Below are 55,357 nucleotides of genomic sequence, written 5' to 3' on the forward strand. Positions count from 1 at the left end.
GGTCGCGGGGGCAGGGTAGGTTGGGGTCATGGTCGAGCGCACGTCAGGTCAGTGGCGTAAACGATCTCATGGACATTCAAGAACGTCCATTCGCGGCTGTTGAACAGGCCGGCTCAAGCCTGTCGTGCGGACCTGGCAGATGGGTGATACACCCCGCTTGCGCCCCTTCAATCAGGGGGCCTAGATCCGCCAATGCCGAGCGCTTTTGGCCAAGCGCTGGCGCATCTCGCCGAGGGTCGCCGCCAATTGCCGGGTCAGCAGTCGATAACCGTCGAGGGCCGAATACACCGGCGTCTCCAGGGCATTCTCGGCGCTGCCTTCCAGGGTTTTTTCCAGGCGCTGGGTGACCCCCGATTGCAGGGCCCGGGCCATGCCGATCAGCTGCACGCGGATCTGCCGGTGCTCGGTCTTGAGCGCCAGTTGCATCTGCGCCATGGCGTGCGGGTCGCTGGCGTCTGGGCGGGTGTTGCCGAGAATCTCCAGGGTGCTGATGCACATCCGCAGGTTGCGCTGGATGGCGTCCAGTTCGGTCATGGAAATCCGTACTTCCTTGGACACCGAAGGCATCAGCGAACGCAGTTGCAGCATGGCGCTGTTGACCCGGCCAAGGAGCTTGAGGTGTTCGTCGTCGGTCACCGACTTGCCGCTGATGATTCGTCCGTACAGCTGCGCGCAGTCGCGCAGGGCGCTGGCCAGGTTGTAGCGCCAGGAGTACACCGCGTACAGCGGGATGGCGAAGGAGAACGCCAGGGCCAGGGCGATGCCGATGAGGATATCCACCGCGCGCCACAGGCCGTCGCTGATCTGGTTGTCGCCGTGGCCGGCGACAATGAACACGGTGATCGCCGCCAGCAGCGCGGTGTAACCGCCCTTGCCGATGGCATGGTAGGAGAAGTAGCCGCAGACCGCCGACATCGCCAGGTAGGTGATCCAGGGGTGGCCGAAATACGCCTGCTGCACCACCAGCACCAGGCCGACGCCCGCGCCCACCAGGGTGCCGATGGCCCGCTCGGTGGCTTTCTTGCCGATGTTGCCGTGGTGCTGCAGGCCGCCGATCACCACCAGCATGGTCACCGAGGCCCATTCGCCGTGGGGCAGGTTGAGCCCGGTGGTCAAGAGGATGGTGGCGATCAGGCCGAGGGCGACGCGCACGGCATGGATCAGCCGGGCGTGACGGTAACGCCGATAAGGGTCCAGTACGGGACGCAGCAAGCGCTGCAGCAAGGGTGGCAGGGTGATCCTGCGCAGGAGTTTGAACCGGCCCAGACAATGTCCTCCAAGGGTAGGCGGCGGGTAGGCACTCGCCCTTCGGCGAGCCCCTGGCCCGTTAGAAACAGCGCGCCTCAGCGCGAGGCGCGAACACTCTCTATCTACCGTCCTAGAAAATGTAGTCGGTGGTCAGGAAGCTGGAGTCGCGATTGCGGATGATGTCGCTGATCAGCTGTTTGTTGCGTTCCTGGAACTTGGTGGCCACCAGGGTGCGGATCGAGAAGGTGCGCAGTGCGTCATGCACCGACAACGTGCCTTCGGCGGAGTTCTTGCGCCCGTTGAAGGGGAAGGTGTCCGGCCCGCGCTGGCACTGGGCATTGATGTTGATCCGCCCGACCTGGTTGGCGAAGGTGTCCACCAGCCGGCCGATCTGTGCCGGGTCGCTGCCGAACAGGCTCAGTTGCTGGCCGAAGTCCGATTCCAGGACGTAGTCGATCACCGTGTCCAGGTCGCGGTAGGGCACGATCGGCACCACCGGGCCGAACTGCTCCTCGTGGTAGACGCGCATCTGCGGGTTCACCGGGTACAGCAGCGCCGGGTAGAAGAACGAGGCGCGGGAAGCACCGCCATTGGGGTTCACCACGCGCGCGCCATGCGCCTGGGCATCGGCCACCAGGGCGTGCAGGTAGTCGACCTTGGTGTTCTCCGGCAGCGGCGTCAGGGCCACGCCCGGCTCCCAGGGCATGCCTGGCTTGAGGCCTTGCAGCTTGTGGTTGAAGCGCTGGATAAAGTCCTCGACCACGGTTTCATGCACGAACAGGATCTTCAGCGCGGTGCAGCGCTGGCCGTTGAACGACAGCGCGCCGGTGACGGCTTCGCTGACTGCGTTGTCGAGGTCGGCGTCGGGCAGCACGATCCCCGGGTTCTTCGCGTCCAGGCCCAGGGCGGCGCGCAGGCGGTGCGGCTTGGGGTGGAGTTTCTTCAGGTCGCTGGCGGCCTTGTTGGTGCCGATAAAGGCAAAGATGTCGATCTTGCCGCTGGCCATCAGTGCGCTGACGGTCTCGCGGCCACTGCCGTAGATGACGTTGATCACCCCGGCCGGGAAACTGTCGCGGAAGGCTTCGAGCAGCGGTCGGATCAGCAGCACGCCGAGCTTGGCCGGCTTGAACACCACGGTGTTGCCCATGATCAGCGCCGGGATCAGGGTGGTGAAGGTTTCGTTCAGCGGGTAGTTGTAGGGCCCCATGCACAAGGCCACGCCCAGCGGTACCCGGCGGATCTGGCCGAGGGTGTCCTGCTCCAGTTCGAAGCGGCTGGAGCGGCGGTCGAGTTCCTTCAGCGCGCCGATGGTGTCGACGATGTAGTCGCAGGTGCGGTCGAATTCCTTTTCCGAGTCCTTGAGGTTCTTGCCGATCTCCCACATCAGCAGCTTGACCACCGCCGTGCGCTGCTCGCGCATGCGCGCCAGGAAGGCTTCCACGTGCTGGATGCGCTCGGCCACGCGCATCGTCGGCCAGGCGCCCTGGCCTCGGTCGTAGGCACGTACGGCGGCGTCCAGGGCGCTGAGGGCGGTGTCGGCGTCGAGCAACGGCGTGCTGCCGAGGATCACCTGCTGATCGCCTTCGGCGCTGCTCAGATAGATCGGGCTGCGGACCTGGGCCAGCGGTCCGCTCCAGGTGCGCAACTCACCGTCCACCAGGTAGTCCCGTTGTTCCATGGGGTCGGGCAGGCGATAGGCTTCGGGGATGTCGGCGGCGGCAGGAAACAGGTTGCTCAAGAGATTGGCTGTGGTCATGACTCTACCCCGTGTTGAAAATGGCTCCGGCGCGGATGGCTGATTGCGACATCGCTCCAAGGTTTATACGCCTGAATCGCCCGATGCTTTAGCGGTTTTTCCGCCCGGCATCCGCTGCTTGTGAATCGAGATTAAACGTTTCAGCCTTGGGCCGGCAACTGCCGGCTCCGGCACTGTCCATTGACTCCCCGGATACTCCGGCCACCGGGTCGATACCGTCAGATGCGCTGTGCCGTTGCGCAGCAACGCAGACGCCATCGGCCCATAACGTTAAACTCCCCAGCTTCATTCAGGAGTTCCCATGAGTTACTACCAGCCCGGCATTCTCGCTGCACCCGTTCCGTCCCACGCTCGCCATCTGTTTTTTGCCCTGGAGTCCATCGAGGCGTTGCCCCAGGCCCTCGATCAACTGCAGGCGCGAATCGATGGCGCCTCGGCGGTAGCAGGGTTTGGCGCGTCGCTGGTCAAGGCCCTGGGGGCCCGAGTGCAAGGGCTCAAGGCCTTCCCGGCGCTGACCGGCGTCGGCGTCGACAATCCCTCGACCCAGCACGCCCTGTGGGTCTGGCTGCGCGGTGACGAACGTGGCGAGCTGATGCACCGCAGCAACGCGCTGGAGGCGGCATTGGCCCCGGCCTTTCGCCTGGTGCAGATGAACGAAACCTTCCGCCACAAGACCGGCCACGACCTGACCGGCTACGAAGACGGCACCGAAAACCCCCATGAAGAAGCCGCTGTGGCGGCGGCGCTGGCCGAGGGCGACGCCGGCCTGCGCGGTGGCAGCTTTGCCGCGATCCAGCAATGGCAGCATGACTTCAAGGGCTTTGCCGCGATGCAGCAGCAAGAGCGCGACCACATCATCGGCCGGCGCCTGAGCGACAACGAGGAGCTGGACGACGCGCCGGTCTCGGCCCACGTCAAGCGCACCGCCCAGGAAAGCTTTACCCCGGAAGCCTTTATGGTGCGCCGCTCGATGCCGTGGATCGAAGGCGATCAGGGCGGCCTGATGTTCCTGGCGTTTGGCTGCACCTTGAATGCCTTTGAAGTGCAACTGCGACGCATGAGCGGCCTGGAAGACGGTATCGTCGATGGCCTGTACCGCATGAGCCGGCCGATCACTGGCGGCTACTACTGGTGCCCGCCGTTGCAGGACGGTCGCCTGGACCTGCGCGCGCTGCGCGCAGTCTGATCGCTCAAGCGGGGCGCGACACTGACGGGGAGGGCGGGGCGATGCAGACCGTACGCTGGGGCATGATCGGTTGCGGCAGTGTCACCGAGCGCAAGAGCGGCCCGGCTTTTTACAAGGTGCCGGGCTCGGCGCTGGTGGCGGTGATGGGGCGGCGCCTGGACGCGGTGCGCGATTATGCCGCGCGCCATGGCATCGCCCGGGTCTATACCGATGCCGAGGCCCTGATCAACGACCCCGAGGTGGATGCGGTGTACATCGCCACGCCACCGGACAGTCATCATGGCTACAGCTTATTGGTGGCCGCGGCCGGCAAGCATTGCTGCGTGGAAAAGCCGATGTCGCTGAACCTGGCGCAAAGCCTGGCCATGCAGCAGGCATTCGAGCAAGCCGGGTTGCACCTGTTCGTGTCCTACTACCGCCGTTCGTTGCCGCGTTTCCAGGCCGTGCGGCAATGGCTGGCGCAGGGGCGTATCGGAGCGGTCCGGCACCTGCACTGGAGCCTGAGCAAGGCTGCATCCGCGGCCGATCGCGAGGGCGTGGCCAACTGGCGCACCGATCCGCAGATTGCCGGCGGTGGTTACTTCGCCGACCTGGCGAGCCATGGTTTTGACCTGTTCCAGTACCTGTTGGGTGACATCCGCGAGGTGGTCGGCTTCACTGCCCGCCAGGCCGGGTTGTACGCCGCCGAAGATGCAGTCAGCGCCAGTTGGCGCTTTGCTAGCGGTGCGCTGGGCAGTGGGGCCTGGAACTTCGTCGCCGACCGCCGTGAGGACCGGGTTGAAATCCTCGGCAGCCAGGGGCGTATTCTGTTCTCGGTGTTCGACGAGCATCCGGTACGGCTCGAAGCCGTCGAAACCCTGAGCCTGAGCATCGACCATCATCCGCACATCCAGTGGCATCACGTGCTGGGCATGAACGCCCATATCCGCGGTGAAGGGCAGCATCCGGCGTTGGCCAGTGAAGCGCTGAAGACCGATCGCATCATGGACCGGATTCTCCAGCGCGGGGAGTGAACGGCGTTATTCGGCCGGCAGGTGCATCCGCTATTGGGCCGGCCCAGTGTTTCTCCTGCGCCGTTGCCGCCGCCTCCAGCTCCAGGTCTTCAAGGTATTGCTGCAGTTGGTCTTCCTGTACTTCGCTGCAGCAAGCTTGTTGCAGATCCGCAATACCGGCCGAGGCCGCTTGGCGCAGTGCCGCGATTCTCGCTACTTCCTCGGCGACACCTTGCCCCAGCAGGCGTAAACCTTCACCCGGAACCTTGCGGGTATTTGGCTAGCGAGCGGACTTGCCCTGCGTATTGATGAGTGGCTGTTGGTGGGCGCTGAGGACAAGTTTTCGAGTCGGCATACGGTACTCCTGGCCTGGAGGAAGAAGGGATGCGTTGGCATGGCGTTCAGCTTCCTCAGGAGAACCCCCACGAGTTTTCCAGCCAGTGCAGCGCTTGGCCGTCTTGCAAGACCGACCCCTCACCCGTGGTCGGGACAGCGCTGCCGAGGCCAGCGTGGTCGCTGGTTTTTTGCAGCGTCGAGCGTGACAATGGCGCCCGCTGCACCTCATGCGTAAGCGCTCACGGGCGACGAGTGGTGCGATGTCCCTATAATCCCAGCTTTGATCCAAGGCGCCGCGAACCTTTATGAGCACCCCGAAAAAACGCCGAAGCCGCTACGACCCCGCCAGTGAGGACTTCAAGAAGGAGCAATTTCCCTTCTACTGGTTGGCTCGTCTGTACGGGCGTTACTCCATGGCCATGGAGAAAGCGCTGAAGAAAATCGACATGGACATCCCGCGCTGGCGGATCCTGTTCATTCTCAAGGAGAACGGCGAGTCGAGCATTTCGGAGATCTCCATCCATGCCATTGCCAAGCTGCCGACCATCACCAAGATCGTCTACCGCATGAAGGCCGACGGCCTGGTGGAAACCGCCACCAGCGCCAGCGACGGGCGTGTCACTCAGGTCTCGCTGACCGATAGCGGCCGGCAGACCATCGAAAAGATCCAGCAAGGTACCCGCGACATCTTCCTCAATAGCTTCGAGGGTCTGACCGAAGCGCAGATCACCAAGCTCAACAGCACCCTGGAAAAGATTTTCAACAACCTGCCACAGGATTGAACCTCACCGCTGTGCTTTAGATCCTGGCCCGGCCTGACGCCTGACTGGCCGGCGCCAATGACCCGTACTGACCACGCTCGGCTTGCATCTTGCGCACCATGGCGCTGAAAAATTTATCGGCGAAGCCGCTGTTGCCGATCAGCATCGCGGTGAGGTCGGCGCACTTGGCACTGATCTCTTCCGGCAGGAGGTTGTCTGCGCCGCCAAGGGCGCCGGACTGGCACTGGATCTCGGCAGCGCGCTGGACGGTCCAGAGCAGGAAGAAGGTCTTGGCGATGCTGCTTTCACCGACCGCGATGCCGTGGTTGCGCAGCACCAGGATGTGTTTGTCGCCGAGACTGTCGATCATCCGGGCCTTCTCGTCATCGAACAGGGTGATGCCCTCGAAGGTGTGGTAGCCGATACGTCCGCTGAGCTGTGCACCATAGAAGTCGTGGTGAGCGAAACCGGCCTGTTTCATGGCGATGGCCGAGATCGGCGTGGTGTGGGTATGGATCAGGCAGCGAATATCTGGTCGCGCACCATGCACGGCACTGTGCAGGGCGAAACCGGCGGGGTTGCCGTCATAGGGTGAGTCTTCAAGCTTTGTGCCCTGCAGATCGACCTTGAGCAGATTGGCCGGGGTCACTTCGCTGTAGTTCAGGCCGAACGGGTTGATCAGGTAGTGGTGCGCCGGGCCGGGCAGGCGCGCGGAAATATGGTTGAAGATGGTTTCGCTCCAACCGAAGAAATCCACCAGGTGATAGCAGTGCGCGAGTTCGACGCGCAGGGCCCATTCGTCGTTGCTGCAATGGGTTGGCTTTTCCAGGGAGGCGTGGGTCATGGCGGATTCCTTGTGCACAGCATCAGAGGCATGCCTGGTCGCCGCGAAAGCGTGCCAGAGCATCAGGTGTGGGGTGTTCGACTGGCTGGGCAGTGCGGGGTGATGAATGCCACGCCGCCGAGCACATGCCGCAGACCGAGGGTCTGGCTCGGCAGGGGTCATGGTGACGCTTCTGGATTCAGCGGGGCGAGCATCTCCTGATGCTTGCTGGCCAGGCCCAGATAGGCCTCGATGACCCGTGGGTCATTGGCCAGTTGTTGCGCGGGGCCCTGCATGGCGATCTGACCGGTTTCCAGCACGTAGGCGTAGTCGGCGACCCGCAGCGCGGCGCGGGCATTCTGCTCGACCAGGAGGATCGACACGCCCTGTTCGCGCAGTGCGCTGATGATCCGGAAGATCTCCCGGGTAATCAACGGTGCCAGGCCCAGGCTGGGCTCATCGAGCATCAGCAATCTGGGCTTGGCCATCAGCGCGCGGCCCACGGCGAGCATCTGTCGTTCACCGCCGGAGAGGGTCGCGGTCAGTTGCCCACGGCGCTCCCACAGGCGCGGGAACAGCTCATAGACCTCGCCAAGGGTGCGAGCGTAGTCGCGATCACCTCGGCAATGGCGCTGGAAGGCGCCCAGCAACAGGTTGTCGGCGACACTCATGCTGGTGAACAGTTCGCGTTTTTCCGGAACCAGGCCGAGCCCCCGCGAAACCATGACCTCGACCTCTGGCACGCTCTCCAGGCGGCCATCGAAGTCCACCCGGCCATGGGAACCGAGCACGCCCATGATGGCCGAGAGCAAGGTGGTCTTGCCGGCGCCGTTGGGGCCGATCACCGTGACGATCTGGCCTTTGCCGACGCACAGGCTGGCGTTGCTCAAGGCCTCGACCTTGCCGTAGGCCACGCTCAGGTTGCTGATCTGCAGCAGCGGGTCGCTGACCTGGTTGTGCGACACGAGTTGCGGTTGTGCAGGCATGTTCATCATTCCACCCCTCCCAGATAAGCTTCGAGTACCGCAGGATCTTTCTGCACCTCTTCGGGCAGGCCCTGGGCGATCCGTTGACCGAACTCCATCACCACCACCCGGTCTACCAGGCCCATGACGAAGTCCATGTCGTGCTCCACCAGCAGGATCGCCATGCCTTCGCTGCGCAGCCGGCTGAGCAGGATGCCGAGGGCTTGTTTTTCTTTCAGGCGCAGGCCGGCTGCGGGCTCGTCGAGCAACAGCAGGCAAGGGTCGGCGCACAAGGCGCGGGCGATTTCGAGGATTCGCTGCTGGCCCAGCGCCAGGCTGCCGGCCTGTTCATGCAGGCAGTCACCGAGACCGACCCGCTCCAGCTGGAGCCTGGCCTCATTGAGCAGCATGGCCTCTTCGCGGCGCTCCAGATGCAGGGCGGCGGCCAGGATTCCGCGGTGTCCGCGCAGGTGTGCGCCGATGGCGACGTTCTCCAGCACGCTCATTTCCGGCAGCAGCTTGACATGCTGGAAGGTCCGGCTCAGGCCCATGCGGGCCACGTGTCGTGAACTCAGGCCGTTGATCTTGCGGCCCATGAACAGCACCTCGCCGGACGTCGGGGTGTCGACCCCGGACAACTGGTTGAACAAGGTGCTCTTACCGGCGCCGTTGGGTCCGATCAGGGCGAGAATTTCCCCGCTGTGGATCTTCAGGTTCATGTCGTTGTTGGCCACCAAGCCACCGAAATGCCGGCTCACGTGTCGCGCCTCAAGCACCTGCTGCCCGTGTTGCGGCTGTTCGCGGCGGGGCAGGGGCGGGGCGCTGGTGTCGACCGCCGGCCCCCGGCTGCGAGCCTTGAAGCGCTTGGGCAGCCAGCCGACCAGCAATGGCCACAGCCCACCGGGTGCGCGCTGCATCAACAGCACGATCAACACGCCGAAGACGATGGTTTCATAGTTGCCGCTATCGCCCAGCAGGTGAGGCAGCCAGTCCTGCAGCCATTGCTTGAGCAGGGTCAGGACGCTGCTGCCGAGCAGAGCTCCCCAGACACTGGAGACGCCGCCGATCAGCGCCATGAACAAGTAATCGATGCCCATGTTCAGGCCGAACGGCGTCGGGTTGACGAAGCGTTGGGTGTGGGCGTAAAGCCAGCCGGAAATCGCCGCGAAGACCGCCGAGATGACGAAGATCACCATCTTCGAGCGCAAGGTGTTGATGCCCATCGACTCGGCCATCAGTTGGCCGCCCTTGAGCGTGCGAATGGCCCGGCCTTCGCGCGAGTTCAGCAGGTTCTGGGTGATGAGGATGGCCATCAGCAGGAAGGCCCAGATCAGATAGAAGATCTTTTCGCCCTTGTCGAGCAGCAGGCCGAACAGCGAAATCGACGGTAGGCCGCTGACCCCGGTATGCCCGCCTAAGGATTCCAGGGTGCCGAACAGGTAATACAGCGACAGGCCCCAGGCAATCGTGCCCAGGGGCAGATAGTGCCCGGACAGCTTGAGCGTCAGCGCGCCGAGCAGCAGAGCCACGCCGGCCGTCAACATGACCCCGACCAGCAGGGTCAGCCAGGGCGAGGTGCTGGCCCAGGCCAGCCACGCCGGTAGCTGCTCGCTGGTGGTCAGCCAGGCCGACGTGTAGGCACCGAGGCCGACGAACGCGGCCTGGCCGAAGCTGGTCATGCCGCCGACCCCGGTCAGCAGGACCAGGCCGAGCACCACCAGGGTGTAAAGACCGATGTAGTTGAGCAGGGTCACGTAGTAGGGCGGCAACAGCAGCGGTGCCACGCCCAGGAGCAATATCAGGGCGAGTACCAGATAGCGCGGATTCATTGTTCTTCCTCCACATGACGGTGGGTCAGCGAACGCCAAAGCAGGAACGGAATGATCAGGGTGAAGACGATGATTTCCTTGTAGGTACTGGCCCAGAACATCGAGAACGCCTCGACCAGACCCACGGCCAGGGCCCCGATGGCCGCGACCGGGTAGCTGACCAGGCCGCCAATGATTGCGCCGACAAAGCCCTTGAGGCTGATGATGAAGCCCGAGTCGAAATACAAGGTGGTGATGGGGGCAATGAGGATTCCCGACAACGTGCCGATCAGCGCCGCCAGGAGGAAGGTCGACTTGCCCGCCAGCGTCGGTGAAATACCCATTAGCCTGGCGCCCATGCGATTGACTGCAGTGGCGCGCAGGGCCTTGCCATACAGCGTGCGTTCAAAGAACAGGTACAAGCCGATGATCAAGGCCAGGGACACTGCCAGCACCCAGAATGTCTGGCTGTTGAAGGTCACCGGTCCGAGCTCCAGGCCGGCTTCGGAAAATGGCCTGGTGCGCGCGCCTTCGGGACCGAACAGCAGCAGGGCAATGCCGACCATGCTCACGTGCACGGCGATCGATACGATCAGCAACACCAGGGCGCTGGCCGCGGCAATGGGCTGGAACACCAGGCGGTAGATCTGCGGTCCCAGCGGCACCACCAAGGCCAGGGTCAGCAGCGCCTGCACCAGCATTGGCAGTTCGGCCAGGGGCAGGGTCTTGATCAGCAGTGCGATGAGCAGCGCATAACCGAGCTTGAACAGCACGCGCCAGGGCCAGCGCAATGCCCGGCTGGATCGCGCGGCGCCCCACAGGTCGAGCAGGCAGTCGATCAGTGTGAGCCCGAGCAGCAGCCAGATCAGTGCGGTGGGTCGACCGCTCTGCAAGGTGGCCATGGTCAAGGCGCCATAGGTAACGAATTCACCCTGGGGGATCAACAGGATCCGCGTCACGGTGAACACCAGGAGGATCGACAGGGCCAGCAGCGCGTAGATCGCGCCATTGGTCATGCCGTCCTGGCCCAGCAGCATGGCTATCTGGAAATTCATAATGAGCACTCTCTTCTGATCGGTTGAATATCAAGCGGGGCCGGTCTGGGGCTGAAGTAGCGCCAGGTCGGCCGGGCATGCCACGGACGGCATGCCCAAGGTGTCGATCAGTTGTCGTGCAACAGGGTCCAGTTGCCGTTTTTCACCACGATCATTTCCCGGCCGCGTTCATCGAAGCCGCTGTGGTCTTGTGGCGTCATGTTGTAAACCCCCTGGGTGCCGGCCAGTTCGTGACTCTGTTCGAGGGCCTCGCGCAATGCCGTGCGGAACTCGGCGGTGCCGGGCGCAGCTTTCTGGGCGGCGATCGGAATGGCTTTTTGCAGCAGCAGGCCGGCATCGAAGGTGTTACCGCCGAAGGTTGCGGGTTTGCTGCCTGTGAGTTTTTCGTAGGCACTGGTGTAGTCGCTGGCGATTTTTTTCGAGGGGTGCGAGTCGGGCATTTCATCCAGGACCAGCATCAGGCTCGCGGCCAGAATGGTGCCCTCGACTTTCTTCCCGCCGAGCTTGAGAAAGTCCGGCAGCGCCGCGCCGTGGGTCTGGTAGACCTGGCCACGATAACCCTGGTCGAACAGCGTGGCCTGGGGCATCACTGCCGAGCTGCCGGGGGCGGCGACCAGCACGGCATCAGGCCGCGCGCTGAGGATTTTCAGGCTTTGCCCGGTGACCGAAGTGTCCTGGCGCTGGAAGCGTTCGTTGGCCACCACCTGGATGTTGTGCTCGGTGGCGAGCCCGGCCATGACCTTGGCCCAGTTCTCGCCGTAAGGGTCGCTGGTGCCGATGAAACCCAGGGTCTTGACCCCCTTTTTGCTCATGTACGCAAACAGCGCCTTGGCGATCAGGTCGTCGTTCTGGGTGGTCTTGAACACCCATTTTTTCTGCTCGGTCATCGGCAGCACCACTGCAGCCGTCCCTACGGGGGCCAGCAACGGCACACCGGCCTCGGCGACGAACTGGATCACCCCCATGGCGTTGGGCGAGCCGCTCGGGCCGATGATCGCGTCGACCTTTTCCTCATCGATCAGTTTCTTCAGGGCCTTGACGGTGGCTGTCGGGTCGCTGGCGTCATCCAGGGCGATGTACTTCACCGTCTGGTTCCCGGCCTGGGTCGGCAGCAGGGCGATGGTGTTCTTCTGTGGGATGCCGATCAGCGCGATAGGGCCGGTGGCGGAGGTGATGACACCCACTTTCACTTCAGCTTGCGCGGCGCTGGCGCAGGCAACACTCAACAACAACGTGGACACGGCTTTTCTGAAAAGCATGACTTTCTCCGAAGAGTTGCAAGGCGCTGCAAGGGGTTGCTGGCCAAGGCTCCCTAGCGTTTGAGGGCATCGGGGCTGACCTGTTTTTGTCGAACCGTTCGAGCGTTGCGGCGAATGGGCCGGACGCTGTGGCTGCTGATCGACCGACGACTCATCGGCCAGGGAGCGTGGAGGGCAAAAGCAGATTGCATGCCAGAAAAAACGTTCGACCGGCTCGCCGAGTGTTACCGCCGAGGCTTGGCAGTCGTGCCTTCGGTGGTCGATCCCCGGGCCCTTTCACGGCCGCTCCCTGGGGGCTTTTGCAGCAGCGCGAAAAGGCCACGCACAGCGTCTGGGGCAAGGCATTGACCTGGGTCAATGTTGTCTTTGTGGAGGGCGGAAAGCAGAAAAAATGAAGGGGAAAAATCGGTATTTTTTATGGGTTATTTTGCCTTTTTTTTAGTGATTTATTAGTTGATTTGGAACGTAAATATTTTCTCTGTAAGGGCGTTTTATAGTTTTCCTGTTTATTGGGATTGATTTTCATATTGCTCATAATGTGCTGAATTTAATCATAAAAATCATGATATTCGATGTTTTTCGGCTTTTTTGAGGCTGTTACCAAACTGCACGATGACGGTGCTTGGGGTCAGAAAATGCACCTAAAATACACACCAATAAAAGATGTCAAATTCAATTGACATTTCAACTAATTATTATGATTTTAGATTTAAGCGTTCACCCACTGGTTTCGGTCGGGTGCATCTGTTCTGGCGAGGTTGGCCAGTGACCCATGAAGCAGGTGAAGGGCATGTCGATTGTCGTCGAGGAATTAGCATTGGGTGGGAGCGGCAGCTCGGTGATGGTGAAAGACACCATTGATATCGCCGGCTACCCGACCCGGGCTTCGAGTCATGCATTGGCTGATGCGCCGGCTGCCGTTGAGCATGCGCAAGTGGTACAGGCGCTGCTGGATGCCGGGTGCCGAATCAGCGGCAAGACCAGCCTGCATGAGCTGGCATTTGGTACCACCGGCCTGAATGCCTGGGCCGGCACGCCGCCGAACCCGCGTTATCCGGGGCGTATACCCGGCGGCTCGTCCAGTGGTTCGGCGGCGGCGGTGGCGGCCGGGCTGTGCGACTTTGCCCTGGGCACCGACACCGGTGGTTCGGTGCGTATTCCAGCGGCCTGCTGTGGCGTGTTTGGCCTCAAGCCGAGCTTCGGCCGGGTCAGCCGCAAAGGCGTGATGCCGGCGCAGAGCTCACTGGATTGCGTGGGGCCGCTGGCACGCAGCATGGAGCGCCTGATCGAAGCCATGCAGGCCATCGATCCAGGTTTTGGCCCCTTGCCGGCGGTGACGCAGATCAGCATCGGGGTGGTTCCGGTGCAAGCCAGCGAGCCGATCCGCGCAGCCCTCGACCATGCCTTGCAGCGCAGCGCTTTCAGCCTCGGCCAGCAACGGCTGCCAGGCATGGCCGCGGCGTATGACGCCGGCATGGTGGTGATCAATGCCGAGACCTGGAACGCCTGCGGCCACTTGTTGCAAACCGGCCGAGTGGGCAGCGATATCGCCGGCCGCCTGCAGGCCGCCGGGCAGACCTCCAGTGCCGCATTGGCCGAAGCCGAGCAGGTGCGCCTGGCCTTCACCGCCGAGGTCGACGAGGCGCTGCAGCGGTTCCCGATCCTGGCGCTGCCGACCATGCCCGACTATCCGCTGGTGCTGGCCGACGCTACCGATACCCGTGCGGTCCTGGGCATGACCGCCCTGGTGCGGCCGTTCAATCTTTCCGGTCATCCGGCCCTGAGCATTCCTCTGGAAGGCGCTTCGGGACTGCCGGTGGGCCTTCAACTCATTGCCGCCCATGGCGCGGATGAACTGCTGTGTGCAGTGGCCCGCGAGCTGGTCCGGCGCCTGGAAGACTAATCGCCATGTTTACCTTGGAGAACCCCATGACTGTCCTTAGCGAGCTGGACCATCAGCGCCGTGCGCCGATCACCGCGGGTGAAGAGTTTCAGCAATTGCTCGTCGAGATCCGGGCCCGGGCCCGGGACGAGGAATTCGACCGGCAGAAGTTCATTTCTGCGGACGTGATCGAGCGTTTTCGCACCCTCGGCGTGTACCGCGCTCTAGTGCCCAAGCGTTTTGGTGGCGATGAGTGTTCGCCGGCCGAGTTCTGCCAGATGGTCGAGGACATTTCGATTGCCGACGGTTCCGCCGGCTGGGTCGCAAGCTTCGGCATGAGCCCGGTGTACCTGGCAGCGCTGCCCCTGGAAACGATCAGGAAAATCTACGCCGAGTCGCCCGACGTGGTGTTTGCCGGGGGGATCTTTCCGCCGCAACCGGCGACCTTTGTCGACGGTGGCCTGGAGGTCAACGGCCGCTGGAAGTTCTCCAGTGGCTGCATGGGCGCCTCGCTGATCGGCGTCGGCATTGCCCCGAAAAATGGCGAGATGCTGGGCCTGCCACGCCTGGCGCTGATCCCTCGGGACAAAGTGCGGATCGAGGAGAGCTGGAATGTGGTCGGCCTGGTGGGAACCGGTAGCCACGACGTGGTGGTAGAGAACGTGGTGGTGCCGGAAGAGTGGACCTTCGTGCGCGGCGGGCCATCGAACCTCGATGAGCCTTTTTTTCGCTACCCGTCCTTGTCCTTCGCCACCCAGGTGCTGTCGGTGGTTGGCCTGGGCGTGGCCCGCGCCGCGCTGGACGAGCTGAGTGGCATGGCCTCGGGGCGGATCTCGGTCACCGGTGCGCCATCGTTGTCCGACCGGCCCTTGGCGCAGGTCGAGGTGGCCAAGGCCGAGGCCTCGTTGCGGGCTGCGCGCTGCTGGTTCTACGAGGCCATCGACGACGCCTGGAACAGCGTGCTGGCCGGCGCTCCGGTGAGCCTGGAGCAGACCAACATGTTGCGCCTGTCGTCGACCCACGCCACCCGCGTGGCCGCTGAAGTGGCGCGCACCGCGCAAATGCTCTCGGGCATGAGCGGGGTGTACCGCAGCAACCCGCTGTCGCGTTTCGTCAACGACACCCAGGTCATCACCCAGCACGCCTTCATGGGCGACATGACCTACCAGAACGCCGGCGCGATCTTCTTCGGCAACAAACCGCTGCCGGGTTACCTGTAATTTCTTCAACCATTGAGTGGTGAATTTCATGACCGATAAAAAAGCCCTGCGCGTTCTGTTCTGCATCGGCATCAACCAGAACTTCTTCGATGCGCCACGCCCCGAGGCCCTGGAAGTCTGGGCCGCGTTTGGCGAAATGTGGCATGCCATCGGCGACCTGCCTGGCGTCACGGTGCTGGGCAACATGGACGACGACCAGAGCATGGTCGGACCGTCCGCCGGCTGGCCCTGGACCACCTACCTGCTGGCCGACGTGCCGGACATCGAGACCGTGCATGCCGCCTGCAATCTGTTCCGCACCACGGCGGTCGGCGACGGCCCCTACAAACTCTGGAAGTACTGCAAGGTCGAGGCCCGCACCGGCCGCGAACTGATCATCCAGCGCTGAGTGGAGAGAAGCCAAATGTCACCACAAGAGCGCATCGAAGCCCTGGAGCAACGGCTCGACCAGCTGCACAGCGAGAACGCCGTGCGCGCCTGCATGAACCGCTACATGGTGCTGTGCGATGAGTTGGGCGTGGGCTCGCCACTGGCCGAACTGGCCGGGCTGTTTACCGAGGACGCCCTCTGGGAAGGCAAGGGCGCCAAATATCGCGACAGCTTTGGTGGCTACCGTGGGCGTGGCGCCATCCGCGCCATGTTTGCGACCTACATGGTCGAGCCGGCGCACTTTGCGCTCAACGTGCATTTTCTGACCTCGGAGCTGATCCGCGTGAACGGTGACGAGGCCCAGGCCAGCTGGGTGATGTTGCAGGCCTCGACCTTCGCCAGTGGTGCGTCGCACCTCAACAGTGCCCGTTTGACCGTGCGTTTCGCTCGCGAACAGGGGCAATGGCGCATGGCGCATTTTCAGACCGAGAACCTGTTCAGTCGTCCGGTGGACCACTGGAACAGTGATGAGCATTTGCCGGTGCCGGCACCGGCCGAGCAGTAGCCCGCAGAATTCTTATAGTCGGCGGGTCACGCCGACGAGGAGTGATCGTGAATAACCTGATAGATACCCTGACCCTGGAATCCACCCCGGCTGAACGGGTGCTGCCCGACCGTGTGCACACTTCGCTGTACACCGACGGCAAGATCTTCGACCAGGAGCTGGAAAAGATTTTCTACAGCACGTGGATCTGGGTGGCCCACGCCAGCGAGATTCCCGAGACCGGTAGCTACAAGAGCACCTACATCGGCAAGCAGCCGGTGATCGTCGTGCGCGACCGCAAGCAGGACGTGCACGTGCTGCTCAACCGCTGCCGCCACCGTGGGGCCACGGTGTGCGAGCACAAGAAGGGCAAGACCAACAGTTTCGTCTGCCCTTACCACGGCTGGAGCTACGCCCTGGACGGCAGCCTGCGCGGGGTGCCGCACCCGGAGAGCTACGCCGATTGCCTGGACAAGGACGAGCTGCCGTTGGTGAGCCTGCGTGTCGAGCAGTACAACGGCATGATCTTCGCCACCTTCAAGGACGATATTCAGCCGCTCGCGGATTATCTCGGCCCGGCCAAGAAATGGATCGACCTGTTCATGAAGCAGGGCGCCGGTTACCCGGTGAAAGTCGGTGGTGAGCACCGCTTCCGCTTTCCCGGCAACTGGAAAATCCAGCTGGAGAACACCACCGACGCCTATCACTTCCCGCTGGTGCACAAATCGTTCCTGGCCTCGGTGGATGAGCAGACCCTGGAGCTGTTCGATTTCGTCAAGGGGCCGGGTTACGTCGAAGACCTGGGCAACGGTCACAGTGTGATGGTGATGATCCCTGACCTGATCGACCTGGATGCCAACCTCGACCTGCCGATTCCGCAGCGCTTCGAGGAGCTGGCCGCACAACTGCGCGCCGAGGGCCAGGACGAACAGGCGGTGCGGCGCATTGTGCGGGCGGTGGGCGGTTCGGGTTTCAACCTCAACTTGTTTCCCAACATTGCCTGCTCGATGGCGTTCTTCCGGGTCCTGCAACCGATCGCGGTGGACCAGACCGAAATCCATCACGCGGTGATCACCATGGATGGCGGCCCGGCCGTGGCCAACCGTTATCGCCTGCGCCTGCATGAACACTTCCAGGGCCCGATGGGTTTCGGCACGCCGGACGACTCCGAAGCCTGGGAGCGGGTGCAGCGCGGTGCCAGTGCCGGCACCGACCTGTGGATCATGCTCAACCGCGGTTTGCCGGGTGAACAGCCCAGCGCGGACGGCCTGATCAGCGACGTCAGTGCCGAGACCGGAATGCGCGCTGCTTACCAGCAGTGGAAAAAGATGATGTCGGCCTGAGTCGACGGAGAACACCATGATCAATCTGCAATTGCTCAACCAAGTCACGGCCTTCATCTGGCAGGAAGCGGACATGCTGGACCATGGCGATTTCGTCGAATGGCTCGATCTGTGGACCGCGACCGCGACCTACATCATTCCCATCGACCCGCTGCAAACCGACTTCGAAAATACCCTGAACTACGCCTACGACAATCACCACATGCGGCAGTTGCGGGTGACCCGCCTGACCAGTGGCGAGTCGATCTCGACGACGCCGCGGGCCCGCACCGTACGCAGCCAGTCGCGTTTTCGCCTGCTGGCCGAGGTCGATGGCGTGATCACTGTGCGCTGCGCGCAGAACCTGCGCGAGTTCCGCAAGGACGTGCTCAAGCAGTACACCGCTGACGTCACCTTCGACCTGGTGCGCAGCGGCGACAGCTTCAAGATCCAGCGCAAGCTGATCCAATTGATCAACTCCACCGATACCCTCGCCGGTATCGGTTACATCCTTTGAGGAGCCGACCATGACACCAGTAGCTTTGGTCACGGGCGCGGCCAGCGGGCTGGGCAAAAGCATCGCCACGCAGTTGCTGGCGGCAGGTTATCGGGTGGTAATCAGCGACCTTTCCCTGGTGGCTGCGCAGGCCTGTGCCGGCGAACTCGACCCCGGCGGCGAACGGGTCCTGGCCCTGCAACTGGATGTCGCCAGCAAGGCTGATTTCCAGGCCGCGCTCGGCGCGGTGCTGGACGCCTGGGGTGGGCTGCACGTGCTGGTCAACAACGCGGCGATGACCCTGACCACACCACTGATGCAGATCAGCCCGGAAGAGTTCGACCGGGTGGTGAGTGTCAACCAGCGCGGCACCTTCGTCGGTTGCCAGGTGCTGGGCGCCTACCTGGCCGCTCAAGGTTACGGGCGGATCATCAACATGGCCTCCCTGGCTGGGCAGAACGGCGGTACTGCGACCGGAGCCCACTACGCGGCGTCCAAGGGCGCGATCATCACCCTGACGAAAATCTTCGCCAAGGAGTTGGCGGCCTCGGGGGTCACGGTCAATGCCATTGCCCCGGGGCCGATCGAGTCGCCGGCGGTGCGCGCCGCCGTGCCGCCCGAGCGTCTGGAAAAGCTGATTGAGGCGATCCCGGTGAAGCGTCTCGGCAATGCCGATTTCATCGCGCGCCTGGTGGTGCAGCTGGCCAGTGAAGAGGCTTATTTCACCACCGGCGCGACCTGGGATGTGAATGGCGGAATCTTCATGCGCTGACTGGCGGGCGGCGCTCCTGAAGGCCGCTCACTACCCTGCAGGGGCCGCTGTGGCGGCCCCATTACCACGCAACCTGGATGATCCTGGATGAGCGATCAAGTATTGAAAGTCGTCGTGCGCAAGCGCGAAGAGCAGGGCGACGGTGTCGTCGTGCTGGATCTGGTCAGTCCGCAAGGGCGACCCTTGCCGTCGTTCGAGGCGGGCGCGCACATCGACGTCCATCTCAAGCCGGGGCTGGTGCGCCAGTATTCACTGTGCGGTGACCCGGCCAACGTCGACGCCTATCGCCTGGGGGTGCTCAAGGACCCAGACTCGCGCGGCGGTTCGCTGGCGGTGCACGCGCTGCTCGAAGGACGGGAAATCGAGATCAGCACGCCGCGCAATCATTTCCCCCTGGCCCCCAATGCGCGGCGCTCGATCCTGATCGGCGGTGGCATCGGCATCACCCCGATGGTGGCCATGGCCTATGCCCTGAATGCCCGCGACAGCGATTTCGAATTGCACTATTGCGCCCGCTCACGCAGCCGCAGCGCCTTTCTCGATGAGCTTGGCAGTGCCGGGTTCGCCGCATGCCTGCACACCCACTTCGACGACGAAGAGGAGGCGCAGAAGCTTGATCTGGCCAGCCTCCTGGGCAACCCGCAGGCGGACGTGCATGTGTATGTCTGTGGCCCGGCCGGGTTCATGGATTGGGTCATCGGCCAGGCCCTTGCCCAGGGCTACGCCGACGATCATGTGCACCGCGAGTACTTTCAGGTGGCGGTCGACGCCTCGGGGGCGAGCTTTGAAGTGCATGCGGCGCGCAGCGGCAAGACCGTGCAGGTCGCACAGGGGCAAAGCATCGTCGAGGCCTTGAGGACGGTGGGAATCAACATCGAAGTGTCATGCGCGCAAGGGGTGTGCGGGACTTGCCTGTGCGACGTCCTGGAGGGCGAGCCGGATCACCGCGACGTGTACCTCACCGACGACGAAAAGAGTGCCAACGACCAGATCCTCGTGTGCTGCTCGCGCGCCAGGTCGAACAAGCTGGTGCTGGATATCTGATAGCCCGGAGGCTAATACCATGGTCGATACAACAGGATTTCGTAACTCAATGTCGATGCTGGGCGGGGCGGTTTCGATCATCGCCACCGACGGTCCGGCCGGTCGCTTCGGCTTCACTGCCTCAGCGGTCTGTAGCGTCACCGATCAGCCGCCAACGCTGCTGGTGTGCATGAATCGTTCGTCGTTTTCCAACGTGCACTTCAAGAGCAACGGTGTCCTCAGCGTCAACGTACTGACCCCCGAGCTACGCGAGGTGTCGGGGGCATTCGCCAACCGTGAACTGAACGCTGAACAGCGCTTTTCCAGTGCCTGCTGGAGCACCCTGGAAAGTGGCGCACCGCTGCTCGACGAGGCGTTGGTGAGCTTCGACTGTCGCATTGCTCAGGCCCATGAAGTGGGGTCGCACACGATTTTCTATTGCGAGGTCCTGGGCATTCGCAATGGTGAGGGCCAGCAGGGCCTGGTCTATTTCAATCGTGCGTATCATCCAATAGGGGGAACTTTCAATATCTCGTGAAGTTGTTGTTGGGGTGTAAGTGTCAACTTAAGTTTTCCGTAAGTGCTGGGAAAATAGAATAACTATAACGCTGTCTTCACTGTCTTGGTGAACGATCGCGTCACGACTTTTTTTGCAGTAAGTGGTTATAAAAATAACACTGCAGGCTAACTCGAAAGTTTCATTTTCTTGTTTTATCTGCTCCCACTCAATGTGCCTTTGTGCATGTAAAAAAAGAAGGAAAGCTTCATGTTCCAGAAGAGCTGGGCAAGCCGTGTCGTCTCCACTACGGCCGTGATGTATCTCTTCGCGCCGCAGGTCGTACACGCCGATTTTCTCGATGATCGTCAGGTCAGTCTGGGGGCGCGCAACTTTTACATCGACCGTGATTTCAAGCAGTCCGATGCGCCTAAATCGCGTATTGGCAGTTGGACCCAAGGCTTTGATTTTCGCGCCATCTCGGGTTACACCGAAGGCACCTTGCAGTTCGGCCTGGACCTTTCGGCGCAGTACGCCTACCGCTTGGACGGCGGTGGCGGGCGTGGGCCCGACAGCATCATTCCCTACGACAGCCGCAGGGGCGAGCAGGTGCGCGATTACGGTCGCGCGGCGTTGACCGGGAAGGTGCGCTACAGCAAGACCGAACTGAAAATCGGCGAACTGCGGCCGACCTTGCCAGTGGCCTATCTCGACGACACCCGGCAGTTGATCACCACCTATCACGGGGTGCAGGTCGAATCCAAGGAAGTGGACAACTTGACCCTCACCGGCGGGCGCTTTACAGAAATCAGCTCACGAGAGTCCTCCAATCGGGAAAGAATGTACTTGTTCAATGGGCCCGACGTTCAACGGCGCAGTGACGGTTTGAACTTCGGCGGGGCGACCTATGCCTTCAGTCCGAACTTCTCGACTACTTATTTCTATGGGCAACTGGAAGACATCTATCAACAACACTATTTAGGGCTGACTTACAGTCACGACCTGGGCGCCGGTTACGGGGTGAAAACCGACTTGCGCTATTTCAATAACAAGGAAGATGGCAAGGCCTTGTACGGCAATATCGACAACCGCTCCTATGGCGTGATGACGACCCTGAAAAAGGCTGGCCACAGCTTTGGCGTCGGCTACCAGCGCATGCTCGGCGAGTCGACGTTCCCGACCCTCAACGGCTATGCGCCGCAGCCGTACTTGGTGAACTGGTCGACCATCGCCTTCGTCAAGCCCAACGAGAGTTCCTGGCAACTGCGCTACGACTACAACTTCGCCGCCATGGGCCTGCCCGGCTTGAAACTGATGACCCGCTATATGCGCGGCACCGGCATTGACCGGGGCAACAACGCGCTGGATCAGAACGTCGAAAGTGAACGCAACATCGTCCTGGGGTACGTGGTGCAAAGCGGCACGTTCAAGGACCTGGGCCTGGAGTGGCGCCGGATCGACGTGAAGACCCGTTATGGCAGTGGTCGTGCATCCGGTCCGGACTATCAGGAGAACCGCTTGATCACCACCTACACCTGGAAATTCTGAGGCGCTCACCTGAACCTTGCCGCTGCTGTATCGGGCGGCACTTTTGCTCTGCCGTGGTTTTCTCCCGCATGGATTGCTCCGGCAGTTTTTTCCTGTTGAACCCGAGGATTGCCCATGCGCGGTTTTTAGAGCGCAACTGACTCCGGTCGAATCCACAGGGCTACAGCCACCTCGGCCACCTGCACCGGGATGCCTTGTTCCGTTGGTGCGGGGCGCTCTTTTAACGCTCATTGGTGCGTCGCCTGACCCACTCATTACCCGTCGAGGTTGTCATGAAGTTGTATGAGCTGATCACCTTTACCTTACGCGTAGGCACCGTGGCCCAGGCCATGGACTGCTTGGAAGGCCGCCTGGCCGACAGCGTCGAAGGGGTGTCCCTGTTGGGATGCTGGGCCTCGGACATTGGCCCCTTGAACCAGATTGCGCTGCTGCGCGGGTTTGTCGATGAAGCCACTCGTCAGGCCGAGCGCGAACGTTACCTGGGGAGTGTCGACGCCTTTGGCATCGGTACCTGGTTGACTGATATGCGGGTGGAAAACTACAGCCGGTTCGGCTTTCTCAAACCGTTGCCGCCGGGCGCCCATGGACCCTTCTACGAGTTCCGGGTTTATGACCTGGTGCCCGCGGGGCTGGCGCCAACGCTCAAGGGCTGGGAGCAAGCCATCGGGCCGCGTACCGCTGCGGAGTATTCGGCGGTGTACGCGGCTTTTTACGCCACCGATGGTCGCACCCCGCGTTACCTGCACATCTGGCCTTACAGCAGCCTTGAGCAGCGCTTGGAGGTGCGCAGTCGCGCAGTTCGGGATGGCGTCTGGCCTGCGCAAAACACCGCCCCGCAATTGCGCGACATGCACTCGACTCTGTACCTGCCGGCTCGTTTCTCGCCGTTGCAGTGAGCGCCCCCGTGCAAGGGCGCGCATCCAGCAGGTGACGGCCCCTGGTGGTTAGAAGGTCTTCGTTACGCTGGCGACCAGGGTGGCGCCGCACAAGTCGCTGAAACCGTAGTTGCTGGTGCACTGGGTTTTCGACAGGTCGGTATCGATGTAGCTCAGGCCCAGCACTACGCCGAGCACTTCGCGGGTCAGCTTGGCCTGCCACTCGCGGTAGCTGTCCACGCCTTTTTCCGAAGCCCCGACCAGCCGTGGATCCTTGAAGTCCATTTCGCCATAACGCAGGCTCAGACCCAGTTCCAGGGGCAGTCGGGTTTCGTAGCCTATGTAGCGGTACAGCGTGCTCTGCTTGCTGTCGATGCCCGGTGCATCATCGGAGTAATAGGCCGCCAGCTTGACCCCGTAGACGCTGAGAATGCCGTAGACCTCGCCCTGGTTGAACTGCGACTCGCGCGGGTAGGTGAACTTCAGGTAGCCCAGGTCGAGGCTCACCGCTTCGCTGGCCTGCCACAGCCAGCCGCCGTAGTAGTCGACTTCCTGGCGGGTTTTCAGGCCGCCGCCGAAGTCGACGTTGGAGCTCCAGGCGCCCAGGTACAGGCCATTGTTGTGCAGCAAGGTCACGGCGCCTTGCACCGCCGGGTCGTTCTTGCTCTGCGAGATGCCGCGGGTGCGGTAGTCGCTGGCCAGGGTCAGTTCCAGCTCTACGGCCAGGTCATCGGTCAGGGGGATGGCCTGGCTGGTCATGGGCAGCAGGCACAAGGAACCGAGGGCGAACAGGGTGAGGGTCTTCATAGGCTTCCCGTTATTGTGATTGTTATGGGCAGATGTCACGCAAGGCTGCGCCGGGCCCCGACGTCGGCAAGACGCGGGGGCGGGCAGCGGTTCAGCAGTTGTGATTAGAGAGGGCGGGTATAGATTTCGCGGCCGGCGAACCAGGTTTGCAGGACTTGGGTTTCATGCAGGGCTTTTTCATCGACGGCGAATACGTCGCGGTCGACGACGATGAAGTCGGCCTGTTTGCCGGCGCTCAGTGAGCCGATCTGCTGCTCCAGGCCAATGGTGCGCGCGGCATTCAGGGTGTAGGCGTAGAACATGGTTTCGCGGTCCAGGCTTTCATCGGCGTTGAGTACCCCCAATGGCCCCTTGCGGGTGATGGCCTGGGCCATGGCATTCCATGGGTTGGGCGAGGACACCGGCCAGTCGCTGGCGCCGGAGAGGGTCGCGCCGTGCTTGAGCAACGAGTGCGCCGGGTATTGGTAGCGGAACGCCATGGCACTGACGTAGGGCTTGATCATGTCCGTGGTGTAGTCGTCGGCGGAGGCCCACAGCAGTTGCATCGAGGCAATCACGTTGAGCGGCTTGAAGCGCGCGAACTCCTTGGGGTTGACCATCTGCAGGTGGGTGATGGAGTGGGTGATGCCGCTCTGGCGATCCTTGCGTGCCTGCTCGATGCCGTTCAGCGATTCGCGCACCGCGCGGTCGCCGATGGCGTGGATGTGCACCAGCCAGCCGCGCTGGTCGATGGCGCTGACCAGTTCGCCAAAGTGTGCCGGGTCGATCAGCAGCTCGCCGGGTTTGCGGGAGTTCTTGTAGGGCTCGAGCATTGCCGCGCTCTGTGCCGGGTATTCGATCACGCCGTCGGCGAAGATCTTGATGCCGGGCAGGGTCAGGTTGGGGATGCCCTGGAATTGCTGGCGCACCTTGTCCAGGGTGTCGAGGTCGGCCGGCAGGCTTTTCGGGTTGGCCACCAGCAGTGCGGCAACGTGGGCGGTCATCTCGCCGCTTTGTGCCAAGGCCTTGTAGGCGGGCAGCATGCCGACGGTTTTCTCGGTGGGCTTGAGGGCGAACAGCGCCTCGCCAGGGGCGGCATTGGCGGCCGGGTCCATCCACGCGGTAATGCCCAGGCTGTTGTTGTAGTGCAGGGCCGATTGCGCGGCGCGCAGCATCGCGGCGGCATCCGCTACCGGCATTTTCGCCGACACCCGATCCCAGCCGGCGTCCACCAGGAAGCCGTTGGGGCGGCCGTCGGCCAGTTTGCCGATGGTGCCGCGCTCGGCTTCCGGCAGGCGCTTGAGCAACTCGGCGTCGATGCCGGCGCGTTGCAGCATGAAGTCATTGGCCCAGGCGGTGTGGTGATCGCTGCCGGTGAACACCACCGGCACCTTGGCCCATTCACCCTGGTTGAAGTGCTGGCCCAGGGCTTCGGCCTGGGACCAGTAGGCCGAACTCATACCGGCGATGGTCAGCACATCGCCATGCTTGGCCGTGCCGTCGTCACGCCAGGTACGCAGGCGCTGTTCCAGTTCATCGAGGTTGAGCACCGCGTCCTGCAGGTTGGCGCTGGTCATTTCCAGGCCGCCGAAGATCGCGTGGGAGTGGGTGTCGATCAGCCCGGGCATCAAAGTCTTGCCCCCCAGGTCGATGACCCGGGTGCCTGGCTCGATCAGCGCCTTGATCTGTGCGTCGCTGCCCACTTGCAAGACCTTGCCGTTCTCCACCGCCAGTGCCTGGACCTTGGGCTGGGCCCGGTCGGCGGTGAAAATCTGGCCATTGAGCAGCACCAGGTCGGTGGCGGCCATGGCTTCCAGCGAGGCAAAACTCACGGCAGCGACCAACAGATTCGGGATGAATCTTTTCATTGAATATTTCCTTGTTATTGCGTCTGATCGCCAGATTAGGGGCGGATCCCGGCCAGCAGAACGCCTCATCCACGAAAAACATTTTTGCCTGAATGGAAAAACCATGGACAAGTTGAGTGCCTTGAAGATGTTCGTGGTCACCGCCCAACTGGGCAGTTTCAGCCGGGCAGCCGAGCAGATGGGCAAGACCCCGTCGGCCCTGACCAAGGCGGTCAATCACCTGGAAGCCGATCTCGGTTCGCGGTTGTTCGAGCGCAGTACCCGGCGGATTGTGCTGACCGAGGTCGGACGGCTTTATCTGGACACGGCGCGCCAGGTGTTGCAGCGGCTGGAGGAGGTCGGCGAGGAGGTCGAGCAGTTGCAGCATGGCCTGCGCGGCAACCTGAAAGTCACCGCGCCGCTGGCTTACGGCCAGGCGTTTCTCGATCAGGTCTGCGGCGGGTTTCTGCAACAGTATCCGCAGATCAACCTGCAAGTGGACCTGTGCGATGAGTTCGTCAACCTGCTCGAAAGCGGTTACGACCTGGCTCTGCGGCAAGGCCATGACGACCTGCCGGGGCTGATTGCCCGGGGGGTCGGCAGCAACCGCCTGGCTCTGTGCGCGAGCCCGGACTACCTGGCCCGCAAGGGGCTGGCGGTGACCCCGCAAACCCTCGATGAGCATGAGTGGCTGCTGTATAGCCACCCCTTGCTCAGCCGCGAGTTCTGGTGGGTCGAGCGCGACGGCCAGCGCCTGAGCCTGGCACAGCCCCTGGCGCCGCGCTTGCGCAGCGACAACTACGACCTGCTGCTGGCCAATGCCCTGGCCGGGTGCGGGCTGCTGCACACCCCGCTGTGGAGCGCCGCGCCTTACCTGGCCGACGGGCGCCTGGTGCGGCTGATGGCGGACTACGCCATCGACCCGGACAGTTTCGGCCCGCACATCCTCGCGGTGTACCCCAGCCACCGGCGCGCGACCGCCAAAGTGCAGGCGTTCATCGATTACATCGCAGGTTTTCTGGCGACCCGTGGCCTGGACTGATTGGCGGTTCTTGTCAGATAAATCCGAGAGGAGTACAAATGTACTCCATGACGACTTTATCTCCCCGGCGCACTGCCATCCTGACCTTTATCCGCGATCGAATTGCCGATCACGGCCAGCCCCCAAGCCTCGCTGAAATCAGCGAGGCTTTTGGTTTTGCCTCGCGCAGCGTGGCGCGCAAGCATGTGGTGGCGCTGACCGAAGCCGGGTTTATCGAGGTCAATCCGCACCAGGCCCGGGGCATCCGCCTGGTGCATCAGGGCCGGCGCCCCGAGCTGCTGGAAATTCCGCTGCTGGGCCGGGTGGCGGCCGGTGCGCCGATTGGCGCGGATGCCGAGATCCACAGCCACTTGATGCTGGATGCGGCGATGTTTTCCCGGACCCCGGATTACCTGTTGCGGGTGCAGGGCGACTCGATGATCGGCGACGGCATTCTCGACGGCGACCTGGTGGCGGTGCGCCGCAGTGCCGAGGTGCGCAACGGCCAGATTGTGGTGGCGCGGCTGGACGGCGAAGTCACCATCAAGCGCTTTGAGCGCAGCGGCGAGCAGGTGCGCCTGTTGCCGCGCAACCCGGCCTATGCGCCGATCCTGGTGGCGGCCGATCGCGACCTGGCCATCGAAGGGGTGTTCTGTGGCCTGGTGAGGCAAGGGTGATGGGCGCGGTGATTGCCCTGGACTCGCTGTTCAATGCCGGGCGGGTCTGGAAGGGCCGGCCCGCTGCTCCGAGCGTCAGCCCGCAACCCACCGGCCATGCTGCGCTGGATGCGGTCTTGCCCAATGGTGGCTGGCCGCAAGCGGCGCTCACGGAAATCCTTATCGCGGCCCCGGGGGTGGGCGAGTTGCAACTGCTGTGGCCGACCCTGGCGCGGCTGTCGGCAGCGGGCGAGCGGATTGTCCTGGTGGCGCCGCCGCATGTGCCGTATCCCCAGGCCTGGCAGAACGCCGGAGTCGATGTGCGCCAGCTGTCGCTGGTCCAGGCCGCTGAGCGCGATGCCTTGTGGGTCGCCGAGCAATGCCTGCGCTCGGGCAGTTGCGGTGCCGTGCTGTGCTGGCCGCAACAGGCCGATGACCGTGCCTTGCGGCGCTTGCAGGTGGCGGCGGAAACCGGCCAGACCCTGGCCTTCGCCTACCGCTCGCAGACGGCTGCGATCAATCCGTCACCCGCGGCCCTGCGCATTGCGCTGGATGCCCGGCCGGCGCAGTTGCGGGTGCTCAAGTGCCGTGGCGGGCTGGCTCATGCGGCGCCGATTGCCTTCAGTCCGGGGCATTGAGGTTGCCATGCGCTGGGTCTGTATTCTGTTCCCGCAATTGGCGCTGGACGCGGTGCTGCGCCAGTCTGCCGAACCCGATGCGCCGCTGGCGCTGCTGAGCGGCACGCCGCAGCGGCGAGTGATCCAGGCGGTGAATGGTGCGGCCCGCGAGTTGGGCCTGCGCCCTGGCCAGTCGTTGAGTGCGGCCCAGGCCCTGACCAAGGGCTTTGCCAGCGCCGAATACGACCCCGCTGAAATCGAGCACTGGCAGCAGTTCCTCGCCGCCTGGGCGTACAGCTTCAGCTCGCAGGTCAGCGTGCATTACCCGCGCACCCTGCTGTTCGAAATCGAGTCGAGCCTGGACCTGTTTGGCCCCTGGCCGCTGTTGCAGGCGCGCTTGCAGGCCGAGCTGACGGCCCTGGGGTTTCGCCATCGGATCGTTGTCGCGCCCAATCCGGCGGCGGCCCGGGTCCTGGCCAATGCCTATGAGGCCTTGGCCGTGCCTGACCAGGACACCTTGCGCCGCACCCTGGGACCGTTGCCCATTGAACGCCTGGGCTTGCCCCCGGAGCAGGCCACGGCTTTGTCGCGCATGGGCCTGCGCACCTTCGAGCAACTGCACCAGTTACCCCGGCAGAGCCTGGCCCGGCGTTTCGACGGCGCCTTGCTCAAGCAGCTCGACACGCTGCTGGGGGAGCGTCCGCTGGGGCTGGCGTTCTACCAGCCGCCGGACCGCTTCGACCTGCGCATCGAGTTGAATTTCGATGTGCTGTCCCATCAGGCGCTGCTGTTTCCCCTGCGCCGATTGACCGCCGACCTGGCGGCCTTTCTCTGTGGCCGCGACAGCGGGGTGCAGCGTTTCGCCCTGCACCTTGAGCATGCCGAAGGCGCCGATACGCTGATTGCGGTCGGGCTGCTCAGTGCCGAGCGTGACCCCGCGATGCTGTTCGAACTGGCCCGTGGCCGCCTGGAACAGATCCAGGTGCCGGCGCCGGTGCGCAACCTGCGCCTGGTGGCTGAAGACCTGCCGCTGTTCGTGCCCCAGCACCGCGAACTGTTCGACGAGCGCCCGCAGCAGAACCTGCCCTGGGAGCAGTTGCGTGAACGCTTGCGGGCCCGGCTGGGGGATGACGCGGTGCAGGGCCTTGGGCACCGCGCGGATCATCGTCCGGAACTCAGTTGGTTGCCCAGCAGCACCCCGGCTCCCTGTCCAGCCAATCCCGGGCTGCGGCGCCCGGGCTGGTTGTTCATCGAGCCCCAGGCCCTGCACGAGGGGTCGGTACGGGTGCTCATGGGCCCGGAACGCATCGAGTCCGGTTGGTGGGACGGTGCCGACGTGCGCCGCGACTACTACTTGATCGAAACCTCGGCCGGCCAGCAAGGCTGGGCCTATCGTCGGGTCGGCGAGCCGGGGCCGTTGCTCCTGCAAGGCTGGTTCGCATGAACGGCTACGCCGAGCTGCATTGCCTGTCCAACTTCAGTTTCCAGCGCGGCGCCTCCAGTGCCCGGGAGCTGTTCGAGCGTGGCCAGGCCCTGGGTTATCAGGCTCTGGCGATCACCGACGAGTGCACCCTGGCGGGGATTGTCCGCGCCTGGCAGGCCTCCCGCGACAGCGGCCTGAAGCTGATTGTCGGCAGTGAAATGCAGGTCGAGGACGGCCCGCGCCTGGTGCTGCTGGTGGAGGACCTGCCGGGTTACCAGGGCTTGTGCCGGTTGATCACCCGGGCCCGGCGCCGGGCCGAGAAGGGCACGTACCGCTTGCTGCGGGAAGACTTCGCCGAGCCGCTGCCGGGGCTGCTGGCCCTGTGGTTGGCGGGCAGCACGAATGACCTGGAGCAGGGCCGCTGGCTGCAGCAGGTATTCCCCGAGCGGCTGTGGCTGACGCTGGAGTTGCACTGCGCCCAGGACGATGCCCGGCGCCAGCAGGAGCGGCTGGCCCTGGCCCGGCAGTTGGGGCTGCCGGCCGTGGCCTGTGGCGATGTGCACATGCATGTGCGTGGGCGCCGGGCGCTGCAGGACACCATGACCGCGATCCGCCATCACCTGCCAGTGGCCGAGGCCGGGGAGCGTTTGTTCGCCAATGGCGAGCGTCACCTGCGTGCCCTTGAGGTGCTGCAAGGCTTGTATCCCCAGGCCTTGCTCGACGAGTCGCTGAGGATTGCCGAGCGCTGCCGTTTCGACCTCGGCCAGTTGCGCTATCAATACCCCCGGGAGCTGGTGCCCGCGGGCCACGATGCCGAATCCTGGCTGCGGCTGCTGACCCAGCGCGGGATCCAGCAGCGTTGGCCCGGCGGCGCCCGGCCCGAGGTGCTGCTGCAGATCGACAAGGAACTCGAGCTGATCAGCGAGCTGGGCTACGAGAGCTATTTCCTTACCGTGCACGACATCGTCGACTTCGCCCGGCGCCAGCACATTCTCTGCCAGGGCCGCGGCTCGGCGGCCAACTCGGTGGTGTGTTTCGCCCTGGGCATCACCGAAATCGACCCCGACCGTTCGACCTTGCTGTTCGAGCGCTTCCTGTCCAGGGAACGCAACGAGCCGCCGGACATCGACGTCGATTTCGAGCACGAGCGCCGCGAAGAGGTGCTGCAGTATGTGTTTCGGCGTTACGGCCGGCATCGCGCGGCGCTGACGGCGGTGGTCAGCACCTACCACGGCGCCGGCGCGGTGCGCGACGTGGCCAAGGCCCTGGGCCTGCCACCGGATCAGGTCAATGCCCTGGCCGATTGCTGCGGCCACTGGAGCGATACCCCGCCCAGCGTCGAGCGCCTGCAGGAGGCCGGTTTCGACCCCCAGAGCCCGGTGCTGCACCGAGTGCTGAGCCTGACCGGGCAGTTGATCGGTTTCCCCCGGCACCTGTCCCAGCATCCCGGTGGTTTCGTGATTTCCGAGCAGCCTCTGGACAGCCTGGTGCCGGTGGAGAACGCCAGCATGGCCGAGCGCACGATCATCCAGTGGGACAAGGACGACCTGGACATGGTCGGCCTGCTCAAGGTGGATATTCTCGCCCTGGGCATGCTCAGTGCCATCCGCCGCTGCTTCGACCTGATCCACGGTTATCGCGGCCAGCGCTACAGCCTCACCAGCATTCCCGCCGAAGACCCGGCGACCTACGAAATGATCGGCCGCGCCGACACCATCGGGGTGTTCCAGATCGAGTCCCGGGCGCAGATGTCGATGCTGCCCAGGCTCAAGCCGAAGAACTTCTACGACCTGGTGATCGAGGTGGCGATCGTGCGCCCCGGACCGATCCAGGGCGGGATGGTTCATCCCTACCTGCGCCGGCGTAACCGCCAAGAGCCGGAAACCTATCCGTCTCCTGAGCTTGAAGACGTACTCAAGCGCACCCTGGGGGTGCCCTTGTTTCAGGAACAGGTGATGCAAATCGCCATTGTCGCCGCCGACTACACCCCGGGGGAGGCCGATCAGTTGCGCCGCTCCATGGCCGCCTGGAAACGCCACGGCGGCCTGGAACCGCACCGCGAGCGGCTGCGTGCGGGGATGAACAAGAATGGCTACAGCGATGAGTTCGCGGCGCAGATCTTCGAGCAGATCAAGGGCTTTGGCAGCTACGGCTTTCCCGAATCCCATGCCGCCAGTTTCGCCTTGCTGACCTACGCCAGCTGCTGGCTCAAGTGCCACGAACCGGCGGCCTTCGCTTGCGCCCTGATCAATAGCTGGCCCATGGGTTTCTACAGCCCCGACCAGATCCTCCAGGACGCCCGTCGCCATGGTTTGCAGATCCGCCCGGTGACGGTCGATGCCAGTGCCTGGGACTGTAGCCTGGAGCCGCTCCCCGACCAGCAGCCGGCCTTGCGCCTGGGCCTGCGGATGATCAAGGGCTTTCGCCAGGAGGATGCCGCGCGCATCGAGAGTGCCCGGCGCCAGCGCGTCTTTGTCGATATCGCCGACCTGGCTGAGCGTGCCCGGATCGACCTGCGGGCCCAGGAGTTGCTGGCGGATGCCGGGGCTTTGCGTGACCTGGCCGGGGATCGTTACCAGGCCCGCTGGGAGGTGGCCGGGGTGGAGCAGCAACTGGGGTTGTTCGCCGGCTTGCCAAGCCCGACCGAGGCCGCGGTGGAGTTGCCCCGGCCCAGCGTCGGCGAAGACCTGCAGGCGGATTACCACAGCCTCGGCACCACCCTCGGCCCGCATCCCCTGGCGCTGTTGCGCCTGCAACTCAAGGCCCAGCGCTGCCGCAGTTCCCGGGAGCTGCAGGGGCTGGAGCACGGGCGGCCGGTGAGCGTGGCCGGGCTGGTCACCGGCCGCCAGCGCCCGGGCACTGCCAGCGGGGTGACCTTCGTCACCCTCGAAGACGAGTTCGGCAACGTCAATGTGGTGGTCTGGCGCGACCTGGCGGAACGCCAGCGGCGGGTGCTGGTGGGGTCGCAGTTGCTGCGGGTCGACGGGATCCTGGAAACCGAGGGTGAAGTGCGCCATCTGATTGCCGGGCGGCTGCGGGACCTGACCCCGTTGCTGGACGGTATCAGCGTGCGTAGCCGGGACTTTCGCTGATGGATCAAATACTTGCCCGAAAAGGCTGGAGCAGGCCAACGGATCAGACAGTCAATTGACTGACGCCAGAGTTTTTTATTCCTTTTCGCGATGATGTCCATTTGGCATACTCGCCGTCGATGATGCCCCCAGCATCAAGTTTCAGTACGCCCTGCCTGGCATTTTTGCGCCCGCACAGACTGCGTTTCGGGGTGAGTGTGGCAGGGCGAAAACGCGGTTTAATGGGTTCTCGGAAAGGAACATAGAGTGCGAGTGATCTCGAAGTGGGTGTTGTCTGGTGTAACCCTGGCAGTGTTGGCAGGCCTGAGCGGTTGTGCCACGGAAAGCTCCCGGGCGTTGCCGGTGGAGAAGGTCCAGAGCGCCAATCAGGTTTGGACCGGGGTCCGGGTACCCATGGCCGTGGGCAAGTTCGATAACCGCTCCAGCTATATGCGCGGGATCTTCTCCGACGGCGTCGACCGCCTCGGCGGCCAGGCCAAGACGGTGCTGATCACCCACCTGCAGCAGACCAACCGCTTCAGCGTGCTGGACCGCGACAACATGGGCGAGATCAAGCAGGAAGCGACCATCAAGGGCCAGGCGCAGAAGCTCAAGGGCGCCGATTTCGTGGTCACCGGCGACGTCACCGAGTTTGGTCGCAAGGAAACCGGCGACCACCAGTTGTTCGGCATTCTCGGCCGTGGCAAGACCCAGGTGGCCTACGCCAAGGTTGCGTTGAACATCGTCAACATCAGCACCTCCGAAGTGGTGTATTCCACCCAGGGCGCCGGTGAGTACGCCTTGTCCAACCGCGAGGTGATCGGCTTCGGCGGCACCGCCTCCTACGACTCGACCCTCAATGGCAAGGTCCTTGACCTGGCCATGCGTGAGGCGGTCAACCGTATGGTCGAGGCCATCGATACCGGTGCCTGGAAACCCAGCCACTGATAAATGCTGCTGACAGGGAGAAGTGCAAGCATGTTCAACATCAAGATGGCGCGGCCGCTGATGGCCGTCGCCTTGCTGGGCAGCGTCCTGCTGGCCGGTTGCAGCGGTCCGAAGACGCTTTACCAATGGGAAACCTACCAGTCCCAGACCTATGAGTACTTCAAGGGCGAGGAAGCCAAGGAAGCTCAGGTCGAGGCGCTGGAGCGTGACCTGCAGAAGATCAAGTCCACCGGCAAGGCCGTGCCGCCGGGTTACCACGCGCACCTGGGCATGCTGTACGCGGGCCTGGGCAAGGATGACCAGATGGTGCAGCAGTTCAATACCGAAAAGGCACTGTTCCCCGAGTCTGCGCGGTACATGGATTTCCTGCTGGAAAACGCTAAAAAGGGAGCTGCCCAATGAGCCTCAATGCCCTGCGCAATCTGTTGGGTCTGTTGACCGTGAGCTTGCTGGTGGGCTGCGCCGCGCCCAAGACCGTGGACTACTCGGCCTACAAGCAGGCCCGGCCGAAGTCGATCCTGGTGCTGCCGCCGCTCAATGAGTCGCCGGACGTCAAGGCCACCTACAGCATGCTGTCCCAGGTGACCTTTCCGCTGGCCGAAGCCGGTTACTACGTGATGCCGATTGCGGTGGTGGATGAAACCTTCCGCCACAACGGCCTGACCACCCCGGCAGACATCCATGGCCTGCCACCGGCCAAGCTCAACGAGATCTTCGGCGCCGACGCCGGCCTGTACATCACGGTCAAGGAATACGGCACCAGCTACATGCTGATCAGCAGCCAGACCGTGGTCACCGCCAGCGCCAGCCTGGTGGACCTGAAGACCGGCACCACGCTGTGGACCGGCAGCGCCCGGGCTTCCAGCGAGGAAGGCAACAACAGCAACAACGGTGGCCTGGTGGGCATGCTGATCACCGCCGCGGTGAAACAGATCATCAACACCTCTACCGACGCCGGTCACCCGATTGCCGGCATCACCAGCCAGCGCCTGTTGTCGGCCGGGCAACGCACGGGCCTGTTGTACGGTCCGCGTTCGCCAAAATACGGCACCGACTGAGGTCTGCGGGGCGGGCAATCCGCCCTGTGCCAGGCGGCGCTTGCGAGCGTCCGCCTGGACCTTCCGAGACCGCCTGTTCTGTCTGTCCAGCCAGGTTCGGTGCACGTCGTTGCGCTTGAGGGCTGCGCGACCGACCAGCGGCAGCGATGATCGGGGCTCAGGGCAGAAAACCGTGAAACCATCCGTGCGCAGGGTGCTCAAAGGCTCTGGAGGCTGCATCGCAACCTCTTGGAAACCCATTCTGTATCACGCTTTTCGCAGAGTTCGTTCATGCCGTTCTTATCAGATCATCACGGGTGCCAGGGCTGGAAAGGCGAGATGGCCGGGCGTATCCGCGCCTTCGACTGGTCCCTCACCAGTCTTGGCGCCCTGCAGCACTGGAGCCACAGCCTGCGCAGCACCGTGCAGTTGATGCTCGGTTCACCGGTGCCGATGGTGATGCTCTGGGGGCCTCTGGGCTACATGATCTACAACGACGCCTACGCGGAGTTCGCTGGCGGTCGCCACCCTTATCTGCTGGGGTGCGCGGTGGAGTTGGGCTGGCCGGAAGTGGCCGAGTTCAATCGTGGGGTGATGCACACCTGCCTCAGTGGCGGCACTTTGTCCTACCGCAACAAGGAACTGGTGCTGCTGCGTAACGGGGTGCCGGAAAACGTCTGGCTGGACCTTTATTACAGCCCGGTGGCGGGGGACGACCAGGCCCCGGCCGGGGTCATCGCCATTGTCGTCGAGACCACCGCCCATGTGATTTCCGAGCAACAGCGGCAGGCTGCCGAGGCGGCCCTGCGCCAATTGACCCGCAACTTGGAGCAGCGCGTGCTGGAGGCGGTCGATGCCCGCCTGGCTGCTGAAGAGCAGTTGCGCCAGTCGCAGAAGCTCGAGGCCATTGGCGGTCTCACCGGCGGCGTGGCCCATGACTTCAACAACCTGCTGCAGGTCATTGCCGGCAATCTGCACCTGCTGGCCCGCCAGGAAGCGGGCAATACCAACGTGCAGCGGCGCACCAGCGCGGCCCTGGCGGCGGTAGAGCGTGGCGCCAAGCTGTCGACCCAGATGCTCGCCTTTGCCCGCCGCCAGCCGCTGTCACCGGCGGTCTACAACCCCTGCCATTTGGATCAGGGCCTGGGTGAACTGTTGCAACGGGCCCTGGGGGAAACCATCCGCATCGAGGTGGCGTTGCCCGATCAGCCCTGGTGCATCCATGTGGACCGCAACCAGCTGGAAAGCGCGCTGCTCAACCTGGCGCTCAATGCCCGGGATGCCATGGGCGGTGAAGGCACCATTACCCTGTGCGCCGAGAACCGGGTGCTGGATCGCACCTATTGCGCCGGCAAGGACATCAACCCCGGCGAGTACCTGCGGCTGACGGTCAGCGATGACGGCGCCGGCATGTCTGCCGAGGTGCTGAAGCAGGCCTTCGAGCCGTTTTTCACCACCAAGGGCGCGGGCCACGGCACGGGCCTGGGGCTGAGCATGGTGTTTGGCTTCGTCAAGCAGAGTGGCGGCCACATCGAGATGTTCAGCCGCCCGGGGCAGGGCACCCGGGTGCAGATGTATTTCGCCCGCAGCGCCGGCGAGGAGGCGCAGCCGTCACTGAGTTGTGCTGGGCGCGCCCCGGGAGGGCAGGCGCGCATCCTGGTGGTGGAAGACAACGCCGAGGTGCGCAGCGCAGCGTTGGAGATGCTTGAACATGAGGGTTACCAGGTGCATGGCGCGGCCAATGGCGATGCCGCCATGCAGCTGTTGCTGGAGGGGCTTGAGGTCGACCTGATCTTCACCGACGTGGTGATGCCTGGCCTGATCAAGAGCACGGACCTGGCTACTTGGGCCAAGAGCCAGGCCTCGCCGATCGCTGTGTTGTTCACCTCGGGGCATACCCGCGACATGATCTCGTGCAATCACCAGCTCAATTCGGACACCCACCTGTTGCGCAAGCCTTACGGGCCCGAGGATTTGAGTCGCACCGTGCGTTGCTTGCTGACGGGGCAGAGGGCGCGAATGTGAAGCCGCCTCACGCTCCGTAGCGCTGCCTGCGCACGGGCGGATTGTGTGATGATCGGGGTTTTCAGCCGTGCGGCTTTCGATATGAGGCAGGTCCATGACTTCTTCACGCAACGCTCCCAGTGACCTCCTGGCGAGCACGCCGGCGTCTCACAGTGGCGGTTTTGTCCGGGTGCGTGGCGCCCGCGAACACAACCTGAAGAATGTCGACGTGGACATTCCCCGGGATGCCCTGGTGGTGTTCACCGGGGTGTCCGGCTCGGGCAAATCGTCCCTGGCGTTCTCGACCCTGTATGCCGAGGCCCAGCGCCGCTATTTCGAATCAGTGGCGCCTTACGCCCGGCGCCTGATCGATCAGGTCGGGGTGCCGGACGTCGACCGTATCGACGGCCTGCCGCCGGCAGTCGCCCTGCAACAGCAACGGGGCACCCCCAGCACCCGCTCCTCGGTGGGCAGCGTGACCACCTTGTCGAGCCTGGTGCGCATGCTCTATTCCCGGGCTGGCAGCTACCCGCCGGGGCAGCCGATGCTGTATGCCGAGGACTTTTCGCCGAACACCCCCCAGGGCGCCTGCCCGGAGTGCCATGGCCTGGGCCGGGTGTATGAGGTCAATGAAGCAACCATGGTTCCGGACCCTGGGTTGACTATCCGCCAGCGCGCCGTGGCGGCCTGGCCCCTGGCGTGGCAGGGGCAGAACCTGCGGGATATCCTGGTGACCCTGGGCTACGACGTCGACATTCCCTGGCGCGAGCTGCCGAAAAAACAACGCGACTGGATCCTCTTCACCGAGGAAATACCGACTGTGCCGGTGTACGCCGGGATGACCCCGGAGCAGACCCGCGAAGCCCTCAAGCGCCAGCAGGAGCCCAGCTACATGGGTACCTTCAGCGGCGCCCGGCGTTACGTGCTGCACACCTTCACCCAGACCCAGAGCGCGCTGATGAAAAAGCGCGTGTCGCAGTTCATGCGCGGCAGCGCGTGCCCGCTGTGTGCAGGCAAGCGCCTCAAGCGCGAAGCCCTGGCGGTGACCTTCGCCGGGTTGGATATCGGCGAGCTGGCGCGCCTGCCGCTGCTGCAATTGGCCGAGGTGCTGCGGCCCGTGGCGGCTGCCGATTACCTGGCCCAGGACGCGGCGGGCGCTGAGGTCTTGAGCCACGCCCAGACCCGTGCCGCACGCCAGCAGCGGCATGCCCGGGGCGCCCCGGAACATCGCGGTGCGCCGGACGTGCGACACACGCCGAACCTGTCCCTGGAGAAGCGCCTGGCAGCGCAACGGATTGCCCAGGACTTGCTGGAGCGGGTCAGTACCCTGACCGATCTGGGGCTGGGTTACCTGGCGCTGGAGCGCAGTACCCCGACCCTGTCCAGTGGCGAGTTGCAGCGCCTGCGCCTGGCCACCCAATTGGGCTCGCAGCTGTTCGGGGTGATCTACGTGCTCGATGAGCCCTCGGCGGGCTTGCACCCGGCGGATGCCGAAGCACTGTTCGAGGCCTTGCAGCGACTCAAGGCCGCGGGCAACTCGCTGTTTGTGGTGGAGCACGACCTGCAGATCATGCGCCGTGCCGACTGGCTGGTAGACGTCGGCCCGGCGGCGGGGGAGCGCGGCGGCCAGGTGCTGTACAGCGGCCCGCCGGCGGGACTGGCGGCCATCGAGGACTCCCAGACCCGCGCCTATCTGTTTACCGAACAGGCCCAGGCCCGGCGCCCTCCACGCACGGCCAACGGCTGGCTGCGCCTGGAAGGCATTAGCCGCAACAACCTCAAGCAGCTGGACGCCGAGTTTCCCCTGGGCTGCTTCACGGCGGTGACGGGTGTCTCCGGTTCCGGCAAGTCGAGCCTGGTCAGCCAGGCACTGCTGGAGTTGGTGGGCAGTCATCTGGGCAAGGTGCCGGGTCGCGAAGAAACAGCCGAGTTGGACCTGGAGGACGAGGCGCCGGTCAGCGGCACGGGGCAGCTCACGGCGGGCATGGAGCGGCTCAAGCGCCTGGTGCAAGTGGACCAGAAACCGATTGGCCGTACACCGCGCTCCAACCTGGCGACCTACACCGGGCTGTTCGACCACGTGCGCAAGCTGTTCGCCGCCACCGCCGAAGCCCGGGAGCGCGGCTTTGATGCCGGGCAGTTTTCCTTCAACGTCGCCAAGGGCCGTTGCCCGGCCTGCGAGGGCGAGGGGTTTGTCAGCGTCGAGCTGCTGTTCATGCCCAGCGTCTTCGCGCCGTGCCCGACCTGCCATGGCGCCCGCTATAACCCCGAGACCCTGGCGGTGACCTGGCAGGGCCTGAACATCGCCCAGGTCCTGCAACTGAGTGTCGAGCAGGCCTTGCCGGTGTTTGCCGAGCAGCCGGGCATTCGTCGTGCCCTGGAGGTGCTGCGTGACATCGGCCTGGGCTACCTGCGCCTGGGGCAGCCGGCCACCGAGTTGTCCGGCGGCGAGGCGCAGCGGATCAAGCTGGCCACCGAGTTGCAACGCAATGCCCGTGGCGCCACCTTGTACGTGCTGGACGAACCCACCACCGGCCTGCACCCACGGGATGTGGATCGCCTGCTGGAGCAGCTGGACAAACTGGTGGCGGCAGGACACAGCGTGGTGGTGGTCGAACATGAAATGCGTGTGGTGGCCCAGGCCGATTGGGTGATCGACATCGGCCCGGGGGCCGGGGACGAAGGCGGCACCCTGGTGGCCTGTGGTACCCCACGGCAGGTGGCAAAGCAGCGTAACAGCCGCACTGCGGCCTTCCTTGCCGCGGCTCTGGCGGGGCATTGATCCAGGGCAGGAACCGGCGACGAACGGTTACCGCTGGTCTGATTGGCGGTCGACAGACCCGGGGCGGCGAGGCCATTCTGATAACTGGCGGGAGCGTGATAACGCCCTTGCTGCCGATCAACCACGGAGGTGTTCCATGCCGGTGACCCACGACCTGTACCAGGACCTGAGCTGCAGTAAAGAAGACATTCAACAGCGTCGGGCCAGTGACCCCCACCTGAATGCGCTGTTCGACAAATACACCAGCATCGATAATCAGGTGCTCAAGGCCGAAGCTGCCGCCGCTGCCGACGACGAACTGAAGAAACTCAAGGAAAAGCGCCTGCTGATCAAGGACGAGATCTCCCAGAAACTCACCGTCCGTTCCTGACTTCCCCACCCCGTAGCTGTTGCAGAATGCACCAAGGTCCTTGAGGCCTTGGTTGCCATTTCCCCGAACCCATGCCTCCTGAAGATTGCCACGCCCGCCCTCGGAACGCCTCCCAAGCCCGGCGACCACTCGCCATCAAGGTGCTAGCGCGTCCTGCAATGGCATTCGCGCCATATGGCTGGCACTCAAGGAACCCAGGTATAACGTATCGCCATACTCACGCACGGTGGTGATCGGCGAATAGTTGCCGCGGCTGCCATCCTGCAGGTTGGCAATCACCCGGCCTTGGGTATCCAGGCCCAGCACAAAACCGCGTTTTTCCACCGGCTTGGGCACCACCGTCATGGCCCGCACCAGCATCTTGCGCACGAAAGGGTACGCCGCCGTGCCATCGAGCAAGGCGTTGCGCGGTGCATACAGGGCCACCCAGAAACGCCCCTGGCCATTGAAGCTGAGGTTGTCTGGCAGCCCCGGCAGGTTGTCGATGAACAGGTCGTGGTTACCGGCCTGCTCGCCCTTGAGCCAGTAGCGGCTGATGCGGTACGCGCCGGTTTCATTGACCAGGACATAGGCTTCGTCCGGGCCCAGGGCGATGCCATTGGCGAACTCCAGGTGCTCCAGCAGGACCTCGGTGTTGCCGCTCTGGAAGTCGTAGCGCAGCAGACGACCGTCACCGCCGTGCTCGATCACGGCCTCGCCGTCATGGCCGTAGCCCCAGCGGCTGGTGGCGTCGCTGAAGTAGGCATAGCGCCCGGCGGCGTCCACCGCGACATCATCGGTGAAACCGAACGCCAGGCCGTTGGCCGCGGTACTCAGGGTCTGCAACTGGCCCTGGCGGTCCAGGGCCAGCAGGCCCTTGATCGCATCGGCGATGATCAGCCTGCCGTCCGGATGCCGGGCCAGGCCCAGGGGGCGGCCGCCGGTGTTGACCAGCACCTTGAGGGACTGGCCGTCGAGGCTGGTCTGGATCACCCGGCCGTCATGCAGGCCGGTGATCAATTGGCCGTCTTCCAGCAGCAAGGCTTCAGGGCCGTCGATATCCCGGGCACCCACCGGCTGCAGCGCCTTGAGTTTTTGATTCTCGGCAAATGGACCCTGGCTCAGGGAGGGCGCGGGCGCCGGCTTCCAGGCCACCGGCTGGACCGCAGTCGGCGCCAGCAACAGGAAGGCCAGGATGGCGACCACCAACAGCAGGACAATCCGCCCGGGGTGAAAGCGTCGAGGGGCAATCTGGTTCATGCAATGACTCCATTCAGCGGCGACTTGAGGATGGCTAGCGGGCCGGGTCGGCGGCTGGCAGCGCGATGGCTTGCTGTGCCGTCTCGCACAATGCCAGCAATGAGGCGGCGGACTCTCGCTCTATCCGTCGTTTGAATAACAGCTGATTGCCCAGGCGCATCAGCAGGCTATCGAAGCGGTAGTCCAGGGTCCGCACGAAGCGCGTGCGCTCGGCGCCCAGCGGCTGGCACTCATAGGTCACCTGCAACTCCAGACCGTGATCGCCCTGGGCCGTAGCACGCCAGCGGTGCCCCGGCAGGTACTCCTGGACCTGCCAACTGAGGTGGCCACTGCGCCCGCCGGCATGGATATCCTCCTCGAAACCTTGCCCGGCGAACAGCGGGCCGTCGTCGCCCTCGACCTTCAGTGAAGACGGATGCCACTCTGGCCAGCGCCGTGGGCTGGCGGCATACGCCAGGGTGCTGGCGGCGCTGCGCGGAATGTCGATCTGATGCTGCATGCGAGTCATGGGCGTGGACCGGGTCGAGGAATGAGCGGGGCCCGGAAACTCTTCCGGCTGCCAGTACAAGGTGCCGAACAGCCAATCCATCAGCGGCAGGACAATGTTGAAGTTGCGCTCCTGCATCAGCTCGCGGCGGTGATGCAGCTCATGCAGGCGGCGCATCTGCCGCACCCAGGGCAAGCGTGCCAGGGGATGCTTTGCGGGCAGGTGTTCGCAGGCATGGAAGACTTCATAGGCCAGGTAGCCGATCAAGGTGCAACTGGCGAACAGCGCCGCGACGTTGCTGTTCCAGAGACTCAGCAGCCACCACAGGGGCAGGGCGAACAGCAGGCTGTGAACCACGATCAGCCAGGCCGGGAACAGGATCACCCGCCAGTCCTGGCGGCCTTCATAAGTCATCAACCCCGGGGTGAAGAAACTGTGGTGATCGCCGCTATGACGGGCATAGAACAGCCTTGCGAACGGTTGTTTGTGATGCCCCAGCCAGCGGTGCACGACGTAGATGCACAGGTTGAAGAACAGCAGCGCCAGCGGCACCACCAGCCATTCCAGAGGCTGCACCCGCTCCAGGGTGCTGTACAGCAGGCCGATGCACAGCAGGCCGTAGGCGAGGACAAAGCCGCCATGCAGCCAGGGGTTGTAGCGCGGACTGACCGCGGCTCGATAGTGCTCGCGAAAATGCTCGGTGGTTTCTCGCACGGCGCTGTTTCCGTTGTTGTTTTTATTCCCTGCAGCCTAGTCCCAGGCAAATTATCCAGCCAATGGATAGCAGTAGTAATGAGCATTATTCATCAAGCCGAATGTGCAGCGCCTGGACCTCAACCACCCGGCGTTCGCCGCCGAGTTGAGCCTGGCGAGCTATCAGGGCTGCCAGCATGTGGCGATTGCCGACCGGGGCGGGCGCGGTTCACCCCTGGAGATCGTGCTCGAGTCGGCCAAGGTCCAGCGCCAAGCGCAGTTGTTTGGGCCCAACTACCTGAGTATTTCGCTGATCGTTGGTTCTATCACCGCCTACCCCAAGGCCTCCTTCAGCGTCCACTCCCAACCGGGACTCGACCCCGTTGTCTGCGGCCGCCCTCGAGTCGGGCAAGGTCAATGTCCGGGCGGCCTTTACCATCACTTACAGGTAACGGCATACAAACCTCGCTCCAGCGGTTGGGCGCGGCGCCCCCGGAAAATACAAAGGCTCAGAAACGTCCTACTCCTATTCGAGACGTGTCTTGAGTTCAGTTGGATCTTATTTGGATAGCATGATTTTTTAGCCGGAGCCGCAGGTCATGTCGACGTTGAGCGTACTGTTGTTGTGTTCGAACGCTTTTCGGGTTCGACAATTTTCAAGAATCCTGGCGGCCTCAGGTTTTACCCGGGTCCAGGTGATCAGTCATGAGTCCGACTGGAGCCCGTTTCCTCCTGCGCTGGGTGATCTCGATCTGGTGATCTGCGACTCGCTGCATTCGCTGAACGCCATCTATTACTTGCGCCAACTCTGCGAGCGCTACGGTTTTTTCTCGATGATCGAGTGCGAGGCGCTGGAGGCACCGATCCGTTGGGGGCTGGCCAATTTCCGCAGCCGTTCCGGCAAGTACTGTGTCGGCAGTTACGGCGACCTGGACACGGCGCAGATCAGCGGTTTGCTGCTCAAGGCACTAACGGTCAAGCGGACAGTGAAGAACCATTCCCGGCGCAGCGCTCAGACTGGAGAAAGAAGCGCGCCCGCGAGTAATGACTGGGTGAGCGAGCTGGATGTAGCCCAGGCCCTGGAAGCGCAGCAGATCGTCCCTTACTTCCAGCCACAAGTCTGCTTGAAGACCCGGCGCATTACTGGCGCCGAGGTCCTGGCCCGCTGGCAGCATCCGCACAAGGGGGTGTTGGGGCCGCAGTTCTTCCTCGAACGGGTGGACAGCCCGCAGTTGCACCGGCAGCTTTTTGAGTGCCTGTTGCAACAGGGCTTGCGCTTGCAACGGCAACTGCATGCCCGCACCGGCGGTGAAGCCCTGGTGTTTTCCTACAATATCGAGGCCAGCCAATTGAGTGATCCCGAATTTGCCACCCAGGTGCTGGGGCAGGTCGACGAGGCCGGGGTGCCGAAGAATCAGGTCACCCTGGAGATCACCGAACGTGAAGCCCTGACCCTGGACATGCAAAGCATCGAGAACATCAGTGTTCTGGTGAAAAGCGGGGTGCGCTTGTCCCTCGATGATTTCGGCACTGGGTATTCATCGATCATGCGCCTGGCAGACATTCCCTTTGGCCAGATCAAGCTCGACTCAGGGTTTGTCGCCAACGCCCTGGGGCTCAAGGAAACCCGGATCATCGAGGCGGTGGTGGGGCTGGCCTGTTCGCTCAACCTGGAGCTGGTGGCCGAAGGCATCGAAACCGAGAAGCAACGGGTCCACCTGCAGCGGCTTGGTGTCGATGCCGCCCAGGGCTACCTGTTTCACAAGCCGATGGACAGCGCGGCGCTGCTCAAGGTACTGGCGATGAGTCACTCGCCGCTACGCCTGATCCGCCAAGGCTAGGCGCGGCGCAGCAGCGTCGAGGCAATCTGCGTGCTTAATGCGCTTTCAACAGCACATAGGCTTCGCCGCCACGCCGATCGTGCATGAGGATGAAGGCCTGGCCGTCGAGAGTGATCCGGGCGGGCACGCTCTGTGCTACCGGCGTACTGGAAAACTTGCCGGCGGTGCTCAAGAACTGCTGCGTCAGCGAGCTGTCGTTCTGGTTCGGCGTGGTCACCGCGCATTCCTTGTTCAACTGCACCTGGACGCCCAGGGTCTGATCCTGGTTCATGCCCATCTTGGCGAAGCCGGCGTCGCTGAGTTCGGCGATGCCGTGGGCCCGGGCAGCGGTCTCGGCGCCGGCGAAGGAGGGTGCGGACTTCAGGCAGATATCGCGAAAGGCCAGGATCCCGGGGGAAGTGATGGTGGGTTCCCGGTTGATTTCCCGGGGCACGCTGGAACAGGCGCTGAGCAGCGCCAGGCTGGCGAGAAGGGCGGTGCGGGTCAGAGTGTTCATGAACATCCTTGGAAGCGGGCCGGCAAGCAGGCCGGGTGTTGGTTCGTGCCGACTGCGCGAGTCGGCTGGCTAGCAGGGTAGGCATGGCCACCGTTCAGATCAATGTTTTGTCACGGTGACCTTCAGCGGGGCGTCGGCTTCGGCCAGTGTGGTACCGCTCCACGCCAGCCCTCATAGGCCTTGGCCACTTGCAGCAGCCATTGATCGGCGAAGCGCGGGGCGATCATCTGCAGGCCGATGGGCATGCCATCGGCAGCGAAACCGCAGTTGATCGACAGCGCCGGCTGTTCGCCCATGTTCCAGGGCAGGGTGAAGACGATGTGCTCGAACGGTTGCTGCGGGTCGTTGGTGGGCGACGGCCACTCGGCGGGAAAACGGTTGACCTGATTGGTGGGCGAGAGCACCAGATCAAACTCGCTGAACACCCGGGCGGCGCGGCGGCGCATCTCGAAGGTCTGGTTGAAACCCTGCACCGCCTCGACCCCGGACAGGTCGGCGCCAGGGGCAGCCCAGTCGCGGATATAGGGCAGCACCTTGGCGAACTGCTCGGCGCCCAGGGCTGACAGTTCCGCCCACTGTCGGGCCCGCCAGAAGCGGTCCAGGCCATCCAGTTGCGCGCGGTCCATGATCGGCGCCAGAGTGCGCACCTGGGCGCCGTGGCTTTCGAACAGCCGTGCGGCGCGCTCCACCGCCTGGCAGACAAAACCTTCCGGTTGCAGCCCGGCGCCGGGTTGCAGCATCAGGCCGATCTTCAAGCCGTTGACCGACACGGGTTCATCGCTCCAGTCGCTGGTCAATGGCGGCAGGCTGGTGGCATCGCGGGCATCGGGCTTGGCCAGGTAGCGCATCAGCAGCACCGTATCCTCGACGCTGCGGGTCATGGGCCCGGCGCAACGCCCGGTGTAGTAGGGGTCGATGGGAATCCGCCCGAGGGTCGGCTTGAACCCCACCAGCCCGCACCAGGCGGCGGGCAGGCGCACCGAGCCGCCGATGTCGGTGCCGATGTGCAGCGGCCCGTAGCCGGCTGCGGCCGCCGCCCCGGCCCCGGAGCTGGAACCACCGGTATTGCAGGCAGTGTTCCAGGGATTGCGGGTGATGCCGTGGAAGCTCGACAACCCCGAGGACAACATGCCGAAATCCGGCACCGTGGTCTTGGCCAGGATGATCGCCCCGGCTTCGCGCATTCGCGCGGCGGGCGGTGCATCCTGCAGGGCAGGTTTCAACGTGGTGGCGGCGCTGCCCAGGGGAATCGGCGTGCCCTGGGTGGCGATCAACTCCTTGACCGTCACCGGCACCCCATCCAGCGGGCCGTTGGGCGCGCCTTTGTTCCAGCGCTCGGTGGAGGCCCGGGCCTGCTGGCGCACCTGCTGCGGATCGAAGGCGTAGAGCGCGCGGATATGCGGCTCCCAAGCCTGGATATGGGCCAGCAGATGCTCGTAGTAGTCCGTGGGGGAAAGCTTGCGGCTGGCGAACAGTGCCAGTAACTGGGCGGCTTGCAGATCGTGTAAATCAGTCATCGAACCCATCCTTGTGTCGGGCGTCAATCGGGTTGTTGATGAACCGACTCTAGCGCTTGCGCTTCGCTCCAACCATTACCCATGACGCCGCGGGGTATTGCATTTGTGTGTGTCCTGTCCCTGAATGGTCGACTTTCCTGGCGCTGTTTGCCGCTGACTGAGGCGTGTCACCGATGATCGTGAGAACCTGGCATGGCTGTGTACCCGTGGTGCATGCCGAAGGCTTCCGGCAACACCTGCAAGTGACCGGGATTCAACACGCCCAAGGGGTCGCGGGCAATCTCGGGGCATTCGTGCGTCAGGAGCGGCAGGGCGATTGGGAGCACTTTTTCCTCGCGACCTACTGGCAGGACCTGGAGGCGGTCAAGGCATTCGCCGGGGAGGACTGCCACGTGGCGGTGACCTACGCCGACGACGAGCAGTACCAGCTGCTCTCTGACCCTTACGTTTTTCATCATGAGGTCGAGCGAGTGGCGCGGCTCTGAGCAGGTTTTCCGGCCCCCTGGTTCAGGCTGAACCAGGGGGACGGTGATCGGTGCCGGATGCAGCAACGGGGGGCGGGATCTTCAGGTGTCGGTAGCCGCTGCCGCAGGCGGCGATCAGCTTGCAGGGTGCGGCAGCGGCGCCAGGAGAATCAGCCCCCGACTATCGGCGCTTGCGGATGGTGGTTCGCAAATGCCTGCTCGTAGGCCCGGCACAACCGCAGTACCTGATGATCGGCAAAGCGTGGGCCGACCACGTGCAGGCCCACCGGCAGGCCGTTATCGGCCAGGCCGCAGGGCACCGATGCCGCCGGTTGCTGGGTCAGGTTGAAGGGGTAGCTGAAGGGCGTCCACTCCATCCATTCCTCCATGCCCGAACCTGGCGGCACGTTGTGCCCGGCGGCGAAGGCGGTCAGCGGCAGCATTGGCGAAACCAGCAAGTCGTAGCGTTCATGGAAGGCCGCCATTCGTGCCACCAGAGCCGCGCGAGCCTCCAGCGCCAGGCTGTATTGCGTGAGGCTGATCCGCTCCCCTCGTTCGGCGATGCGCAGCAGGCCGGGGTCCAGCAGGGCGCGCTGGCTCGGGCTCAGTTGCCCGGCCAGGCGCGCGGCGCCGGCAAACCACAGGGTGTTGAACATCTCCAGCGGATCGCTGAAACCGGGGTCGACCTGTTCCACCTGGGCCCCCAGTTGCGCCAACCGTTCCACGGCCAGGGCCACCACTCGGGCCACTTGCGGATCGACCTGCACATAACCGAAGTCCGCGCTGTAGGCGATCCGCAGGCCCGTAAGGTCGGTGCTGTGCGGCAGCCAGGGGGTGTTGCGGGGCGCGCCGATCAGGCCGTCGCGGGCATCGGGGCGGGCCACGGTCTGCAGCATCAGCACCGCATCGTCGACGGTGCGGGTCATCGGGCCCAGGTGCGAAAGAATGTTCATCGCGCTGGCCGGCCACTGCGGCACGTAGCCAAAGCTCGGCTTGATGCCGAAGGTGCCGGTGAAGGCGCAGGGAATGCGGATCGAGCCACCGGCATCGCTGCCCTGGTGCAGCACGCCGAGGTTCAGCGAGGCCGCTGCCGCCGCGCCACCGGAGGAACCGCCAGCGGTCAGGCGGGTGTTCCAGGGATTGCGGGTGATGCCGTACAGCGGGTTGTCGGTCACGCCCTTCCAGCCGAATTCCGGGGTGGTGGTCTTGCCCAGCAGCACCGCGCCGGCTGTGCGCATGAACTCGCAGAAGGGCGCATCGACTTCCCAGGGGCCCTCGGCCGAGGTGGTTTTCGAGCCCTTGCGGGTGGGCATGCCACGGGTCAGGGTCAGGTCCTTGATCGACGCCGGCAAGCCATCCAGGGCACCGCAAGGCTGACCCTTGAGCCAGCGTTGTTCGGAGGCCCGGGCGGCGTCGAGGGCACCCTGCGCATCGACGTGGCAGTAGGCGTTGACCTGCGGGTTGAAGCGTTCGATGCGCGCCAGGGCGTCCTCGGTCACTTCCACCGGCGACAGGCGTTTGTCGCGGTAGTGGCCCAGCAGTTCGACGCCGCTCATCTGGGCGATATCAGTGGACTGTTTCATCGTGCTTGAGCTCCTTGCGCGGCATTGACCATGGCGCGCAGCAGCACGGCGCAGCCGTCGGCGAGGTCCTGGGGCGCGGCGTTTTCGATTTCGTTGTGGCTGATGCCGCCTTCGCAGGGCACGAAGATCATCCCTGCCGGGCCCAGTTCGGCGACGAAGATCGCGTCGTGGCCGGCGCCACTGACGATGTCCAGGTGGCTCAGGCCCAGCTGTTCGGCGCCCTGGCGCACGGCGGTGACGCAGGCCGGGTCGAAGTCCAGCGGCGGGGAATCGGCGGTCGGGGTCAGCTCGAAGCTCAGGCCATGCTGCCGGCAAGTGTCCTCGATCACCTGGCGGACTTCATCGACCATCGTCTGCAAGCTGTCGGCATGCAGGTGGCGCAGGTCGAGGGTCATCTGCACCTGGCCGGGGATCACGTTGCGCGAGCCCGGGTGCAGGCTCAGGCAACCCACGGTGCCGCAGGCGTGGGGCTGATGGGCGTGGGCGATGCGGTTGACCGCGCTGACCACTTGCGCGGCGCCCACCAGGGCATCCTTGCGCAGGTGCATCGGGGTGGGCCCGGCATGGGCCTCGACCCCGTTCAGGGTCAGGTCGAACCACTTCTGCCCGAGGCAGCCCATGACCACGCCGATGGTGGTCTGGCGGTCCTCCAGTACCGGACCCTGTTCGATGTGCGCCTCGAAATAGGCGCCCACTGGATGGCCGAGCACCGGCCGCGTACCGGCGTAGCCGATGCGCTGCAACTCGGCGCCCACCGACAGGCCCTGCTCGTCCTGTTTGCCCAGGGTGTCGTCGAGGTCGAACTTCCCGGCAAACACCCCGGAGCCCATCATGCACGGCGGGAAGCGCGAGCCTTCCTCGTTGGTCCAGACCACCACTTCGATCGGCGCCTCGGTCTCCAGGCCCAGGTCGTTGAGGGTGCGGATCACCTCCAGCCCGGCCATCACTCCGTAGCAGCCGTCGAACTTGCCGCCGGTGGGCTGGGTGTCGATATGGCTGCCGGTCATCACTGGCGCGCGCTGTGGATCGCGTCCGGCGCGGCGGGCAAAGATATTGCCGATGCCGTCGACGCTGACGCTGCAGCCGGCCTCTTCGCACCAGTGCACAAACAGATCCCGGGCCTGGCGATCGAGGTCGGTGAGGGCCAGGCGGCACACGCCGCCCTTGGCCGTGGCGCCCAATCGGGCCAGGTCCATCAGCGATTGCCAGAGACGCTCGCGGTTGATCAGCGGGGCATTGCCTTGCAGCGGTTGGGCTAGGTCGATTCGACTGTTCATGGCATCTCTCCCGTCAGGCGCTCAGGGCCAGGTAGCGGTTCTTGATGGTCGGGTCGGCGCGGAACTCGGCGGCACTGCCCTCGTAGACCACGCGGCCCTGTTCGAGCACGTAATGACGGTCGGCGAGCTGGTCGCAGACCATCAGGTTCTGTTCCACCAGCAGCACCGGCAGGCCGTCGCTCTTCAGGCTGCGCAGGATCTTCACCAGCTCGTCGACGATCACCGGCGCCAGGCCCTCGGTGGGTTCGTCGAGGATCAGCAGCTTGGGATCGTTGAGCAGGGCACGGGCGATGGCGAGCATCTGCTGTTCACCACCGGACAGCGCATGGCCGGCGTTGCGGCGCCGCTCCTTGAGGCGCGGAAACATCCGGTAGACATCATCGAGCTGCCAGCGGCTGCCCTTGCGCAAGGCAATGCGCAGGTTCTCCTCGACACTCAGCAGGCGGAAGATGCCCCGGTGCTCCGGCACCAGCGCCAGGCCCTGGCGGGCGATCTCGAAGATCTTCTGCCCGACCAGTTGCTGGCCGTTGAAGTGGATCTGCCCCTGGCGCGGGCAGATGATCCCGAGAATGCTGCGCAGGGTGGTGGTCTTGCCGGCGCCGTTGCGCCCCAGCAGGGTCACCAGCTCGCCGGCCTCGACCTTGAGCGAGACGCCTTCGAGCACGTGGCTTTTGTCGTAGTAGGAATGGATGTTCTCGACGGTCAGCATCAGGCGGCTTCTCCCAGGTAGGCGACGCGTACACGTTCATCGGCGCGCACCAGCTCCGGCGGACCCTCGACCAGGATCTGGCCGTGGCTCATCACGGTGATGCGTTGGCTGATGGACATGACGATGCTCATGTTGTGTTCGATCAGCAGCACTGTGTGGTCGCGGCCCAGGTCGCTGATCAGCCGGGTCATGATCGGGATGTCGTCGATGCCCATGCCGGAGGTCGGTTCGTCGAGCATCAGCAGGCGCGGTTTCGAGCAGATCGACATGCCCACTTCCAGCACTCGCTGCTGGCCGTGGGACAGCTCGCCGGCCAGGGTCTGGGCGCGGGCGGTGAGTTGCAGGCGCTCCAGCACCTGGTCGGCCACCTCCAGGTGTTCGCGGCGGCTGTCCACGTGCCGCCAGAAGTTCAGCGCGCCCAGGCCGTCGCGGCCCTGGGCCGCCAGGCGCAGGTTTTCTCGCACGCTGAGGTTCTGGAACAGGCTGGTGAGCTGGAATGAGCGGGCCATGCCCAGGCCGACCCGGCCGTGGGCCGGTTTCTTGATGATGTTCTGGCCGTTGAAGCGGATCGCCCCGGCACTGGCCTGGCGTTCGCCGGTGAGGCAGTGGAACAGGCTGGTCTTGCCGGCACCGTTGGGGCCGATGATGGTGTGGATGGTGCCGGCCTCGACCTTGAGGTTGACGCCGTTGACCGCATGGAAGGCACCGTAGGCCAATTCCAGGTCGCGGGTTTCCAGCAGGTACTCTGCGGGCTGGCTCATGAGCGATTCTCCTCGGCCTGCAAGGCCGTCTTGCGTGCGCCTTTGAGGCGTTCGAACAGACCCGACAGGCCACCCCACAAACCGCCGCGCAGGAACACCACCACCAGGATCAGGATCACCCCCAAAAGGATCAGCCAGCGCGGCCAGAGCTCGGAGAGGAATTCGCCTAGCAGGACGATGGAACCGGCGCCGAGCAGGGAGCCGAACAGCGAACCGGTGCCGCCGACGATGGTCATGATCAGGATGTTTTCCGACATCGCCAGGTCGATGTTCGACAGCGGCACGAAGTGCAGAAGCATGGCGTACAGCGCCCCGGCGATCCCGGTCACGGCGCCGGAGAGCATGAACACCAGGATCTTGAAATGCCGGGTGTCGTAGCCGATGGCGGCGGCGCGGGTTTCGTTCTCGCGGATGGCCATCAGGGTGCTGCCGAACGGCGAGGCGATCACCCGCCGGGCGCCGATGAAAATCAGCAGGAACAGAACCGCGACAAAACCGTAGAAGTAGCGGGCGTCGGCCAGGGACAGCAGCACCGTGTCGCCGAGGCGGATCTCCGGCCGCGGCACGCTGAGCAGGCCGTTGTCGCCGCCGGTCCAGTCGCTGAGGGTGTAGGCGATGAAGTAGGCCATCTGGCTGAAGGCCAGGGTCAGCATCACGAAGTAGATGCCGGTGCGGCGGATCGCCAGGGCGCCCACCAGCAAGGCCAGCAGCGCACCGACCAGGGCCGCGCCGAGCAGGGCGCTGAACAGGCCAAGGTGCAGGTGGATCATCATCAGCGCGGCGCAATAGGCGCCGGCACCGAAGAAGATGCCCTGGCCGAACGACAGCAGCCCGGTGTAGCCCAGCAGCAGGTTACAGGCCAGCGCCGCGAGGGCGAAGATCAGGATCTCGCTGGCCAGGGTCGCCGACGGCAGCACCAGCGGCAGGCCCACCAGCACCCCGATCACCAGCCACAGCAGGCCGCGCGATTGGGTCTTGGCAAAGGGCAGGGGGTTGTTCTCGCTCATCATCATGCTCTCCCGAACAGGCCGTAAGGACGCACCAGAATCACTGCCGCCATGGCGCCGTAGATCATCAGGCTGGCGCCCTGGGGCCACAGCGTGGTCATCAGGCTTTGCACCACGCCCACCAGCAGGCCGCCCACCAGGGCGCCGCTGAACGAACCCATGCCGCCGATCACCACCACCACGAAGGCCACCCCGAGAATTTCCGGGCCGACAAAGGGCTGGGCCCCGCGCAGTGGCGCGAACAGCACCCCGGCGATGCCGGCCAGGGCCACGCCGAGGGCGAAGGTCATGGAGAACAGACGCAAGATGTTGGTGCCCAGCAACGACACGGTTTCGGTGCTTTCACTGCCGGCGCGCACCAGGGCGCCGAAGCGCGTGCGCTCCAGCAGCAGCCACAGGCCCAGCCCCACCAGGGCTGAGAACAGGATCAGGAACAGCCGGTAGTAGGGGTAGACGAAGTCGCCGATGACCAGCACCCCGCGAAGCGCCTCCGGCACCGCCACGGCCTTGCCCACCGGGCCCCAGATCATCACGCTGGCTTCCTGGATGATCAGCGCGATGCCCAGGGTGACGAGGATCTGGAACATGTGCGGCAAGTGGTAGATGCGCTGGATCAGCACGCGCTCGATGACCCAGGCCAGTGCCGCCACCACCAGCGGTGCGATCAGCAGCGCCAGCCAGAAGTTGCCGGTCAGGGCGACAGCGGTGTAGCACAGGTAGGCGCCGAGCACGAAGAACGCGCCGTGGGCGAAGTTGACGAAATTCAGCAGGCCGAAAATGATCGTCAGGCCCACCGCGATCAGGAAGTAGATCATCCCCAGCCCGAGGCCGTTGAGGATCTGGAACAGGTACAAATTGAGCATGCAGGAACCCTCGGCAGGGAGCACGTCGACGCAAAAGTCACGGAGCCCGCTGCCTGTAGCCAGCGATAGAAAGGGCGGTCAGGCCAGGGTGCAACCCGTGGCGCTGACATCCTGGAACGAGCGGCCGGCGCTGAGCACTTCGGCCAGGTCATCCTTGTCGCGCATCTTGGCGGCGGCCTTGCCCAGCAGCAGGTAGTAATCCTTGATCACCTGATGGTCGCCGGCGCGAATGCTTTCCTCGCCGGTGGGCCCCGGGTAGCTCAGGCCCTGCATGGCCTTGGCCACGGTCGGGCCCTCGAAGCTGCCGGTGGCGACAATGCTGTCGAGGATGATCTTGGTGCCGATGTAGTCGGCGGCCAGGGGGTAGGTGGGGTTGATACCGTATTTGGCCTGGCTCAGCTTCACCAGTTCGCGGTTGAGCGGGGTGTCGACCTGGTGCCAGTACTGCGCGCCGAGGTAGACGCCTTCGAGTACGTCGCTGCCCAGCTCCTGGAACTGGTCGAGCCCGGCGGACCATACCAGCAGCACCTTCATGCGCTCCTTGATGCCGAAGTTCACCGCCTGGCGCAGGGCGTTGGACGACTGGCTGCCGAAGTTCAGCAGCACCAGTACGTCGGGGCGGGCGGCAATGGCGTTGGTCAGGTAGCCGGAGAATTCCTGTTCCTGCAGCGAGTGGTAGCTGTTGCCGATGTGCTCGATGCCATGTTCGGCGCACACCTGTTTCGCCCCTTCGAGCAGCGCCTCACCGAACACGTATTGCGGGGTGATGGTGTACCAGCGCTTGGCCTCGGGCAGCAGTTTGATCAGCGGCACCATGGTTTCGCGGATCGCGCCGTAGGTCGGCACCGACCAGCGAAAGGTCGAGGCGTTGCAGTCCTTGCCGGTGACCTCGTCGGCGCCCACCGGGGTCATGAACACGCCGCCGACCTTGCCCACTTCCTTGGCCACCGCCAGCGCCGAGGACGACAGGGTGCAGCCCTGGAAGAACCGTGCGCCGTCCTGGGCAATCGCCTCCTGCACCCGGCGTACCGCCTTGCCGGCATTGCCTTCGGTGTCGATCACCTTGTAGTTCAATGGCCGGCCCAGCAGGGTCGGGTACTGTTCCACCGCCAGGCGCGAGCCCATGTCGGCGAACTTGCCATAGCTGGCAAAGGCACCGGACATCGACTTGAGTCCGTAAAAGGTAAAGGGCTCGGCGGCAAAGGCGCTGCGCACCCCCAGCGGGAGGCTGAGGGCACCGCTGACGGCGAGGCCGGCTTTCAACAACGTACGACGCTGCATGGGGTAACTCCCTGGTTTAGTTATTGGCAGGAGTGGCAATGGCGAGTCGACGTAGCAGCCTGTGCTCAGGCTTGTTATTGGAGAGGCGTTGCACTGCGGGCCCGATCAATGGTGGTGGTCGAACTCCAGCAGGAAGTGTTGGGTGACCTCGCCTTCGAGGGCGGTCATGTGGTGCTCGGCGTCGCACATGTGCTCGTGCATCAACTGGCGCACGGCGCTTTCGTCCTTGGCCTGCAGAGCGACCAGCAGGCGCTTGTGGTAATCCAGGTTGGCGGCGTCGAACTGCTTGCGCTTGGGTTTGTAGGCTTTCTTCAGCACCACCAGGTCGCGCAGCAGGTCGTTGAGAAACTGTGCCATGAAACTCAGCAGCGGATTGGGACAGGCGCGCCCCAGCAGATTATGGAACTCCAGCTCGGCGATGCGCTGCTCACGCTGGCCGGCCTCGCTGTCCTCGGGGTGGCTGCAGAAATCGATGTTGTCCTGCAGCGCCTTGAAGTCCGCCTCGCTCAAGTGGCCGATCACCGCCACCGCCAGTTCCACCTCGATCACCTTGCGCAACTGATACACCTGCTCGCCGTCCATGTGCTGGAAGTGCAGGTAATTGCGCAGCGCACGGCTGGCCGGCTCGGTGCCGGCCTGGTTCAGGTAGGCGCCGCCGTTGGGCCCGGTGCGAGTGTTGACCAGGCCTTCCACTTCCAGCGCCTTGAGCGCTTCGCGAGCCGATCCCTTGGAACACTGGAAGCTTTCCATCAGCTCCTTCTCGGTGGGCAAGCGGTCGCCGGGGTGCAGCGCATCGGTGACGATGGAGCGCTTGACCGACTCGACGATCACGTCGGAGAGCTTCTGGCGTTTGCGGCGAACGGGGCGTTTCAGCATGGGCGGCTATTTATCGTATTAATGCGGATAAATAGTAATAAATAGCGATGAGGGAGGCGCGTCAACCGCTAACGGATTGAGCTGTCGTTTTTGATGTCGAGGGGTCGTTGAGGGATAAAAAAAGCCGAGGTTTTAGGAAGGGCGAGGGCTCTGACTCCCTCGCCATTGTCTGGATTCAGTCCAAGGTCCGGGCCTGCAAGCGGCGGCCCAACACATCCAGCACATCACAGCCATCGCGCAGCGGAATGGCGCACACCAGTGCCAGCTCCTGCAGCACTACGGCATCGCCGGGAATGTCGGGGCGGGCGGCGAAGTTTTCCAGCAGTTGGGTGACGGCGCGGATGCGATAGGCGGCCGCTTCGTACAGCACATCGGCAGGGGCCAGGGTATCGATCAGCAGGGAAGGGATGATGCAGTCGTGGCCGGTGATCGGCATGTATCTGTTCATAAGTAACGCCTCGGTCGGTTGAGAGCGCCACTGGATCGTCGCCAAACGAAGGGTGGCAGCTGTACGCAGGTTGGCGAACCGGGACCGGGGAGCCGGCAGACCCGAAGGTCTCCCGCGTACAGCTGCCATAAAGCAGTGTACGGATGCGAAAAGCCCTGCAAACAAACGCAGGGCTCTCGCACACGGTCACAGGGTCGCCAAACCCGATCGTCATCAGGACGACCCGGAACTATAGGCATGCACCCCAGAACGGAACAAGGCACTGGCAGGGCAGGACTTTCTGAGTTTGCTGTAGGACTCAGGAGCGCGAGTGTGGATCAAGCGTGCCGCAGGTTCAATGGCCGGGTTCAGTCGAAGCCGACGCTGGCGCTGTGGCGGGTTTCGCGGTCGTGCAGTGAGTCGATATTGGTTTCGTAGGTGCACTGCCCGCTGCAACTGTGCTCATAGCTAATGGCCGGCTTGAACTGCAGCTTGAGTGTCGGTATGTCGCTCTGGGGCGCCGGGGCCTGGCTGGGGG

The 55,357-nt window shown here is 64.0% G+C and carries 50 protein-coding genes and 1 pseudogene; 29 read left to right on the forward strand and 22 right to left on the reverse strand.

Translation table 11 applies throughout. The features are described 5' to 3' along the window. Nucleotides 1–180: 180 nt before the first annotated feature. Nucleotides 181–1,224, reverse strand: a complete 1,044-nt coding sequence (locus GV818_RS28125; RefSeq protein ID WP_161778091.1) for an FUSC family protein — start codon at nucleotides 1,222–1,224, stop codon at nucleotides 181–183. 154 nt (nucleotides 1,225–1,378) lie between these two features. Next, complete coding sequence (locus tag GV818_RS28130) at nucleotides 1,379–3,004, reverse strand: NADP-dependent glyceraldehyde-3-phosphate dehydrogenase (protein WP_161757857.1); 1,626 nt, start codon at nucleotides 3,002–3,004, stop codon at nucleotides 1,379–1,381. A gap of 301 nt (nucleotides 3,005–3,305) precedes the next feature. On the opposite strand from GV818_RS28130, the gene GV818_RS28135 reads away from it, so the two are divergent. The 4 genes from GV818_RS28135 to GV818_RS28145 all read left to right on the forward strand — a co-directional run bounded on the left by GV818_RS28135 (nucleotide 3,306) and on the right by GV818_RS28145 (nucleotide 6,300). Then, complete coding sequence (locus tag GV818_RS28135; protein WP_161778092.1) at nucleotides 3,306–4,190, forward strand: Dyp-type peroxidase; 885 nt, start codon at nucleotides 3,306–3,308, stop codon at nucleotides 4,188–4,190. 41 nt (nucleotides 4,191–4,231) lie between these two features. Further along, entirely contained in the window at nucleotides 4,232–5,203 is a 972-nt protein-coding gene (locus GV818_RS28140; protein ID WP_161778093.1) for a Gfo/Idh/MocA family protein, read from the forward strand. A 97-nt stretch (nucleotides 5,204–5,300) separates the two neighbouring features. Then, on the forward strand, nucleotides 5,301–5,432 hold the full coding sequence (locus tag GV818_RS34635; RefSeq protein WP_256667549.1) for a hypothetical protein: 132 nt from the start codon (nucleotides 5,301–5,303) through the stop codon (nucleotides 5,430–5,432). A gap of 391 nt (nucleotides 5,433–5,823) precedes the next feature. Further along, complete coding sequence (locus tag GV818_RS28145) at nucleotides 5,824–6,300, forward strand: MarR family winged helix-turn-helix transcriptional regulator (RefSeq protein ID WP_161757854.1); 477 nt, start codon at nucleotides 5,824–5,826, stop codon at nucleotides 6,298–6,300. 16 nt (nucleotides 6,301–6,316) lie between these two features. Here the strand turns inward: GV818_RS28145 and GV818_RS28150 are convergent, their stop codons facing one another. The 5 genes from GV818_RS28150 to GV818_RS28170 all read right to left on the reverse strand — a co-directional run bounded on the left by GV818_RS28150 (nucleotide 6,317) and on the right by GV818_RS28170 (nucleotide 12,189). Beyond that, nucleotides 6,317–7,123, reverse strand: coding sequence for a class II aldolase/adducin family protein (locus tag GV818_RS28150; protein ID WP_161778094.1), 807 nt, complete (start codon nucleotides 7,121–7,123; stop codon nucleotides 6,317–6,319). A 158-nt stretch (nucleotides 7,124–7,281) separates the two neighbouring features. Then, nucleotides 7,282–8,094 carry an ABC transporter ATP-binding protein gene (locus tag GV818_RS28155; protein WP_161778117.1) on the reverse strand — a complete coding sequence of 271 codons (813 nt, stop codon included), beginning with the start codon at nucleotides 8,092–8,094 and terminating at the stop codon, nucleotides 7,282–7,284. Then, nucleotides 8,094–9,896, reverse strand: a complete 1,803-nt coding sequence (locus tag GV818_RS28160; RefSeq protein ID WP_161778095.1) for a branched-chain amino acid ABC transporter ATP-binding protein/permease — start codon at nucleotides 9,894–9,896, stop codon at nucleotides 8,094–8,096. The genes GV818_RS28155 and GV818_RS28160 overlap by 1 nt, the downstream gene beginning before the upstream one ends. After that, nucleotides 9,893–10,930, reverse strand: a complete 1,038-nt coding sequence (locus GV818_RS28165; protein ID WP_161778096.1) for a branched-chain amino acid ABC transporter permease — start codon at nucleotides 10,928–10,930, stop codon at nucleotides 9,893–9,895. The genes GV818_RS28160 and GV818_RS28165 overlap by 4 nt, the downstream gene beginning before the upstream one ends. A 107-nt stretch (nucleotides 10,931–11,037) precedes the next feature. Further along, the gene (locus tag GV818_RS28170) at nucleotides 11,038–12,189 is read right to left on the reverse strand and encodes an ABC transporter substrate-binding protein (RefSeq protein ID WP_161757849.1); all 1,152 of its coding nucleotides are present in this window, start codon (nucleotides 12,187–12,189) and stop codon (nucleotides 11,038–11,040) included. Nucleotides 12,190–12,979: 790 nt separating this feature from the next. Here GV818_RS28170 and GV818_RS28175 point away from each other — a divergent pair. From GV818_RS28175 to GV818_RS28225, 11 genes are all read left to right on the forward strand, one after another. Then, on the forward strand, nucleotides 12,980–14,092 hold the full coding sequence (locus tag GV818_RS28175; RefSeq protein WP_161757848.1) for an amidase: 1,113 nt from the start codon (nucleotides 12,980–12,982) through the stop codon (nucleotides 14,090–14,092). Between the two features lie 26 nt (nucleotides 14,093–14,118). Next, nucleotides 14,119–15,291, forward strand: coding sequence for an acyl-CoA dehydrogenase family protein (locus GV818_RS28180; protein WP_161778097.1), 1,173 nt, complete (start codon nucleotides 14,119–14,121; stop codon nucleotides 15,289–15,291). A 28-nt stretch (nucleotides 15,292–15,319) separates the two neighbouring features. Continuing rightward, nucleotides 15,320–15,679: an IacB protein gene (locus GV818_RS28185; RefSeq protein ID WP_161757846.1), complete on the forward strand. Its 360-nt coding sequence runs from the start codon at nucleotides 15,320–15,322 to the stop codon at nucleotides 15,677–15,679. 15 nt (nucleotides 15,680–15,694) lie between these two features. Continuing rightward, complete coding sequence (locus GV818_RS28190; protein ID WP_161778098.1) at nucleotides 15,695–16,225, forward strand: nuclear transport factor 2 family protein; 531 nt, start codon at nucleotides 15,695–15,697, stop codon at nucleotides 16,223–16,225. A gap of 47 nt (nucleotides 16,226–16,272) precedes the next feature. Continuing rightward, a complete protein-coding gene (locus GV818_RS28195; protein ID WP_161778099.1) occupies nucleotides 16,273–17,547 on the forward strand; it encodes an aromatic ring-hydroxylating oxygenase subunit alpha in 1,275 nt (424 codons plus the stop codon). A 19-nt stretch (nucleotides 17,548–17,566) separates the two neighbouring features. Then, nucleotides 17,567–18,043: an aromatic-ring-hydroxylating dioxygenase subunit beta gene (locus GV818_RS28200; RefSeq protein ID WP_161757903.1), complete on the forward strand. Its 477-nt coding sequence runs from the start codon at nucleotides 17,567–17,569 to the stop codon at nucleotides 18,041–18,043. A 10-nt stretch (nucleotides 18,044–18,053) separates the two neighbouring features. After that, the gene (locus GV818_RS28205; protein WP_161757843.1) at nucleotides 18,054–18,794 is read left to right on the forward strand and encodes an SDR family NAD(P)-dependent oxidoreductase; all 741 of its coding nucleotides are present in this window, start codon (nucleotides 18,054–18,056) and stop codon (nucleotides 18,792–18,794) included. Between the two features lie 87 nt (nucleotides 18,795–18,881). Next, complete coding sequence (locus tag GV818_RS28210; protein WP_161757842.1) at nucleotides 18,882–19,838, forward strand: PDR/VanB family oxidoreductase; 957 nt, start codon at nucleotides 18,882–18,884, stop codon at nucleotides 19,836–19,838. Between the two features lie 19 nt (nucleotides 19,839–19,857). Continuing rightward, the gene (locus GV818_RS28215) at nucleotides 19,858–20,355 is read left to right on the forward strand and encodes a flavin reductase (RefSeq protein ID WP_161757841.1); all 498 of its coding nucleotides are present in this window, start codon (nucleotides 19,858–19,860) and stop codon (nucleotides 20,353–20,355) included. A 228-nt stretch (nucleotides 20,356–20,583) separates the two neighbouring features. Next, nucleotides 20,584–21,861: an OprD family porin gene (locus GV818_RS28220; protein ID WP_161757840.1), complete on the forward strand. Its 1,278-nt coding sequence runs from the start codon at nucleotides 20,584–20,586 to the stop codon at nucleotides 21,859–21,861. A 272-nt stretch (nucleotides 21,862–22,133) separates the two neighbouring features. Further along, entirely contained in the window at nucleotides 22,134–22,757 is a 624-nt protein-coding gene (locus tag GV818_RS28225; RefSeq protein WP_161757839.1) for an NIPSNAP family protein, read from the forward strand. Between the two features lie 48 nt (nucleotides 22,758–22,805). Here GV818_RS28225 and GV818_RS28230 read toward each other — a convergent pair whose 3' ends face one another. Both GV818_RS28230 and GV818_RS28235 read right to left on the reverse strand, forming a co-directional pair. After that, on the reverse strand, nucleotides 22,806–23,543 hold the full coding sequence (locus GV818_RS28230) for a TorF family putative porin (RefSeq protein ID WP_161778100.1): 738 nt from the start codon (nucleotides 23,541–23,543) through the stop codon (nucleotides 22,806–22,808). Nucleotides 23,544–23,647: 104 nt separating this feature from the next. Next, nucleotides 23,648–25,390, reverse strand: coding sequence for an amidohydrolase (locus GV818_RS28235; RefSeq protein WP_161778101.1), 1,743 nt, complete (start codon nucleotides 25,388–25,390; stop codon nucleotides 23,648–23,650). 103 nt (nucleotides 25,391–25,493) lie between these two features. Here GV818_RS28235 and GV818_RS28240 point away from each other — a divergent pair, with 103 nt between their 5' ends. From GV818_RS28240 to GV818_RS28290, 11 genes are all read left to right on the forward strand, one after another. Further along, on the forward strand, nucleotides 25,494–26,411 hold the full coding sequence (locus tag GV818_RS28240; RefSeq protein WP_161778102.1) for a LysR family transcriptional regulator: 918 nt from the start codon (nucleotides 25,494–25,496) through the stop codon (nucleotides 26,409–26,411). Nucleotides 26,412–26,449: 38 nt separating this feature from the next. Then, nucleotides 26,450–27,067 (forward strand): transcriptional repressor LexA, encoded by a 618-nt coding sequence (gene lexA / locus GV818_RS28245; protein ID WP_161778103.1) that lies wholly within the window; start codon nucleotides 26,450–26,452, stop codon nucleotides 27,065–27,067. Further along, nucleotides 27,067–27,684 carry a translesion DNA synthesis-associated protein ImuA gene (imuA, locus tag GV818_RS28250; RefSeq protein WP_161757834.1) on the forward strand — a complete coding sequence of 206 codons (618 nt, stop codon included), beginning with the start codon at nucleotides 27,067–27,069 and terminating at the stop codon, nucleotides 27,682–27,684. Before lexA ends, imuA begins: the two co-directional genes overlap by 1 nt. Nucleotides 27,685–27,691: 7 nt before the next feature. Continuing rightward, nucleotides 27,692–29,107 (forward strand): Y-family DNA polymerase, encoded by a 1,416-nt coding sequence (locus GV818_RS28255; RefSeq protein WP_161757833.1) that lies wholly within the window; start codon nucleotides 27,692–27,694, stop codon nucleotides 29,105–29,107. Next, nucleotides 29,104–32,178, forward strand: a complete 3,075-nt coding sequence (locus GV818_RS28260; protein ID WP_161778104.1) for an error-prone DNA polymerase — start codon at nucleotides 29,104–29,106, stop codon at nucleotides 32,176–32,178. The genes GV818_RS28255 and GV818_RS28260 overlap by 4 nt, the downstream gene beginning before the upstream one ends. Before the next feature lie 246 nt (nucleotides 32,179–32,424). After that, the gene (locus GV818_RS28265) at nucleotides 32,425–33,105 is read left to right on the forward strand and encodes a CsgG/HfaB family protein (protein WP_161757831.1); all 681 of its coding nucleotides are present in this window, start codon (nucleotides 32,425–32,427) and stop codon (nucleotides 33,103–33,105) included. 30 nt (nucleotides 33,106–33,135) lie between these two features. Next, entirely contained in the window at nucleotides 33,136–33,507 is a 372-nt protein-coding gene (locus GV818_RS28270; protein ID WP_161757830.1) for a DUF4810 domain-containing protein, read from the forward strand. Next, nucleotides 33,504–34,163 carry a DUF799 domain-containing protein gene (locus GV818_RS28275; protein ID WP_161757829.1) on the forward strand — a complete coding sequence of 220 codons (660 nt, stop codon included), beginning with the start codon at nucleotides 33,504–33,506 and terminating at the stop codon, nucleotides 34,161–34,163. Before GV818_RS28270 ends, GV818_RS28275 begins: the two co-directional genes overlap by 4 nt. Nucleotides 34,164–34,433: 270 nt before the next feature. Continuing rightward, entirely contained in the window at nucleotides 34,434–36,167 is a 1,734-nt protein-coding gene (locus GV818_RS28280; RefSeq protein ID WP_161778105.1) for an ATP-binding protein, read from the forward strand. Nucleotides 36,168–36,261: 94 nt separating this feature from the next. Further along, nucleotides 36,262–38,928: an excinuclease ABC subunit UvrA gene (locus GV818_RS28285; RefSeq protein ID WP_161778106.1), complete on the forward strand. Its 2,667-nt coding sequence runs from the start codon at nucleotides 36,262–36,264 to the stop codon at nucleotides 38,926–38,928. A 136-nt stretch (nucleotides 38,929–39,064) separates the two neighbouring features. After that, a complete protein-coding gene (locus tag GV818_RS28290) occupies nucleotides 39,065–39,298 on the forward strand; it encodes a DUF465 domain-containing protein (protein ID WP_161757826.1) in 234 nt (77 codons plus the stop codon). A gap of 135 nt (nucleotides 39,299–39,433) precedes the next feature. On the opposite strand, the gene GV818_RS28295 is transcribed toward GV818_RS28290, so the two are convergent. Together GV818_RS28295 and GV818_RS28300 are read right to left on the reverse strand one after the other, a co-directional pair. Further along, nucleotides 39,434–40,537 carry an SMP-30/gluconolactonase/LRE family protein gene (locus GV818_RS28295; RefSeq protein ID WP_161778107.1) on the reverse strand — a complete coding sequence of 368 codons (1,104 nt, stop codon included), beginning with the start codon at nucleotides 40,535–40,537 and terminating at the stop codon, nucleotides 39,434–39,436. A 34-nt stretch (nucleotides 40,538–40,571) separates the two neighbouring features. Further along, nucleotides 40,572–41,738: an SRPBCC family protein gene (locus GV818_RS28300; RefSeq protein WP_161778108.1), complete on the reverse strand. Its 1,167-nt coding sequence runs from the start codon at nucleotides 41,736–41,738 to the stop codon at nucleotides 40,572–40,574. A 121-nt stretch (nucleotides 41,739–41,859) separates the two neighbouring features. On the opposite strand from GV818_RS28300, the pseudogene GV818_RS34640 reads away from it, so the two are divergent. Together GV818_RS34640 and GV818_RS28305 are read left to right on the forward strand one after the other, a co-directional pair. Continuing rightward, a pseudogene (locus GV818_RS34640) lies at nucleotides 41,860–42,036 on the forward strand (LysR family transcriptional regulator); the annotation flags it as partial. 280 nt (nucleotides 42,037–42,316) lie between these two features. Next, nucleotides 42,317–43,558, forward strand: a complete 1,242-nt coding sequence (locus tag GV818_RS28305) for an EAL domain-containing protein (RefSeq protein ID WP_178125155.1) — start codon at nucleotides 42,317–42,319, stop codon at nucleotides 43,556–43,558. 34 nt (nucleotides 43,559–43,592) lie between these two features. Here the strand turns inward: GV818_RS28305 and GV818_RS28310 are convergent, their stop codons facing one another. Both GV818_RS28310 and GV818_RS28315 read right to left on the reverse strand, forming a co-directional pair. Then, on the reverse strand, nucleotides 43,593–44,054 hold the full coding sequence (locus GV818_RS28310; RefSeq protein WP_161757823.1) for a hypothetical protein: 462 nt from the start codon (nucleotides 44,052–44,054) through the stop codon (nucleotides 43,593–43,595). A gap of 122 nt (nucleotides 44,055–44,176) precedes the next feature. Beyond that, nucleotides 44,177–45,571: an amidase gene (locus GV818_RS28315; protein ID WP_161778109.1), complete on the reverse strand. Its 1,395-nt coding sequence runs from the start codon at nucleotides 45,569–45,571 to the stop codon at nucleotides 44,177–44,179. Nucleotides 45,572–45,744: 173 nt separating this feature from the next. Here GV818_RS28315 and GV818_RS28320 point away from each other — a divergent pair, with 173 nt between their 5' ends. Then, nucleotides 45,745–46,056 carry a hypothetical protein gene (locus GV818_RS28320; protein ID WP_161757821.1) on the forward strand — a complete coding sequence of 104 codons (312 nt, stop codon included), beginning with the start codon at nucleotides 45,745–45,747 and terminating at the stop codon, nucleotides 46,054–46,056. Nucleotides 46,057–46,205: 149 nt separating this feature from the next. Here GV818_RS28320 and GV818_RS28325 read toward each other — a convergent pair whose 3' ends face one another. From GV818_RS28325 to GV818_RS28365, 9 genes are all read right to left on the reverse strand, one after another. Further along, entirely contained in the window at nucleotides 46,206–47,618 is a 1,413-nt protein-coding gene (locus GV818_RS28325; protein ID WP_161778110.1) for an amidase, read from the reverse strand. Then, a complete protein-coding gene (locus GV818_RS28330; RefSeq protein ID WP_161778111.1) occupies nucleotides 47,615–48,895 on the reverse strand; it encodes a Zn-dependent hydrolase in 1,281 nt (426 codons plus the stop codon). The genes GV818_RS28325 and GV818_RS28330 overlap by 4 nt, the downstream gene beginning before the upstream one ends. A 13-nt stretch (nucleotides 48,896–48,908) precedes the next feature. Next, nucleotides 48,909–49,604: an ABC transporter ATP-binding protein gene (locus tag GV818_RS28335; RefSeq protein ID WP_161778112.1), complete on the reverse strand. Its 696-nt coding sequence runs from the start codon at nucleotides 49,602–49,604 to the stop codon at nucleotides 48,909–48,911. Continuing rightward, complete coding sequence (locus tag GV818_RS28340) at nucleotides 49,604–50,365, reverse strand: ABC transporter ATP-binding protein (protein WP_161757817.1); 762 nt, start codon at nucleotides 50,363–50,365, stop codon at nucleotides 49,604–49,606. The genes GV818_RS28335 and GV818_RS28340 overlap by 1 nt, the downstream gene beginning before the upstream one ends. Then, complete coding sequence (locus GV818_RS28345) at nucleotides 50,362–51,372, reverse strand: branched-chain amino acid ABC transporter permease (protein WP_161778113.1); 1,011 nt, start codon at nucleotides 51,370–51,372, stop codon at nucleotides 50,362–50,364. Before GV818_RS28345 ends, GV818_RS28340 begins: the two co-directional genes overlap by 4 nt. Before the next feature lie 2 nt (nucleotides 51,373–51,374). Then, complete coding sequence (locus GV818_RS28350; RefSeq protein ID WP_161778114.1) at nucleotides 51,375–52,235, reverse strand: branched-chain amino acid ABC transporter permease; 861 nt, start codon at nucleotides 52,233–52,235, stop codon at nucleotides 51,375–51,377. 78 nt (nucleotides 52,236–52,313) lie between these two features. Continuing rightward, a complete protein-coding gene (locus GV818_RS28355) occupies nucleotides 52,314–53,516 on the reverse strand; it encodes an ABC transporter substrate-binding protein (protein WP_161778115.1) in 1,203 nt (400 codons plus the stop codon). Between the two features lie 105 nt (nucleotides 53,517–53,621). Continuing rightward, nucleotides 53,622–54,392, reverse strand: coding sequence for a FadR/GntR family transcriptional regulator (locus tag GV818_RS28360; RefSeq protein ID WP_161757813.1), 771 nt, complete (start codon nucleotides 54,390–54,392; stop codon nucleotides 53,622–53,624). A gap of 175 nt (nucleotides 54,393–54,567) precedes the next feature. Further along, on the reverse strand, nucleotides 54,568–54,840 hold the full coding sequence (locus GV818_RS28365) for a hypothetical protein (RefSeq protein ID WP_161778116.1): 273 nt from the start codon (nucleotides 54,838–54,840) through the stop codon (nucleotides 54,568–54,570). Nucleotides 54,841–55,357 lie beyond the last annotated feature (517 nt).

Origin of the sequence: Pseudomonas sp. Fl4BN1 (assembly GCF_009908285.1) — a bacterium.
Taxonomy (GTDB): domain Bacteria; phylum Pseudomonadota; class Gammaproteobacteria; order Pseudomonadales; family Pseudomonadaceae; genus Aquipseudomonas.

Bases quoted from the DNA above. Each gene is read 5' to 3' on its own strand.
- GV818_RS28130 (WP_161757857.1), bottom strand. From the start codon at position 3,004: ATGACCACAGCCAATCTCTTGAGCAACCTGTTTCCTGCCGCCGCCGAC.
- GV818_RS28135 (WP_161778092.1), top strand. From the start codon at position 3,306: ATGAGTTACTACCAGCCCGGCATTCTCGCTGCACCCGTTCCGTCCCAC.
- GV818_RS28140 (WP_161778093.1), top strand. From the start codon at position 4,232: ATGCAGACCGTACGCTGGGGCATGATCGGTTGCGGCAGTGTCACCGAG.
- GV818_RS28145 (WP_161757854.1), top strand. From the start codon at position 5,824: ATGAGCACCCCGAAAAAACGCCGAAGCCGCTACGACCCCGCCAGTGAG.
- GV818_RS28150 (WP_161778094.1), bottom strand. From the start codon at position 7,123: ATGACCCACGCCTCCCTGGAAAAGCCAACCCATTGCAGCAACGACGAA.
- GV818_RS28155 (WP_161778117.1), bottom strand. From the start codon at position 8,094: ATGAACATGCCTGCACAACCGCAACTCGTGTCGCACAACCAGGTCAGC.
- GV818_RS28160 (WP_161778095.1), bottom strand. From the start codon at position 9,896: ATGAATCCGCGCTATCTGGTACTCGCCCTGATATTGCTCCTGGGCGTG.
- GV818_RS28165 (WP_161778096.1), bottom strand. From the start codon at position 10,930: ATGAATTTCCAGATAGCCATGCTGCTGGGCCAGGACGGCATGACCAAT.
- GV818_RS28170 (WP_161757849.1), bottom strand. From the start codon at position 12,189: ATGCTTTTCAGAAAAGCCGTGTCCACGTTGTTGTTGAGTGTTGCCTGC.
- GV818_RS28175 (WP_161757848.1), top strand. From the start codon at position 12,980: ATGTCGATTGTCGTCGAGGAATTAGCATTGGGTGGGAGCGGCAGCTCG.
- GV818_RS28180 (WP_161778097.1), top strand. From the start codon at position 14,119: ATGACTGTCCTTAGCGAGCTGGACCATCAGCGCCGTGCGCCGATCACC.
- GV818_RS28185 (WP_161757846.1), top strand. From the start codon at position 15,320: ATGACCGATAAAAAAGCCCTGCGCGTTCTGTTCTGCATCGGCATCAAC.
- GV818_RS28190 (WP_161778098.1), top strand. From the start codon at position 15,695: ATGTCACCACAAGAGCGCATCGAAGCCCTGGAGCAACGGCTCGACCAG.
- GV818_RS28205 (WP_161757843.1), top strand. From the start codon at position 18,054: ATGACACCAGTAGCTTTGGTCACGGGCGCGGCCAGCGGGCTGGGCAAA.
- GV818_RS28210 (WP_161757842.1), top strand. From the start codon at position 18,882: ATGAGCGATCAAGTATTGAAAGTCGTCGTGCGCAAGCGCGAAGAGCAG.
- GV818_RS28215 (WP_161757841.1), top strand. From the start codon at position 19,858: ATGGTCGATACAACAGGATTTCGTAACTCAATGTCGATGCTGGGCGGG.
- GV818_RS28220 (WP_161757840.1), top strand. From the start codon at position 20,584: ATGTTCCAGAAGAGCTGGGCAAGCCGTGTCGTCTCCACTACGGCCGTG.
- GV818_RS28225 (WP_161757839.1), top strand. From the start codon at position 22,134: ATGAAGTTGTATGAGCTGATCACCTTTACCTTACGCGTAGGCACCGTG.
- GV818_RS28230 (WP_161778100.1), bottom strand. From the start codon at position 23,543: ATGAAGACCCTCACCCTGTTCGCCCTCGGTTCCTTGTGCCTGCTGCCC.
- GV818_RS28235 (WP_161778101.1), bottom strand. From the start codon at position 25,390: ATGAAAAGATTCATCCCGAATCTGTTGGTCGCTGCCGTGAGTTTTGCC.
- GV818_RS28240 (WP_161778102.1), top strand. From the start codon at position 25,494: ATGGACAAGTTGAGTGCCTTGAAGATGTTCGTGGTCACCGCCCAACTG.
- lexA (WP_161778103.1), top strand. From the start codon at position 26,450: ATGTACTCCATGACGACTTTATCTCCCCGGCGCACTGCCATCCTGACC.
- imuA (WP_161757834.1), top strand. From the start codon at position 27,067: ATGGGCGCGGTGATTGCCCTGGACTCGCTGTTCAATGCCGGGCGGGTC.
- GV818_RS28255 (WP_161757833.1), top strand. From the start codon at position 27,692: ATGCGCTGGGTCTGTATTCTGTTCCCGCAATTGGCGCTGGACGCGGTG.
- GV818_RS28260 (WP_161778104.1), top strand. From the start codon at position 29,104: ATGAACGGCTACGCCGAGCTGCATTGCCTGTCCAACTTCAGTTTCCAG.
- GV818_RS28270 (WP_161757830.1), top strand. From the start codon at position 33,136: ATGTTCAACATCAAGATGGCGCGGCCGCTGATGGCCGTCGCCTTGCTG.
- GV818_RS28275 (WP_161757829.1), top strand. From the start codon at position 33,504: ATGAGCCTCAATGCCCTGCGCAATCTGTTGGGTCTGTTGACCGTGAGC.
- GV818_RS28280 (WP_161778105.1), top strand. From the start codon at position 34,434: ATGCCGTTCTTATCAGATCATCACGGGTGCCAGGGCTGGAAAGGCGAG.
- GV818_RS28285 (WP_161778106.1), top strand. From the start codon at position 36,262: ATGACTTCTTCACGCAACGCTCCCAGTGACCTCCTGGCGAGCACGCCG.
- GV818_RS28290 (WP_161757826.1), top strand. From the start codon at position 39,065: ATGCCGGTGACCCACGACCTGTACCAGGACCTGAGCTGCAGTAAAGAA.
- GV818_RS28295 (WP_161778107.1), bottom strand. From the start codon at position 40,537: ATGAACCAGATTGCCCCTCGACGCTTTCACCCCGGGCGGATTGTCCTG.
- GV818_RS28305 (WP_178125155.1), top strand. From the start codon at position 42,317: ATGTCGACGTTGAGCGTACTGTTGTTGTGTTCGAACGCTTTTCGGGTT.
- GV818_RS28310 (WP_161757823.1), bottom strand. From the start codon at position 44,054: ATGAACACTCTGACCCGCACCGCCCTTCTCGCCAGCCTGGCGCTGCTC.
- GV818_RS28315 (WP_161778109.1), bottom strand. From the start codon at position 45,571: ATGACTGATTTACACGATCTGCAAGCCGCCCAGTTACTGGCACTGTTC.
- GV818_RS28320 (WP_161757821.1), top strand. From the start codon at position 45,745: ATGATCGTGAGAACCTGGCATGGCTGTGTACCCGTGGTGCATGCCGAA.
- GV818_RS28325 (WP_161778110.1), bottom strand. From the start codon at position 47,618: ATGAAACAGTCCACTGATATCGCCCAGATGAGCGGCGTCGAACTGCTG.
- GV818_RS28330 (WP_161778111.1), bottom strand. From the start codon at position 48,895: ATGAACAGTCGAATCGACCTAGCCCAACCGCTGCAAGGCAATGCCCCG.
- GV818_RS28335 (WP_161778112.1), bottom strand. From the start codon at position 49,604: ATGCTGACCGTCGAGAACATCCATTCCTACTACGACAAAAGCCACGTG.
- GV818_RS28340 (WP_161757817.1), bottom strand. From the start codon at position 50,365: ATGAGCCAGCCCGCAGAGTACCTGCTGGAAACCCGCGACCTGGAATTG.
- GV818_RS28345 (WP_161778113.1), bottom strand. From the start codon at position 51,372: ATGAGCGAGAACAACCCCCTGCCCTTTGCCAAGACCCAATCGCGCGGC.
- GV818_RS28350 (WP_161778114.1), bottom strand. From the start codon at position 52,235: ATGCTCAATTTGTACCTGTTCCAGATCCTCAACGGCCTCGGGCTGGGG.
- GV818_RS28355 (WP_161778115.1), bottom strand. From the start codon at position 53,516: ATGCAGCGTCGTACGTTGTTGAAAGCCGGCCTCGCCGTCAGCGGTGCC.
- GV818_RS28360 (WP_161757813.1), bottom strand. From the start codon at position 54,392: ATGCTGAAACGCCCCGTTCGCCGCAAACGCCAGAAGCTCTCCGACGTG.
- GV818_RS28365 (WP_161778116.1), bottom strand. From the start codon at position 54,840: ATGAACAGATACATGCCGATCACCGGCCACGACTGCATCATCCCTTCC.